General features: G+C 40.8%; 61 protein-coding genes and 3 pseudogenes (2 of these 64 cut by a window edge). 34 read left to right on the plus strand and 30 right to left on the minus strand.

Annotated elements, in window-relative coordinates; genetic code table 11:
* Positions 1 to 99, minus strand: partial view of a cache domain-containing protein gene (locus BMX02_RS09065; protein WP_167879327.1) — the beginning only. It extends 432 nt beyond the left edge of the window; the window shows 99 of its 531 coding nt (coding positions 1-99); the start codon lies at positions 97 to 99; its stop codon lies off the left edge, out of view.
* A gap of 216 nt (positions 100 to 315) precedes the next feature.
* Between BMX02_RS09065 and BMX02_RS09070 the strand changes: the two genes are divergently transcribed.
* Entirely contained in the window at positions 316 to 888 is a 573-nt protein-coding gene (locus tag BMX02_RS09070; RefSeq protein ID WP_091690375.1) for an acetate uptake transporter, read from the plus strand.
* A gap of 1,060 nt (positions 889 to 1,948) precedes the next feature.
* Positions 1,949 to 2,095 (plus strand): hypothetical protein, encoded by a 147-nt coding sequence (locus tag BMX02_RS11935; protein ID WP_167879328.1) that lies wholly within the window; start codon positions 1,949 to 1,951, stop codon positions 2,093 to 2,095.
* Between the two features lie 60 nt (positions 2,096 to 2,155).
* On the opposite strand, the gene BMX02_RS09080 is transcribed toward BMX02_RS11935, so the two are convergent.
* Positions 2,156 to 2,446 carry a ferredoxin-thioredoxin reductase catalytic domain-containing protein gene (locus tag BMX02_RS09080; RefSeq protein WP_091690377.1) on the minus strand — a complete coding sequence of 97 codons (291 nt, stop codon included), beginning with the start codon at positions 2,444 to 2,446 and terminating at the stop codon, positions 2,156 to 2,158.
* 172 nt (positions 2,447 to 2,618) lie between these two features.
* On the opposite strand from BMX02_RS09080, the pseudogene BMX02_RS09085 reads away from it, so the two are divergent.
* Positions 2,619 to 2,827, plus strand: a pseudogene (locus BMX02_RS09085) (transposase); the annotation flags it as partial.
* A gap of 71 nt (positions 2,828 to 2,898) precedes the next feature.
* On the opposite strand, the gene BMX02_RS09090 reads toward BMX02_RS09085, so the two are convergent.
* Positions 2,899 to 3,417 carry a pentapeptide repeat-containing protein gene (locus BMX02_RS09090; RefSeq protein ID WP_091690378.1) on the minus strand — a complete coding sequence of 173 codons (519 nt, stop codon included), beginning with the start codon at positions 3,415 to 3,417 and terminating at the stop codon, positions 2,899 to 2,901.
* Between the two features lie 472 nt (positions 3,418 to 3,889).
* Here BMX02_RS09090 and BMX02_RS09095 point away from each other — a divergent pair, with 472 nt between their 5' ends.
* Complete coding sequence (locus BMX02_RS09095; RefSeq protein WP_091690379.1) at positions 3,890 to 5,119, plus strand: ethylbenzene dehydrogenase-related protein; 1,230 nt, start codon at positions 3,890 to 3,892, stop codon at positions 5,117 to 5,119.
* Positions 5,120 to 5,288: 169 nt separating this feature from the next.
* On the opposite strand, the gene BMX02_RS09100 is transcribed toward BMX02_RS09095, so the two are convergent.
* The 3 genes from BMX02_RS09100 to BMX02_RS09110 form a co-directional block, all read right to left on the minus strand.
* Positions 5,289 to 6,563, minus strand: a complete 1,275-nt coding sequence (locus BMX02_RS09100; protein WP_091690380.1) for an MFS transporter — start codon at positions 6,561 to 6,563, stop codon at positions 5,289 to 5,291.
* 80 nt (positions 6,564 to 6,643) lie between these two features.
* Positions 6,644 to 6,970 carry a hypothetical protein gene (locus BMX02_RS09105; protein WP_210409182.1) on the minus strand — a complete coding sequence of 109 codons (327 nt, stop codon included), beginning with the start codon at positions 6,968 to 6,970 and terminating at the stop codon, positions 6,644 to 6,646.
* Positions 6,971 to 7,087: 117 nt separating this feature from the next.
* Positions 7,088 to 7,822 carry a DUF434 domain-containing protein gene (locus tag BMX02_RS09110; protein ID WP_091690382.1) on the minus strand — a complete coding sequence of 245 codons (735 nt, stop codon included), beginning with the start codon at positions 7,820 to 7,822 and terminating at the stop codon, positions 7,088 to 7,090.
* Between the two features lie 58 nt (positions 7,823 to 7,880).
* On the opposite strand from BMX02_RS09110, the gene BMX02_RS09115 reads away from it, so the two are divergent.
* From BMX02_RS09115 to BMX02_RS09140, 7 genes are all read left to right on the plus strand, one after another.
* Positions 7,881 to 8,543, plus strand: coding sequence for a SagB/ThcOx family dehydrogenase (locus BMX02_RS09115; protein WP_091690383.1), 663 nt, complete (start codon positions 7,881 to 7,883; stop codon positions 8,541 to 8,543).
* A 24-nt stretch (positions 8,544 to 8,567) separates the two neighbouring features.
* The gene (locus tag BMX02_RS09120; protein ID WP_342210538.1) at positions 8,568 to 9,635 is read left to right on the plus strand and encodes a radical SAM protein; all 1,068 of its coding nucleotides are present in this window, start codon (positions 8,568 to 8,570) and stop codon (positions 9,633 to 9,635) included.
* A gap of 214 nt (positions 9,636 to 9,849) precedes the next feature.
* Entirely contained in the window at positions 9,850 to 12,258 is a 2,409-nt protein-coding gene (locus BMX02_RS12010) for a histidine kinase N-terminal 7TM domain-containing protein (protein WP_280176529.1), read from the plus strand.
* Positions 12,259 to 12,282: 24 nt separating this feature from the next.
* Positions 12,283 to 12,525: an ATP-binding protein gene (locus tag BMX02_RS12015; RefSeq protein ID WP_280176530.1), complete on the plus strand. Its 243-nt coding sequence runs from the start codon at positions 12,283 to 12,285 to the stop codon at positions 12,523 to 12,525.
* Between the two features lie 228 nt (positions 12,526 to 12,753).
* Positions 12,754 to 13,176 carry a hypothetical protein gene (locus BMX02_RS09130; protein WP_091690384.1) on the plus strand — a complete coding sequence of 141 codons (423 nt, stop codon included), beginning with the start codon at positions 12,754 to 12,756 and terminating at the stop codon, positions 13,174 to 13,176.
* Positions 13,177 to 13,265: 89 nt separating this feature from the next.
* Positions 13,266 to 13,706 (plus strand): hypothetical protein, encoded by a 441-nt coding sequence (locus BMX02_RS09135; protein WP_091690385.1) that lies wholly within the window; start codon positions 13,266 to 13,268, stop codon positions 13,704 to 13,706.
* A 566-nt stretch (positions 13,707 to 14,272) separates the two neighbouring features.
* Positions 14,273 to 14,863: a toll/interleukin-1 receptor domain-containing protein gene (locus tag BMX02_RS09140; protein ID WP_091690386.1), complete on the plus strand. Its 591-nt coding sequence runs from the start codon at positions 14,273 to 14,275 to the stop codon at positions 14,861 to 14,863.
* A gap of 25 nt (positions 14,864 to 14,888) precedes the next feature.
* Here BMX02_RS09140 and BMX02_RS09145 read toward each other — a convergent pair whose 3' ends face one another.
* Positions 14,889 to 15,515, minus strand: a complete 627-nt coding sequence (locus BMX02_RS09145) for a VTT domain-containing protein (RefSeq protein ID WP_244625235.1) — start codon at positions 15,513 to 15,515, stop codon at positions 14,889 to 14,891.
* Positions 15,516 to 15,723: 208 nt separating this feature from the next.
* Between BMX02_RS09145 and BMX02_RS09150 the strand changes: the two genes are divergently transcribed.
* From BMX02_RS09150 to BMX02_RS09175, 6 genes are all read left to right on the plus strand, one after another.
* On the plus strand, positions 15,724 to 17,148 hold the full coding sequence (locus BMX02_RS09150) for a ribulose-bisphosphate carboxylase (RefSeq protein ID WP_091690387.1): 1,425 nt from the start codon (positions 15,724 to 15,726) through the stop codon (positions 17,146 to 17,148).
* A gap of 395 nt (positions 17,149 to 17,543) precedes the next feature.
* Positions 17,544 to 18,290: an FTR1 family iron permease gene (locus BMX02_RS09155; RefSeq protein ID WP_091690388.1), complete on the plus strand. Its 747-nt coding sequence runs from the start codon at positions 17,544 to 17,546 to the stop codon at positions 18,288 to 18,290.
* A gap of 253 nt (positions 18,291 to 18,543) precedes the next feature.
* Positions 18,544 to 19,041: a PepSY domain-containing protein gene (locus BMX02_RS09160; protein ID WP_091690389.1), complete on the plus strand. Its 498-nt coding sequence runs from the start codon at positions 18,544 to 18,546 to the stop codon at positions 19,039 to 19,041.
* Positions 19,042 to 19,158: 117 nt separating this feature from the next.
* On the plus strand, positions 19,159 to 19,410 hold the full coding sequence (locus BMX02_RS09165) for a hypothetical protein (RefSeq protein WP_135644089.1): 252 nt from the start codon (positions 19,159 to 19,161) through the stop codon (positions 19,408 to 19,410).
* 138 nt (positions 19,411 to 19,548) lie between these two features.
* Entirely contained in the window at positions 19,549 to 19,695 is a 147-nt protein-coding gene (locus BMX02_RS09170) for a hypothetical protein (protein WP_244603450.1), read from the plus strand.
* Positions 19,696 to 19,725: 30 nt separating this feature from the next.
* Positions 19,726 to 20,019 (plus strand): ArsR/SmtB family transcription factor, encoded by a 294-nt coding sequence (locus BMX02_RS09175; protein ID WP_091690392.1) that lies wholly within the window; start codon positions 19,726 to 19,728, stop codon positions 20,017 to 20,019.
* Between the two features lie 61 nt (positions 20,020 to 20,080).
* Here the strand turns inward: BMX02_RS09175 and BMX02_RS09180 are convergent, their stop codons facing one another.
* Positions 20,081 to 20,311, minus strand: coding sequence for a ferredoxin (locus tag BMX02_RS09180; protein WP_091690393.1), 231 nt, complete (start codon positions 20,309 to 20,311; stop codon positions 20,081 to 20,083).
* An 83-nt stretch (positions 20,312 to 20,394) separates the two neighbouring features.
* Positions 20,395 to 21,783, minus strand: a complete 1,389-nt coding sequence (locus BMX02_RS09185) for a transglutaminase-like domain-containing protein (RefSeq protein WP_143052430.1) — start codon at positions 21,781 to 21,783, stop codon at positions 20,395 to 20,397.
* Positions 21,784 to 22,077: 294 nt separating this feature from the next.
* Between BMX02_RS09185 and BMX02_RS09190 the strand changes: the two genes are divergently transcribed.
* The 3 genes and pseudogenes from BMX02_RS09190 to BMX02_RS12400 form a co-directional block, all read left to right on the plus strand.
* Positions 22,078 to 22,635, plus strand: a complete 558-nt coding sequence (locus BMX02_RS09190) for a copper chaperone Copz family protein (protein WP_091690395.1) — start codon at positions 22,078 to 22,080, stop codon at positions 22,633 to 22,635.
* 210 nt (positions 22,636 to 22,845) lie between these two features.
* Positions 22,846 to 23,334, plus strand: coding sequence for an AraC family transcriptional regulator (locus tag BMX02_RS09195; RefSeq protein ID WP_091690396.1), 489 nt, complete (start codon positions 22,846 to 22,848; stop codon positions 23,332 to 23,334).
* Positions 23,335 to 23,406: 72 nt separating this feature from the next.
* Positions 23,407 to 23,520 (plus strand): annotated as a pseudogene (locus tag BMX02_RS12400) (CRISPR-associated protein Cas1); the annotation flags it as partial.
* Positions 23,521 to 23,571: 51 nt separating this feature from the next.
* On the opposite strand, the gene ablB reads toward BMX02_RS12400, so the two are convergent.
* The 6 genes from ablB to BMX02_RS09230 form a co-directional block, all read right to left on the minus strand.
* Complete coding sequence (gene ablB / locus BMX02_RS09205; protein ID WP_091690397.1) at positions 23,572 to 24,408, minus strand: putative beta-lysine N-acetyltransferase; 837 nt, start codon at positions 24,406 to 24,408, stop codon at positions 23,572 to 23,574.
* On the minus strand, positions 24,408 to 25,715 hold the full coding sequence (kamA, locus tag BMX02_RS09210) for a lysine 2,3-aminomutase (RefSeq protein ID WP_091690398.1): 1,308 nt from the start codon (positions 25,713 to 25,715) through the stop codon (positions 24,408 to 24,410). Before kamA ends, ablB begins: the two co-directional genes overlap by 1 nt.
* 391 nt (positions 25,716 to 26,106) lie before the next feature.
* Positions 26,107 to 26,478 carry a hypothetical protein gene (locus tag BMX02_RS09215; protein ID WP_091690399.1) on the minus strand — a complete coding sequence of 124 codons (372 nt, stop codon included), beginning with the start codon at positions 26,476 to 26,478 and terminating at the stop codon, positions 26,107 to 26,109.
* A 66-nt stretch (positions 26,479 to 26,544) separates the two neighbouring features.
* On the minus strand, positions 26,545 to 26,958 hold the full coding sequence (locus tag BMX02_RS09220) for a hypothetical protein (protein WP_091690400.1): 414 nt from the start codon (positions 26,956 to 26,958) through the stop codon (positions 26,545 to 26,547).
* Positions 26,959 to 26,986: 28 nt separating this feature from the next.
* Positions 26,987 to 27,334, minus strand: a complete 348-nt coding sequence (locus tag BMX02_RS09225; protein ID WP_091690401.1) for a hypothetical protein — start codon at positions 27,332 to 27,334, stop codon at positions 26,987 to 26,989.
* A gap of 75 nt (positions 27,335 to 27,409) precedes the next feature.
* Positions 27,410 to 27,799 carry a hypothetical protein gene (locus tag BMX02_RS09230; RefSeq protein ID WP_135644098.1) on the minus strand — a complete coding sequence of 130 codons (390 nt, stop codon included), beginning with the start codon at positions 27,797 to 27,799 and terminating at the stop codon, positions 27,410 to 27,412.
* 204 nt (positions 27,800 to 28,003) lie between these two features.
* Here BMX02_RS09230 and BMX02_RS09235 point away from each other — a divergent pair, with 204 nt between their 5' ends.
* Both BMX02_RS09235 and BMX02_RS09240 read left to right on the plus strand, forming a co-directional pair.
* Positions 28,004 to 28,747, plus strand: coding sequence for an AzlC family ABC transporter permease (locus BMX02_RS09235; protein ID WP_091690403.1), 744 nt, complete (start codon positions 28,004 to 28,006; stop codon positions 28,745 to 28,747).
* On the plus strand, positions 28,744 to 29,091 hold the full coding sequence (locus tag BMX02_RS09240; protein WP_244625238.1) for a branched-chain amino acid transporter permease: 348 nt from the start codon (positions 28,744 to 28,746) through the stop codon (positions 29,089 to 29,091). The genes BMX02_RS09235 and BMX02_RS09240 overlap by 4 nt, the downstream gene beginning before the upstream one ends.
* 361 nt (positions 29,092 to 29,452) lie before the next feature.
* Here BMX02_RS09240 and BMX02_RS11940 read toward each other — a convergent pair whose 3' ends face one another.
* The 4 genes from BMX02_RS11940 to BMX02_RS09260 all read right to left on the minus strand — a co-directional run bounded on the left by BMX02_RS11940 (position 29,453) and on the right by BMX02_RS09260 (position 33,548).
* Positions 29,453 to 29,620: a hypothetical protein gene (locus BMX02_RS11940; RefSeq protein ID WP_167879330.1), complete on the minus strand. Its 168-nt coding sequence runs from the start codon at positions 29,618 to 29,620 to the stop codon at positions 29,453 to 29,455.
* A 140-nt stretch (positions 29,621 to 29,760) separates the two neighbouring features.
* Entirely contained in the window at positions 29,761 to 30,144 is a 384-nt protein-coding gene (locus BMX02_RS09250) for a DUF5830 family protein (RefSeq protein WP_091690405.1), read from the minus strand.
* Positions 30,145 to 30,428: 284 nt separating this feature from the next.
* Positions 30,429 to 31,367, minus strand: coding sequence for a calcium/sodium antiporter (locus BMX02_RS09255; protein WP_091690406.1), 939 nt, complete (start codon positions 31,365 to 31,367; stop codon positions 30,429 to 30,431).
* Between the two features lie 219 nt (positions 31,368 to 31,586).
* Entirely contained in the window at positions 31,587 to 33,548 is a 1,962-nt protein-coding gene (locus tag BMX02_RS09260; protein WP_091690407.1) for a S8 family serine peptidase, read from the minus strand.
* Between the two features lie 234 nt (positions 33,549 to 33,782).
* Here BMX02_RS09260 and BMX02_RS09265 point away from each other — a divergent pair, with 234 nt between their 5' ends.
* A complete protein-coding gene (locus tag BMX02_RS09265) occupies positions 33,783 to 33,980 on the plus strand; it encodes a YwbE family protein (protein ID WP_091690408.1) in 198 nt (65 codons plus the stop codon).
* A gap of 114 nt (positions 33,981 to 34,094) precedes the next feature.
* Here the strand turns inward: BMX02_RS09265 and BMX02_RS09270 are convergent, their stop codons facing one another.
* On the minus strand, positions 34,095 to 34,859 hold the full coding sequence (locus BMX02_RS09270; protein ID WP_091690409.1) for a GTPase: 765 nt from the start codon (positions 34,857 to 34,859) through the stop codon (positions 34,095 to 34,097).
* Positions 34,860 to 34,913: 54 nt separating this feature from the next.
* Positions 34,914 to 36,161, minus strand: a complete 1,248-nt coding sequence (locus BMX02_RS09275; protein WP_091690410.1) for a glycosyltransferase family 2 protein — start codon at positions 36,159 to 36,161, stop codon at positions 34,914 to 34,916.
* 260 nt (positions 36,162 to 36,421) lie between these two features.
* Here BMX02_RS09275 and BMX02_RS09280 point away from each other — a divergent pair, with 260 nt between their 5' ends.
* Together BMX02_RS09280 and thrC are read left to right on the plus strand one after the other, a co-directional pair.
* A complete protein-coding gene (locus BMX02_RS09280; protein ID WP_091690411.1) occupies positions 36,422 to 36,853 on the plus strand; it encodes a DUF61 family protein in 432 nt (143 codons plus the stop codon).
* A gap of 223 nt (positions 36,854 to 37,076) precedes the next feature.
* On the plus strand, positions 37,077 to 38,420 hold the full coding sequence (thrC, locus tag BMX02_RS09285) for a threonine synthase (RefSeq protein WP_091690412.1): 1,344 nt from the start codon (positions 37,077 to 37,079) through the stop codon (positions 38,418 to 38,420).
* Positions 38,421 to 38,468: 48 nt separating this feature from the next.
* Here thrC and BMX02_RS09290 read toward each other — a convergent pair whose 3' ends face one another.
* Positions 38,469 to 39,581, minus strand: a complete 1,113-nt coding sequence (locus tag BMX02_RS09290) for a cytochrome c3 family protein (protein ID WP_091690413.1) — start codon at positions 39,579 to 39,581, stop codon at positions 38,469 to 38,471.
* Positions 39,582 to 39,747: 166 nt separating this feature from the next.
* Between BMX02_RS09290 and BMX02_RS09295 the strand changes: the two genes are divergently transcribed.
* A complete protein-coding gene (locus tag BMX02_RS09295) occupies positions 39,748 to 40,680 on the plus strand; it encodes a nucleoside recognition domain-containing protein (protein ID WP_091690414.1) in 933 nt (310 codons plus the stop codon).
* A 49-nt stretch (positions 40,681 to 40,729) separates the two neighbouring features.
* Here BMX02_RS09295 and BMX02_RS09300 read toward each other — a convergent pair whose 3' ends face one another.
* A complete protein-coding gene (locus BMX02_RS09300; RefSeq protein ID WP_091690415.1) occupies positions 40,730 to 41,554 on the minus strand; it encodes a DUF4097 family beta strand repeat-containing protein in 825 nt (274 codons plus the stop codon).
* 271 nt (positions 41,555 to 41,825) lie between these two features.
* On the opposite strand from BMX02_RS09300, the gene BMX02_RS09305 reads away from it, so the two are divergent.
* Complete coding sequence (locus tag BMX02_RS09305; protein ID WP_091690416.1) at positions 41,826 to 42,512, plus strand: peroxiredoxin; 687 nt, start codon at positions 41,826 to 41,828, stop codon at positions 42,510 to 42,512.
* 108 nt (positions 42,513 to 42,620) lie between these two features.
* The gene (locus BMX02_RS09310; protein ID WP_091690417.1) at positions 42,621 to 43,208 is read left to right on the plus strand and encodes a class I SAM-dependent methyltransferase; all 588 of its coding nucleotides are present in this window, start codon (positions 42,621 to 42,623) and stop codon (positions 43,206 to 43,208) included.
* 105 nt (positions 43,209 to 43,313) lie between these two features.
* Here the strand turns inward: BMX02_RS09310 and BMX02_RS09315 are convergent, their stop codons facing one another.
* The 4 genes from BMX02_RS09315 to BMX02_RS09330 form a co-directional block, all read right to left on the minus strand.
* Entirely contained in the window at positions 43,314 to 44,162 is an 849-nt protein-coding gene (locus tag BMX02_RS09315) for a DMT family transporter (protein ID WP_091690418.1), read from the minus strand.
* A gap of 191 nt (positions 44,163 to 44,353) precedes the next feature.
* The gene (locus BMX02_RS12275; RefSeq protein ID WP_280176531.1) at positions 44,354 to 44,479 is read right to left on the minus strand and encodes a hypothetical protein; all 126 of its coding nucleotides are present in this window, start codon (positions 44,477 to 44,479) and stop codon (positions 44,354 to 44,356) included.
* 120 nt (positions 44,480 to 44,599) lie between these two features.
* A complete protein-coding gene (locus tag BMX02_RS09325) occupies positions 44,600 to 46,138 on the minus strand; it encodes a SulP family inorganic anion transporter (protein WP_091690420.1) in 1,539 nt (512 codons plus the stop codon).
* 358 nt (positions 46,139 to 46,496) lie between these two features.
* Positions 46,497 to 46,682, minus strand: coding sequence for a pirin-like C-terminal cupin domain-containing protein (locus tag BMX02_RS09330; protein WP_210409186.1), 186 nt, complete (start codon positions 46,680 to 46,682; stop codon positions 46,497 to 46,499).
* An 80-nt stretch (positions 46,683 to 46,762) separates the two neighbouring features.
* On the opposite strand from BMX02_RS09330, the gene BMX02_RS09335 reads away from it, so the two are divergent.
* Together BMX02_RS09335 and BMX02_RS11680 are read left to right on the plus strand one after the other, a co-directional pair.
* Positions 46,763 to 47,587: a nitroreductase family protein gene (locus BMX02_RS09335; RefSeq protein WP_091690421.1), complete on the plus strand. Its 825-nt coding sequence runs from the start codon at positions 46,763 to 46,765 to the stop codon at positions 47,585 to 47,587.
* Between the two features lie 174 nt (positions 47,588 to 47,761).
* Positions 47,762 to 47,923 (plus strand): annotated as a pseudogene (locus BMX02_RS11680) (CRISPR-associated endonuclease Cas1); the annotation flags it as partial.
* A 78-nt stretch (positions 47,924 to 48,001) separates the two neighbouring features.
* On the opposite strand, the gene BMX02_RS09340 reads toward BMX02_RS11680, so the two are convergent.
* Positions 48,002 to 49,054: a TolB family protein gene (locus BMX02_RS09340; protein WP_091690422.1), complete on the minus strand. Its 1,053-nt coding sequence runs from the start codon at positions 49,052 to 49,054 to the stop codon at positions 48,002 to 48,004.
* 423 nt (positions 49,055 to 49,477) lie between these two features.
* Here BMX02_RS09340 and BMX02_RS09345 point away from each other — a divergent pair, with 423 nt between their 5' ends.
* Positions 49,478 to 50,995: an LVIVD repeat-containing protein gene (locus tag BMX02_RS09345; RefSeq protein ID WP_091690423.1), complete on the plus strand. Its 1,518-nt coding sequence runs from the start codon at positions 49,478 to 49,480 to the stop codon at positions 50,993 to 50,995.
* A gap of 434 nt (positions 50,996 to 51,429) precedes the next feature.
* On the opposite strand, the gene mtaA is transcribed toward BMX02_RS09345, so the two are convergent.
* Positions 51,430 to 52,464: a methylcobamide:CoM methyltransferase MtaA gene (gene mtaA / locus BMX02_RS09350; protein WP_091690424.1), complete on the minus strand. Its 1,035-nt coding sequence runs from the start codon at positions 52,462 to 52,464 to the stop codon at positions 51,430 to 51,432.
* 145 nt (positions 52,465 to 52,609) lie between these two features.
* Here mtaA and BMX02_RS09355 point away from each other — a divergent pair, with 145 nt between their 5' ends.
* From BMX02_RS09355 to BMX02_RS09365, 3 genes are all read left to right on the plus strand, one after another.
* Positions 52,610 to 52,888, plus strand: a complete 279-nt coding sequence (locus BMX02_RS09355; RefSeq protein WP_244625242.1) for a hypothetical protein — start codon at positions 52,610 to 52,612, stop codon at positions 52,886 to 52,888.
* 235 nt (positions 52,889 to 53,123) lie between these two features.
* Positions 53,124 to 54,281: a GTP-binding protein gene (locus BMX02_RS09360; protein WP_091690425.1), complete on the plus strand. Its 1,158-nt coding sequence runs from the start codon at positions 53,124 to 53,126 to the stop codon at positions 54,279 to 54,281.
* Positions 54,282 to 54,439: 158 nt separating this feature from the next.
* Positions 54,440 to 56,557 (plus strand): sensor histidine kinase, encoded by a 2,118-nt coding sequence (locus BMX02_RS09365; RefSeq protein ID WP_177165261.1) that lies wholly within the window; start codon positions 54,440 to 54,442, stop codon positions 56,555 to 56,557.
* Positions 56,558 to 57,094: 537 nt separating this feature from the next.
* On the opposite strand, the gene BMX02_RS09370 is transcribed toward BMX02_RS09365, so the two are convergent.
* Positions 57,095 to 57,671, minus strand: partial view of a hydantoinase/oxoprolinase N-terminal domain-containing protein gene (locus BMX02_RS09370; protein WP_091690427.1) — the end only. The gene runs 1,340 nt beyond the window's last position; the window shows 577 of its 1,917 coding nt (coding positions 1,341-1,917); its start codon lies beyond the right edge, outside the window; its stop codon occupies positions 57,095 to 57,097.

Below are 57,671 nucleotides of genomic sequence, written 5' to 3' on the forward strand. Positions count from 1 at the left end.
TTCGTCTTCGGCAATATCTTCTGGTTGAACACACCCTGCAACTACAAAGAACAGGACGAAGATCAATAGAACACAAATTACTTTCTTCAGCTCGATCATGTCACAACACTCCCATATCATATATTATTTTTAGAATAAATACGACTATTGGTTCAAGAATATAGATTATAGAGAATATCAAATTAGAATTGGGGGATTTATGAGCTAATTTGATATTCTCTAAAGTTAAGCGCCAATAACTGATACTGTTTATATCCACACCATCCCTAAACTATACTATAATTTTATTAATAATAAATTCTAAGAAGTGTGAGTATGGATGAAAGTGTAATCAAGGACACAACGGCAAATCCGGCACCATTGGGATTGATGGGGTTTGGGATGACTACGGTGCTGCTTAATTTGCATAATGCAGGATTGTTTGGACTGGGATCAATGATCTTAGCTATGGGCCTATTTTATGGAGGTATTGCTCAAATGATAGCAGGGGTCATGGAATGGAAAAAAGGTAATACTTTTGGGACAACAGCATTCACTTCATATGGAGCATTCTGGCTCACTTTAGTATTCATAATGATTGCACCAAAATTAGGCTTGGGAGACGCTCCAAGCGCAATCGAAATGTCAGCATATCTATTCATGTGGGGATTGTTTACCTTTGGAATGTTTATAGGAACTTTCAAAGCTAACAGGGCCTTGCAAATCGTTTTCGGAACATTGGCATTGTTATTCATATTGCTGGCCATATCCGATCTTACAGGAAGTGCAGCAATAAAGCAGTTCGCTGGTTATGAAGGGATTGTTTGTGGTCTTAGTGCGATCTATTTGGCACTGGCTGAAATAATAAATGAAAAATTCGGTAAAACGATTTTGCCACTCGGTGAATAACAAGTTGTTTGCATTTGCTTTACCTGCTGGTAGTTGCTGGAACTGAATAGTGGTATTAAAAGAGAACGTACATTATCAAAGGAATATGCAAAAAGAAAATGACTTTGATACAAGGTGGAGTATAATATCTGGAAATCCGATACATCACGTATCTTGGAAAACCAAACATCCTGAGGTTCGTGAGTTGCTTATTGCTGCTCTTAAGGACTAAGCTCATTGATCTTGTTCTCTTTATTTTCTTTTATGATTTTCCAATTTCTTTTTTGTTACCATGTTGTATATCAAAATCAATTAATAGATTTAAAACATATACTCTATTACCGTACTATAAATGGTACGGTGTGGCAGTGAGTCAGAAGGTAGAACGCCATTGGGTATAAAAGCCCATGATCTTTCAAGGTTTGTATGGCATTTGTAAATCCTTTAGATCGACCTCAGACATCGGGACAGGGTCGCCCAATGAAGTCGGCAAATCGATCCCTGATCACTGTCATTAAATTACTATTCTACGATTTATTTTTCGATAAGCTTTGGCTTTATTTTTACTTCATTCCTTTTCTTATCGCACAACAAGTCAGGGATGTAAGTAACACCAATAACCCTACGTTTTTGTCAATTTGATATGCAATAATATCACTCTCCCCGCGTTTTTTCAAAGGGATGATTGCAATAAACAGTGGAGTGTAATTTTTTATACCTTCCAAATATTTTTCATCAAGAGAAATATATGTACTAATTTTTCACCTTAATCAAAATCTCTTATTATTTCTACTCCTTAGTGTCGAACGGAGTTCGACTCGGACGGTACGGGGGAGGAACAGCATGGGGTGAAAAAGGCGGAGCAACCTTACCAGAGTTCAATGTCTTTCTCCGACCACATTGCCCCATTAAATTTACTGTCCCGGAAAATCCACCGGTCTGCCATCAAGCCAATCAAATCCCCAAATCAGCTGAAATATAACATTTGGGCGGATGGATTTTCGCAATGAATATGCAGGGATATAGGTTACACGAAAAGGTCGTAATCGATCGAGTGAGTCAGATCAGGAAGATAATTCAAATGGAAAAGGATGGCACCCTACGTGAAGTTGAGAAGATGATCACGAGACCATACATCACAACTGTAGACAACTACGCTGACATGCTTGGTCGAACTGCAACATTTCCCTACAATAATTTAAGCTTAAATAAAGAGATTGAAACCTAAATTCTATAATGACAAGCCTTATAATCTCACATAGAATTGATGCTGGTTAAATTCTAATTATTATTCATCCTCATCTTTTTTGAAGAAAAGTTCACAATGGCACATCCCATCATTTTCGATCTCTTCTTTGAGGTAGATACATGGACATATTATCTTCTTATCCTCTTCCTCATCGCCTGTTACAATCCGACATGGGCAGTATCTCTTACCGTATTTCTCTTTATTTTCAGCAAGCCCATCGATTACAGTGTCGAGTATTTCCTTATCAGGATTCAGTCTGTATCCTTTCTTTTCGGCGTACTTTATACCCAATTCATATAGCTGTTCTTTTAGTCCTTCATGCTCATTCATGTCTGCCTCCGGAATACTTCTACATTCCTCTTAATCTTGTTAATAAATATCCATTCCCAATCCTATATTGCCGATTAGAGGCTTTACCAGATAGCGTCACTAAATTGCTGTAAATTATAATTAGTCCTGTACCTTTGTTAGAGCGCTAACAACCAATAAAGGATACAGGACAATGGAACTCTACGACTTAATATCAGATTATCTTAACGATAGCAATGGTTCACTAAAACTTCTCATAACTTGGTTCTTAAACAAGTCATGGAACAAGAAGCAATTGAACAATCGGGTGCAGGAAAACACGAAAGAAGTATGACACGAACAACTCATAGGAATGGTTATCGTGATAGGTCACTCACAACAAGACATGGAGAACTGACAATTTTAAACTGGAAGGCGCTCTAAGGTATTGTTAATAGAACCTGGAAAGTTGTTAAGCTTTGGTTAGCAGTTGTTCATTCCAGTTCAATATCATAGATATTTAAAAGGGAGATAACTTCAGGGATAGAAAATTTTGTCTTTTTCAGGAAATTGTTATTTGGGTCGATATCATAGTTCTTTGCATTCCTGAAAGATGTAAAGCTCAGGTTTGTATTTCTAAAGAGACTGTTCTTAAGGTCGGAGTTCTCAAAATTTGCTCTTGTAAGGTTAGTATTTACAAAATCACAGTCATATATCTGGCAATTGGTAAAATTCGTATTTTCTAATTTCAGATCGGAAAACACAGACAGGGAAAGAAAAGAGTCTTCAAATCCAAAAGTGAGTATGAAGTCATTGCATTTTGAAAAGTCCAATCCCAGAATTTTGCAGTTCTTAAATCTAATATCCTGGAATTTGGTGTTATCCAGATCTACGTTTGATAAGTTGCAGTTTTCAAAATCACAATCAATAAACCTTGAATTTTTGAAAGATACGTATGTAAGATCAATATCCTTAAAGGTTTCTGCTTCAAACTCTTCGTTCTGGTATTTCATGATTTAGAGATATTGTTGCTGTTTTATATGATTTCTTCTCACACGGAATAAATTCGATTGTGGCTCTGGAAACCATTGAATATAGTTATGCTATTGCGACAACTGTTGAAAACTTAAACAGTTTCCATGAAATTGTTCCTCATGAATGAAAAATGAGATGATCATTTAAGTATCATCTCGGAGTAGCTTGCCGTTTTCCGCTACTGATAGGATATGTGAATTCCAAACCCTTTTCACCACCAACGGTGTTGATGGCTCTCAGGCATTCAGATTCAAGCAGAGTATATGATCAAGGGGTAAAAACTAGTAGAAAATCAAAGCACAAAGTTTAAACTGACATACACATATATTTTTGAATGGTAAATATCAATAATCAATTACAGAGATATTTTGCCTATAATTAAATTGTTGAGTAACTAAACACCGGTGTAAATTCAGGTGTAAGTGCCAACAAAGTGGGGAGAAAAAGATAATGGTATCAAGAAATGCAAGTAAAGCAATCATAGTGATACTGGCTGTGATCATAATACTAACATCCGGCTGTGTTGAGGACGAGGGGGAGGTAGGACCAGAACAGCTGTACGATCAAAGCAAACTGAATGTGATCAAGGTCACGAATGTGCCAGTAGTAGATGGTGACGTGGATCAACTATGGGCTGATGCCCCGGAACTGACCGTGCCACTTGGTGAGACATATGACACCCAGGACCCAGCAAGCATTAGTGACTGTGCTGGATGCCATGCCTATGACAGCGATACAATAGTTACACTAAAAGCTGTTTATAATGCCACTCACCTGACCGTCCTGGCGACCTGGCCGGATCCAACAGCGAGTTTCACCCGTGGTGGTTCATGGTCATTCATTGATGGAACATGGGTGAAACAAGATCCGGAACAGTCCGAAGATCGTATCTCTTTCTTCTGGCCTATCGGGGAGATCCAGGGTGACCCCTATGATACGGGGGGCTGTATGGCTAAATGCCATATCTATTATCCAACAGACACTGATCCTCATGTCAGTACCCATGGCATCATTGATGATTCCTGGTTGAAGAGCGGACGAGCGGATATGTGGCATAGCAAAGCAGGAAGAGGTGCAGGACTGACTTCAGCTACAAGTTTAGGCCTTACGGTAGATCCGGACACTCATGAGGTTGTTGCTGGAACTATCTCTACGATCGGGTACGCTGATGACAAGTATGTTGATGTCTGGGCAAACGATACTATCAATGGAGAAGACGGTGGGCGTTATGGTGATGAAGGAACCAGTGCATATTCACATAACCGTATTGCAGACAAGTCACGTCCAAAATATATGGAAAAGGACCCGACCGATTTTACTGATGCCATGATTCTAACTCAATCTGAGATCGATGCAGGCGAAACTATCGGAGATGAAAACACAGGTGTGAGCGACGAAGATGCTGTCACTTACTGGTCTAAATATGAAGCTGTGGATGCTGTAGTCCCGGAGCGGATTCTCAGGACACCAGATGGTAGCCGGGCTGACATCCAATTTGGAGCTGTCTGGAAGGACGGTACCTGGACAGCTGAGCTGTCAAGAGATCTCACCACCGGCAACGAGGATGATGTTCAGTTCAATACAAGTGAAGAGCATTACTTCGGGGTTGCCATATTTGATAACTCACGACATGGTTATCAACATATGACCTCCCGGATGTATTACATGAAGTTCATCTGAGCTCGTCACCAGAAACTGAACGTTGAGAGGATGTGGTTGTGAAAAGGCAACCACCTCCTATTTTACTCTTTAGTAAAGAACAGGTCTTAACCTTAATGAAAAGCTCTCAGTCCTGACAAAATCCTTGTTATTCAGAGCTTCCCTTTCAATCAACTTCATGACAGCAAGGTTAGAATATTTTTTCTTCAATTGGTTTTGTTTTCATCGGCATTAGCACGATCAGCATCACTGCAGACACAACAGCAGCCATCGCACCATAGATAAATGGTGCCGGAGCACCTATCAGGTCCCAGAGAATTCCAGCAATGAGATTTGCGAAGAGCATCATTATACCAATTACAGTATGGTATATACCAAGGGCAGTTGCCCTCTTATCAGAAGGAACAAGGTCTACTACGTACGCTCTTCCAATTCCATCGGTAAGTGCCGCATACAGCCCATACACCACAAAAAGCAGCCAGACATAGCTATTTTCAGCAGTCAGCGCAAAACCTACATATACGCATGCAAAGATCAGGAACCCGCATGTCATGAGATTGCGCCTTCCCAGTTTATCCGATAATATGCCTGCAGGGAACGCACCGATCGCAAAGATCACGTTGTACAAAATGTAGCACAAAAGTACGGCATAAACGGAAAATCCCAGATCCTGAGCTCTCAATATCAAAAACACATCACTTGAGTTCCCAACAGCGAATATAGATGTTATTAATAAAAATACCTTAAAATCCCTTCCAAATTGGGACACTTTAAATGAGATCTTTGTATCGACTATGTTCTTTCGTTCAGATACAAAGAACATCACAAACAAAACACCAATCAAACCTGGAATAAATGCTATCAGAAAAAGTAGGCGATAGTCATTATTTGTAAGATATAATATCATGATCGCAATAGCAGGGCCAAGCACCGCCCCGATGGTATCCAGTGTCCTATGAAGTCCATAGGACTTACCCCTCTGGCATGGGTCACAGGAATCTGCGATCAAAGCATCACGGGCAGATGTACGCACACCTTTTCCAAATCTATCCATAACCCGCGCAACAAGAACGAGCGGCCAAGTATAAGCAAAAGCGATCAAAGGCTTTGAGATGGCGGAAATGCTATATCCGGAAAGCACAAAGGGCTTACGTTTTCCAATTTTATCTGAATACCATCCTGTAATTACTTTCAGGAAACTTGCCGTACCTTCAGCAATTCCCTCAATAAGGCCAACCACTGTCATTGGAGCCCCCAGTACAGCGGTGAGAAATATTGGGACCACTGGATATAGCATCTCGCTTGCTATATCAGTAAATAAGCTCACAAGACCCAGAATAAAAACATTCTTTTTGATACCAGTGATAAGAAAATCAGGTTCCTTTGATCTTCTTATCTGATTTTCTTCAGGAATCGGCCGAGTTTCGACAATATCTGTTACCCCCTCTTCAGTACGAAACATCATTGAACTTCATGACATTAACGATTTGTGTTATCTGTGAATTAATAACTGTCTTGTAGAAGCTCTACCGGTGATTCAACTTATTACTTACTAACTTTACCAAATTTATCTATCAAGCAACCTAATAGAGAACCGAGAATTAAAGTCATGACTAAAATAGGAAATAATGTGAATGGATCATTCCAACCTATAAGAATAGCTGATGGCAATAAAATAAGAAATGAAATTATTATTCCTTTTAAAGCACCGTTGATTTTGATGTCAGAGGTTGCAATTAGGAACCCGGAGACAACCCATAGGAAAAAGGCTGATAAATTAGCATCCCATGTGAGATTTTGAATAAGCATTGGAATGACATCAATAATTCCAGCAACGACTCCTAGTGTTAGGCCTAATCTAATTTTCTTCATTAGTTTTTGTAAGATATACCTACATTTAAACATTTTCCATATTTGTATTATTAATTCAATTGCAAATAATATAAATTGTTAAGTCTTTGTATTGTTCAATCATCTTCGAAATCGCCATCAACAATACCGGTTCCACGTCTCCGACCTTTCCCTGACATGAGCATTGAGAGTAAACGGTTTATCACTTTTCGCATTCTGCTTCATCCAGCATTCCGTAATGTCAACCACTTTTTCCACAGCATCCACTATAATGCTGTCAGCAGTTGCTATTACTGCATGCGATCCCGCTTCCTTGAGATCGAAATCCACATGTTTTGATGTCCTTGCATCGGTTTTGAAAGTATGATCTTTGGATCTTTTAAGGATGAACTGTGCAAGTTTACCACTGTTGCTCATCTGGGAGTCAAGAAGGATGGTGGCTGTTCTCACTTTCAAAGTTGAAAGTGTTGAGAGCATTTCGTCAACTGCCATGCAAGTTGTATCCGTGATCTTGTGGTTCCTGAATATTCCACTTGTGTCACGCAGGAATCCATCATCTGCAAACCATATGGGTTCATTTTTGAGTTCAGTTTCGATAGTTATCAGGACATTATAGCCATCAACAAAAACATCGCATCCTTTTAATTGGGAGCAGCCGAGTTTCTTTTTGCTGCGATTGTCTGCGATCTCGGGTGAGACAACAAGTCTTGTGAGTATGTGCCTTTCCTGCTCAGTCAATCTGTAATGATCGCTTACAAAAGTAACTGCACTCTTTCTCGTATATCCTCTGGACAGAAGATACCTTATGTCCATTGCAGGTTCTGAAAGCTTTTCTTTCAGCTGATCGGCTGGAAGCAGATATCCGTCAGACATTGTAAATACTTTGCTATGAGTAAGATTTATAGATGTCGCACACCAATCTATTATTTTGATGAGTAGGTATATCGAAAGAAATGAGAATGATCGGTTTAATGCAGCGAGAGATCCTGCGGATCCATCGCCTGAGGTCGAACTTCCAAAACCGGTCCTTGCCGGCAACATTTCCATCGAACAGGCCCTTGCAGAAAGGCGGTCCATTCGTTCCTATTCCAATAATGAGCTGTCTCTTTCTAATGTGGCTCAACTTCTCTGGGCTGCGCAAGGGATGACCTCGGATCTGTTTTTCAGGGCAGCACCATCAGCAGGTGCCCTTTATCCGCTTGAGGTGTATCTGGTTGCTGGAAATGTAAGTGGGCTGGATGTTGGTGTATACAGGTATGTACCCTCCAGGCATTCAATGATACGGATTTTTAAGGGTGACAGGAGGGATGAGCTATGTCGGGCTTCATTGTCACAGTCACAGATAAGGGATGCTGCTGCGGTTGTTGTGATCGCGGCGGATTACTCACGCACAACGGTAAAGTATGGGACTCGTGGGATCAGGTATGTACATATCGAAGTGGGATGCGCTGCTGAGAACATCTATCTGCAGGGAGTGTCACTTGGCATTGGGACGTGTGCGGTGGGTGCGTTTGATGACGAGGAAGTTGCTTCCATCCTTAACCTGCCATCCAATGAAGACCCATTGCTGATACTGCCGATAGGGTATGTGTAACATCAGTCTCAGCATGACACCGTAATGTTTTCAATAGAAGCGATCGAATCTATCTATATGGGGGATCCAAAGTTTCTAAACCGCTATCTCAAAGTAGAGCGGGATGAGCTACCAGCCCGTTTCAGGATCACAAAAAGCATTCCTGTGGACTTCGATTCTTCGGCTTCAGTTGAAGATCTCTGGGAGGTCCATGATCGTGAGATGGGGAAATGTCGAGAGTTACTGGAAAGTATCGATTCGAAAGGAAAGAACATTGGACTGCCTGAAGCGACCCCTTCCCTTCTTGATCTAAAAATAGCGATCGTTGAAAGGATACTTGAAAACTGTCATATCTGTGAGCGAAGGTGTGGTGTGAATCGCAGGGCGGGTGAAAAAGGATTCTGCAGACTGCTTGAAACCTCCAGATATGCTTCTGAATTCTTACATATGGGGGAAGAACCGGAACTTGTACCTTCACATACGATCTTCTTCACAGGATGTGTCTTTGCCTGTGTTTATTGTCAGAACTGGGACATATCCACCCGTCCTGAAAGTGGGGTCGATATCAATCCTGAAGATCTGGCCGGGACCATAAAGAGGAGACGACACGAAGGTTCAAGGAATGTAAATTTTGTAACCCCTACGCCACATGCACACTCCGTTTTGAAGATCATTAACAGGGTTCCTGTGAACATCCCTATGGTTTGGAACTCGAACATGTATCATTCAAGGGAGGTGGCAAAACTGCTGGAAGGTGTGATCGATGTATATCTTGCCGACTTCAAATATGGTAATGATGAATGCGCAAGAAAGTATTCCAAAGTAAAAGATTATCTTAGTGTGGTCAAAAGAGATCATGAGGTCGCCTATCAGAACGCAGAGATCATAGTCCGGCACCTGGTATTGCCAGATCATCTGGAATGCTGCACAAAACCGATTGCAAAATGGATAGCAGATCATATTCCAGAGGTAAGATTTAATCTGATGTTCCAGTACACGCCTTATTATAGAGCTTCAAAATACCCGGAAATAGACCGTCGGCTTACATCTGATGAGAAGAGACGTGCAATAGAGATAGTAGAGGAAGCAGGTCTTGAAGATGTCTTGATCTGATATAACTCGATTTATATTATGACCTGGTTCTTTTCCTGATAACTCTGGCTTCTTAAAAGTGAGAATGGGTAGTTCCAATTTAAAAAGACTTATATGGCAATTGACCTCAACAGAATAAAACATATCAAATATCTGCCTCCTATCATCAGTATAATTTAGAAAACAGTAACATGAAGCACAGTTGTGGATATAATAAGCATATATTTATAATATAATGCCTTATTTTCTTGAAAATAGTCCACTGACTGAAGGTGTTGCCACGATCCATCCTAGCTTATATTCGGATTTCTTAATAATTTCCGGGCTTTTGCTTATAATAATGGCACTCTATATCCGGCAGTTCAAGGACTCAGAATATATCACTTATTTTGCAATGTTATTATTTTCTCTTGCGATATATTCGATATTCTATGCTTTGGAAATATCTTCGACAACACTGGAAACTTCGTTGATCTTCTATAAGCTTCAGTATGTTGGTATCGTTATGATCCCTGCTTTCTTACTTCTATTCTCCATGAGCTATACAAGAGAAAAACAATGGATAACTCCTGCAAGGATTGCTGCCATCTTTATTGTTCCAACTATCACGCTGATCCTTGTGTTCACCAGCGAAATGCATCAGCTGTTCCACGAAGTTACTTACATCAATACTGTGGGTCCGCTTTTTGGTCTGTACTTTGAACCGGGCATATATTATTGGTTCAGTCAGCTCTATTCGATCATATTGATACTGTTTAGTATCGCTCTTTTCTTTAAGATGTGGTTATACAACAGGTCCTTTTTTGGCATGCATCTGATAATTCTAATTACCTGTTCGTTGATCCCTTTTTCAGTGTATCTGCTTTATCTTACAGGATTTTTTCCTGACGGTTTCGATCCTATACCCGTTGCTTTTATTCTAAGTGCAATTCTGGCATACATCGGGATATTTCGTTATAAATTACTCGATATAGCACCTCTTGCCCGCTGTTTCCTTTTTGAGAATATACCTTCCGGGGTCATAGTTCTTGATGGAAAGGAACGGGTTGTCGATATTAACAAATTTGCAGAAAAATATCTGGATCTGTCTGCAAAAGATATAGGCAAACCTGTTTCAGAAGTACTTGGATACTGGCCTGAAGTTCTGGACCTTGAATGTAACGATAAAGAGATAAACAGGACAGAACTGAAGAAAAGCCTTGCAGATGGAACTTTCTGGTTTGCTGTTAATGTCTCACCTCTTTATGATGAACATGGTGACATTCATGGAAGAATGATCGTTCTGGACAATATTACAGATCGGAAGCTTACAGAAGAGATCCTGTCCATTCAACATGACCTTTCAATTGATATGGGAACACGTTCTGACTTTATAAGCACACTAAATTCTTTGATGGAACATCTGGTAAAGATCGAAGCTATTGATTCAGGTGGAATTTATCTGGTAGATGATAATGGGAACCTGGACCTGATTGTGCATAATGGACTTTCACAACAGTTCATAGAACAATGCAGCCATTACGATCATAATTCATCCAACGCAAAAATTGTAAGAGATGGCAGACCGGTATACAAAAAGTATTCTTACATATCACCAGATGTCTCTAATAATAGCATGTATAAAGAATTTTTGTCTGAAGGATTGAAGGCAATGACTGCAATTCCAATCCATTTCGAAGGTGATCCCATTGCATGTATGAGTCTTTCATCTCACACTTACAACGAAATTCCTGAACAAACAAGGAATGGTCTTGAAAGTATAGCATCTTTTGCAGGCGAGTATATCGCAAGAGCAAAAATGCAGGATATTCTGAACAGGCAGAAGGCCGATCTGGAAAACCTGTTTAATTCAATGGATGATCTTTTTTTTGTGCTGGATGGATCCGGGAACATCATATCGACAAATGAATCAGCCAGGTTAAAGCTGGGATACAATGAAGAGGAATTTACATCAATGAAGGCTATTGATGTTCATCCTGAAGAAAGCAAAGACAAGGTCATATCAATTGTCAACGAATTGCTTGGCGGTAAAATTGATTCATGTTCAGGTCCTCTTCTTTCCAAAGATGGTGCATACATCCCTGTTGAGACCAGGGTCACCGCCGGTAAGTGGAATGGCAAAAAAGTATTGTTTGGAATTTCAAGGGATGTAAGTGAACGCCAAAAATTTGAAAAAGAGATCATTGAGGCTAAAAATAAAGCCGAAGAAGCTAACCGCATTAAATCTGAATTCCTCGCAAACATGAGTCATGAGCTACGCACACCTCTTAATTCAATCATCGGTTTCTCACAGTTGCTAAATACCAATCCCTTTGGCAACCTGACTGAAAAAGAAATTAAATATTCAGACAATATAATGACCAGTGGGAAACACTTACTGGACCTGATTAACGACATTCTTGATATTTCAAAGATCGAAAGCGGGGAAATGGAACTTGAAATAGAAATGTTCAGTTCCTCTTCCTTCTTTTCTGAAGTGGAAGATATAATAAAACATCTGGCAGATAAAAAGAACATTGAAATTTGTAATCTGGCTCGTTCTGAAAGTATCGAAATGTATGCTGACAGATTAAGGATGACACAAATATTGTATAATCTGTTAAGCAATTCCCTGAAGTTCACACCTGAAAATGGATGTATATAGATCAATGCGGCTGATCGTGATAATATGCTGGAGATCTCTGTGTCGGATAACGGTATTGGTATTCCCAAAAATAAGCATGATGAAATATTTGAGACCTTCAAACAGGCGGATTCTTCAACTTCAAAACAATATGGAGGTACCGGCTTAGGGTTGGCTCTGGTTAAACAATATGTTGAGATGCATGGTGGAAATATTTGGCTTGAAAGTGAGGAAGGCGTGGGCAGTACCTTTACTTTTACTATCCCTTCAAATCCTGACTCTCAGTGATGACCATACGAAGTTTTAGATTCATTAAAAATTAAGGAAAACAGATCATGGTTCCGTAGAGATCCACTAGCTTAACAGTTCTCAGTCCTACAAAAAATATATATGTTGTCATTTCAATTTTTTATTTAGGGGTTTCGACATTATGACAACAAGACCGATCGAAGTTGCAAATGTGGAAGAGATTCCTGAAGGAAGCAGGATGAATTCCATTACAGGGGTTGGGATAGCATGGAATTAATTCCATATTTTCATGTACTTGTTGGTATCCTGATCTTTATTGTTGGATTTATTTTTCATTGGGTAGGTCAACTTATTTCGGTATTGAATTGGGATTATGCCACAAAAATAGGACTTCAGGAAAAAAGAATGTTGCCTGAGTTCAAAGTATATGAACATGCAATAGCTGTTGCTGATGTATCGATTGGATGGATCTATGGAATTGTGGCCATCGGTCTGATCATGAACCTTCCATGGGCATTTAAGTTGGCATGGATTCCGGGTGTGATACTGGTATATCATAGCTTAAGTTATTGGTTCTGGATCGGAAACCAGAACAAGTTAGGTCATAATACCAACACGGAAAGGTTCAGGATCATCTGGTTCTTTTCAAATTTTATAACCGGTATTCTGGCAATTGCAATTGCATGGTAATGACTGTATTTTAATTAAATGCGATCACAAAATGCGAGACACAAACTACAAAATGAACTTAAACTAAAATTTAAACTGAGGTTTAGAATATGCAGGAACTGGAACTTCTGTCACGAGTGACCTTATATGTTCTTCTGTTATTGTTCGGATTAATCACACTTATTCTCTGTTGGTTCCAGATCAATGTCTATAAAGGTAAAGCTATGGATAATCCGGATGGTTCAACCGATGACTGGCATGAGCAAAAGATACTGTTTGGAATGTCATTTGCAGACATAGTCATCATTTGTCCAGCTACTTTTGTTGCTATTGCCTTAATACTGATCGATTCCCAGTGGGGATTTTACATTCTTGGACTGCTGAGTTTCTGGCATGTGTGGGTGAACACTGCTTTTACAGTTACCAGCTTACGGTTTGAAAAACCGGAAATTACTTTCATGTGGTTTATGGCTTATCCATTTGGGATATTGCTCGGTTTACTTTACCTTGTTTGGCTGTTTGTTCACTTCGAGATGGTGTTTTTCCCATAATGAAGTTAGAGCAACGGAATTAAACGATAGTCGTTAACCATCGGTTTATTATGTGTTGACAGAGACTTTTAACATAGTGGCCTGATGCACGGTTGGGGAACTATGAATTCAGAAAGGGGTACTTTCTTTGCTCATGTAAGTACTCGTAAGAATTCCATCTATATGATGGTATATGGTTTTTAGTCCACAAAACTATCATCTATGGGTCCTTACATGAGCAATCCCTTTTCCTTATTTGAGAAATGCTGGTAAACAGGAAGTCATTGAAGTATAATCTTAAGTAGAAAGAATCTCAAATTAATTAATTGACCAAAGGGGGTATATTATTTGCAAAAAGAAAAGAATAGTTCATCACTTCAGCCAGAGCCAATACCTTGTCCGGAACCTGAACCAGCACCTTCGCCTGAACCAGTTCCATATCCCGAACCAACCAAAAGACCACGGGATAAGAAAGATTGACTGAAAGATCAGATATGGTGCAAAGACCTTTGCTTCAAAAGCCGGAGATCATTGCTTATATGCAATATCGTTGGAAAAAAGCAGGGATTATTTGAAGGTGGATTACCATGATAACCAGAGTCTATATTTCCCACTCTGAGCAGGACAGTAGTTTGGCTCAGGAACTGGAACATGTATTGTGGGTTGTGAACCTGGAGAGTTTTTCCTCTCTGTTCAAAAAGACCGATTCACTCTCCGATGCGGAACTGATCAGCTTTGGGATCCGCCATTCAGACTGTGTGATCGTCATCCTCACCATGGATGGCATATTGTCACCAAGAGTAAACCAGGAGATCGGTCTGGCTGTGGGCACAGATCAGCTGATAATCCCGTTGTTGGAATACGGAGAGAAATTACCGGCTTTGATAAGCCATCTTCCATCCATCGGTTTTTCCAGGGATACCTATGAAGATGCACTGGGGGTGGTCATAAAAGACATCCGGCAACTTACCAAACTGGACTGGCTTAAGATAAAATGTCCTCACTGTGGGGAGGAAATGACACAGTACATAACACCTCAGGAAGAGGTCGAGAAGGTTCTTCTGGAAGGGACAGACCTCAAGACCATGTGCAGTTACTGTGGAAATACTGTATTTCTGGATCCCAGGACATTCAGACCACGTTCTGCGGAATCTTCCTCGCATGAGCATTCAGACTGAACATCTGTCAGTACTTTCAACAACTTCAGATCAAACTATATCCCAGTTTTGAAAGCTCCACAAGCATAAAGATAAGTGTAAAATTACCTACAAACAACGGAATGATCATTTTTCGGAATGGGAATCCCACTATTGCAAGTGATATTGCGATTATATCACTTGGAAGAGGAGTCAATGAGTAAAAGAAGATCATCAGCATAGTTATCCTGTCATCGATCTTTTCCATCCATTTTGTCAGGCGGAAAACATTGCCTGCATATTTTCCCTTAATGCATTGCCTGCCTTTTGTACCCAGGTAATAGAATGCCAGATCTCCAAAAGTGAGGCCTATGCTTGCAAGTAATGCGATCCATATTGGATTTACTCCTCCCAGGGATATTGTGATCAGGGCCGTGTAGAATGTGGTGGAGGTAAATGTGGAAACACCACCTATCATAGCCAGCAGGAAGACAAAAATGTAAATGTTGCGTACTCCCAGTCTTTCGACTATTTCTCCCGGGGGATGATAAAAAAGGAGAATTGACCATGAAGCTATGAAGAGTACAATTAATCCGAGGATCTGGATGTTCCTTTTACCATCATAGTGAGGACAAATTTCCATTTCATTATTATCTGTTTTTGATGGGATCAGCTTTTCATTTTTTATCTTCATTGAACCTCTTAACAATTTGAGAAGTTATAGGTTAAAATTCTTTCCTTGTTTCCATAGCTAATAGCATTCGGTTTTAGATAGTTGCTTAAATTGGTATACATGTTGGTCAATTTTTCTGTTCTCTATATGACGTCTTCCGATCCCTTATTTCCCATCAGTTTCATTTCACTCCAAAAATTCAAATAGATTGCAAACTGTTATTCTTATTATGAGCTCGATTCATGAAGATCTGGTCCGATCGCTCGATTCCAAACAGGCAGCTTATGTGAATCTGGAACTACCGGACCCTACTAATGGGGAATATCTTCTTGGGGCCTTTCATTTAGTTCCTGGGGGAGATCTGAATATATTGCAGGCAGCTGCAGAGATCGCAGCGGAATCATCTACTGGTACGAACTTTAAAGTTAATACTGAGACCAAATTTTCTAAGACAATGAATGCTCTGGTCTATCAGCTTGACCTGGAAAGGAACCTTGTTTGGGTTGCTTATCCGTGGAGGCTTTTTGACAGGGGAGGTAATGTCCAGAACATCCTGACATACATTGTCGGAAATATCCTGGGAATGAAAGAGATATCAGCACTAAAGCTGCTGGATGTCTGGTTCCCACCGGCCATGCTTGAGCAGTATGATGGTCCTGGCTTTACTGTTGATGATATGCGAAAATACCTGGATGTATATGACAGGCCGATCCTTGGTACTATTGTAAAACCAAAGATGGGGCTCACTTCTGCAGAGTATGCAGAGGTATGCTATGACTTCTGGGTAGGCGGAGGAGACTTCGTTAAGAACGATGAACCCCAGGCGAATCAGGATTTCTGTCCATATGACAAAATGGTGATGCATGTAAAAGAAGCCATGGACAAGGCAGTCAAAGAGACCGGGAAGAAAAAGGTCCATTCCTTCAATGTTTCCGCTGCCGATTTTGACACCATGATCGAAAGGTGTGAAATGATCGTCAATGCCGGGTTTGAGCCTGGAAGCTATGCATTCCTGATCGATGGCATAACCGCTGGCTGGATGGCAGTCCAGACCATCAGGCGTCGATATCCTAATGTATTCCTGCACTTCCACAGGGCAGCCCACGGAGCTTTCACAAGACCAGAGAACCCCATCGGATTTTCAGTACTGGTCCTGTCCAAGTTCGCACGCCTTGCTGGTGCTTCAGGTATCCACACAGGTACAGCAGGTGTTGGTAAAATGAAAGGAACACCTGAAGAAGATGTAGTTGCTGCACATGGTATTCAGTATCTGAGCTCCAGTGGTCACTTCTTCGAACAAACATGGACAAAGATCATGGAAACCGATAAAGATGCTATAGATCTTGTACACGAGGATTCAGCTCATCATGTTATCCTCGAGGACGACAGCTGGAGAGGCATGAAAAAATGCTGTCCGATTGTTTCCGGTGGTCTGAATCCGGTAAGACTGAAGCCTTTCATTGATGTAATGGGCAATGTGGACTTCATCACAACAATGGGTTCAGGTGTGCATGCACACCCTGAAGGAACTAATGCAGGAGCAAAAGCACTTGTTCAGGCATGTGACGCTTATCTTAAGGACGTAGATATTGCAGAATATGCCAAAGATCATAAGGAATTGGCACAAGCCATTGAGTTTTTCCAAAAGACCTGAACGCGTTACATAATTCCATTGAGATAACTGATAAATATGTTGCAGACCTGACTGATATCTGGGATTATTTCAGATCAGGTCCTGTAATCACTTTTTAATTTAGTTTCAAAATCTTGCAGATTGCTTTTTCATTTGTGAATTTGATAAAACTAATTAGTGAGATCTTAATTTTGATATGTGGCAATCTCATTCTATTCCCGGAAATGTTTCAAACCATGCAATATTATTGTGTATTGTTGTGTGTAATGTTGCAGCATTTGCCGCAATACCAACTACAATATATCACTCCTACAATTGTGGGGTATACCAAACAATAATATGGGGGATTAATATGTTCTCAAGCTTTATAATCACATTCAGGGAAGGGCTTGAAGCCTTTCTGATCGTGGGGGGTCATCCTCGCGTATCTTGTGCAGACAAGACGAACGGAACTGAACAGGTACGTCTATAGTGGGACAGGACTTGCTATCGTTGGAAGCCTGGTCGCTGCAGTTGTCTTCAATCTCCTTGCAATACAATTTGAAGGCCGCAATGAGGAACTTTTTGAAGGAATTGTAATGCTGGTAGCAGCAGTCATCCTGACATCCATGATCATCTGGATGGCACGTGAGAGCAACAACATCTCAACAACGATACAGGAGCAGGTCGAAGGGAAGAAAGCCTACGGACTCTTTGCATTGGCGTTCCTCTCTGTGCGGAGGGAAGGTATTGAGACCGTACTCTTCCTGGGTGCAGCAGCAATGAACACGGAAACCAATGTTGTGCTCTACGGAGGGCTTGCAGGTCTTTCTGTATCCATTGTGGTTGCATACATGGTGTTCAGATACTTGTCACACACGAACCTGAACAACTTCTTCAAGATCACCAGCATCTTCCTGATCCTCTTTGCAGCAGGACTTGCAGCACATGGTGTGCATGAGCTTCAGGAAGCAGCTGTAGTTCCGATCGTTGTTGAGCATGTATGGGATATCAATCACGTCATAGATGAGAAAGGAACCTTTGGTTCTATCATAATATCCCTGTTCGGATACAACGGGAATCCATCACTGATCGAAGTGCTGACCTATGTTGGATACTACGTCGCAGTTGGCATAGGGTTGAGAGTACCCGGAAGACGCGAAAAGATCGGGATAAAAGACTAATCGTATCGGAGTTAAAAATCCATAACTGCTACCATCGATAAGAATGGTGGCAGATTTTTTATGTTCATCAGCTATCTCTTTAGAGTAAATTATGCTGCTGGCTCTTGATTTGTTTATTTGGAGCAGCCACTTTAAAGCGGTTGTGGTGCTTTTAGGCACAATCTTTAAATATCAACGAGTACATGTGTAACATATAGGCTACATATACAAACTATGGTTACACAGTTTGAAGCAAACAAAGGATGTGAACAAAATGAGAAAAATAACAAACATGCTTTTGGTCGGTGCTATATTTCTTGCTGGTGCAGGAATGATCGCACTGACGATGCAAACTGATACTGTCCAGGCTGCTTATGGTTCAGGTCCGGGGTCTGGATGGGGTGGATGTCCTGCTTATGGTTCAGGATATTCAGGATATAATCAGGCAGCAGCCTATTCCGGTTATTATGACCTGACTGTTGAAAGCATTGAGGATGCATTGGAAATAGCCGAGGAAGAGATCGATGCTGATGTGAATGAGGAGAATATCTACCAGATGGGCAGATGGTGGGTTGTGTATTATACGAACGATGATGGTGTTGTGATGCGCAGCTACATCGATGCATTCACTGGAGATGTTCTGGACACTACGGGTCAGTCATACGACTATGCGAATACGGGCCGTGGATACGGCATGATGTACGGTGCCGGGTACGGCTATGGAATGGGTCATGGTTCAGGAATGGGCTATGGCAGAACGTATCGTTACTGATGAATGAATTATGTGGATTCCCTGCCATTAACTTTTGAATCCCAACCCCACACGCCTTTGGCAGGGACTCTCCACTTACCTACATGAAGAGTTTGATCCTGGTAGGAAGGTGATAGCATGATGGGATATGGAATGTATGGTGACTATGGGATCTTCGGAAGTTCAGGAGGGTTTACCATGATATTCAACTTGCTTATATTGATAGCTCTTATCTGGTTAGTTTCTTCATTTTTCAGCAACAGGTCATGCATTCTCAATAATGGAGCGTGCAATAACAAAGACGATCGTGACACGCGTTTATCTCGTATTGAAGAACAGGTGGGGAGCAATCGCGAATCACTGGAAAAAATATTAAAGAAACTGGATTAAGTCCCGTTTTTTTGCTTACAGATATGGGAAATTAGTAAAGATTAATATGAAAACAAAAACATCTTATGAACAACCATGATGCACTATTACAATACATTTGGTCTATTGGATTTCTTTTTGGAAATCCTCCTTATACTATTGGTCGTAGGTTTAGTCATTTTCTTCATTAACAAATCCGGGTTTGCAGGTTCAGCTAGCAACGAGAAGCTTGTGAGCATGGAGAAAGATGTTGCTGAGATCAAAAAGACTGTAGAGGAGATCAAAGAGAAACTGGAAGAGATCTAAGGTCAATTTAAACCCTCAGCCGGTCTTATTATGGCTAAAACAATGCAGCAGATAGTTTCTATAGGCGAGGCTATTTCACATCCTCTGAGGCTTAAGCTTCTCTATATGCTTTCAGAAAGGGAATGGTATGTGTATGAGCTTGCCAAAGAACTCAGTGTTTCCCGGCAGGTCCTGTATCTTCATTTAAAACGTCTTGAAAAGGCCGGATTTGTAGAAAGTGATCTTCGTCTTGAAGATGACGACATGAGGGCAAAGAAATTTTTCAAGCTCAAGGAGTTCAATGTTTCATTGGATATCGATGATCTGAGGAATTTCTTTGAGTAACCTTTGTTCGTAAGGCTATCAATAGTTACAAACGTTTTTTGAAGTTAAAAAAACGATGGGCTTAGCCATCATTACCAATTGCATCGACAGGGCATGAATCCATCGCATTTTCGCAATCTTTTGTCTCGGAATCATTTTCAGGTTGCTTAAAGACAAATGCAGTCGATTCATCATCGGTCATTTTGAAGTTCTCAGGAGCATCATTTGTGCATAGACGACATCCGATACATCCTTCATCTACATAGAACTGACCAGGTATATTTTCAGCTATTTTATTTTCGTTATCAGCCATTAGTAATTCCCCCACTTTTGGATACTATTAAGCTACTTTTGAATTTACTTTCTATTTATAGGTTGTTCTGAAGTCATTAACCTTCAGGCAACAACCCAATCGCTGTAAACATATGCTTGCTCAGCGTTCGAACCCCAGGACATAACACCCACGCGATATTCCTGACCAACCGGAACTTTCAGATTGGTTACGGTGTATGACATTCCACCTTCTGCTTCAATTTCCGGGATCACATCACTCTGGATCTGGTCCCAGCCCATACCTTCATCGGTTGATTCAAGGTAAGTGTATATTGTTACATCTTCTGCAGTTGCCGAACCAACATTTGTGATCTCAATATCCAGATCCACATATGTGTACGCTGCCCCCCTCTTGCTGGTTCCTGTAAATTCAATTTGCAGCTGAGGATATCCGTAACCGATCGGAGTTATTGTTGCCTCTGAATTTTGATACTCATCCGGTATCACACCTACGTCCCAGCCGGAATTGGTCGTTTCAAGGTAAAAATACTTGATACCGTTATAATCATAATAGCTTCCGGATACGCTCTCATCGCCCTGTACACCCACTGCCATGTGATCAGGCAATGTGATCAATGCTACCCCATATCCCATCTCGTGCAGCAGTGATGCCAGAAGGATCGATGAATCTTCACAGTCCCCGCCACCGTGGTACAGTGTCTCGAATGGGAATCTGGGATACTCATCATAACCTGCAGAAGCACTGTCACTGACATAAGGAAGTGACTGGACGAAAGCGGTTGCGATGTATGGAATCTCATCGCTGCCATAGCCACCTTCATCAGCGAGGTATTCCAGTTGGGAGGTTATCTGTGATATCAGTTCGTCGTCGTAAGGATCGTTAGCAAACTGATCGTAGTCCCTGCTTCTGCTTCTCTCGGAATACAAGTCGTAATCTTCTTTGTAGTATTCATTCTTGATCCAGAACTCTGTGTTATCGTATTCCCACTCATAAGTACGTGTAATGGAATCTTCATCCAGTGAAACTGCTATCTTAATTTCAGTTTCAGATTCGATGGGTTCTGTTTCCTGAAAAATCTCCGGCTTTAGTTCATAGGTCAGATCAATAGTAAAACTGCTGTCATAGATCTTATCCACTCTGATAGAATAGACGTTATTCCTGTCCTCCGGATCTTTCACATTGTATGTTTGACCTGTTAACAGTGTTCTTACGGAATACTCCTGCTCGTCCTTCCTGAAAGAAATAACCGTAAACTCTTCTTTCCTGTTAATATCCAGGATCTTCAGGGAGTATCCATTTTCAAGGTCAAGTATAGCAGTCTTTTTGAGGGTTATGTTATACTCTTCATTGTATTCCTCACCTGCTGTATCCGGTTCATCAATATCAGGCAATCCGTTCTCTTCCGGGTATCCATCATCTGCTATGCAACCCATGCCTGAGCAAATGATCATAAAAAACAAAAACCAGGAGATCGATCTTTTGATACCCATATGAAATGGAATTTACTGCTTAAATATAATAGCATTGTGGTTGCTACCAAATGATCATAGGTTGTTGGTTTGATCATGAGTACTTTCTATCAAACATCGGAAGAAACAGTTGAGCCTGTTTCAAAAAGTCTAACGTCTACCTCCTACAATCAATGCATGTTCTATACTGTACTGGAAAATAGCAAATCAGGAGCTTTGAAATAGGTTCGCTAATAAAGAATGAATTAGAAAGCAAGATGTAAGTCTTGAATCCTGAAGTTTAAAATGTATCATGATGTTGTGGGAGTGCAGTAAATGACCTACCAGATATTGGATCAGCCATCTTGTTGTGATTGTGGACCTGCAGAGGATAGTTGCTGTGGTCCGACGAACAGTAACTGTTGCGGACCTGAAACCATTGACCTGAACAAAAAAGAACATGCTTATCCCGTATGTGGTACTATTGGGGAGTCCGTTGAGAGCATCACAGTCAGGCATCTGGTCAAAGAAGAATTGATGTCATATGTTGTTGATGTTGATCACTGGCTTTGTCTTGACGAGGATTGTGATGTTGCATACTATACAGAAACGGAAGCAATGTTCAGAAAAGAGGACCTGAAAGTCCCTATATGGTTCAAAAGGGATGCCGATCCAAAGTATGCATGCTATTGTAATGAGATAACAGAAGAGCAGGTTATCGAAACGGTTGTTAATACTGGTGTCAATAGCATGAAGGATGTTATTGCTGTGATCAAGGGTGAAGGAAGATCCCGGTGCCGGGTCAGGAATCCTGCAGGCAAATGCTGTACAAAGGTATTAACTTTGAAAGCACATGCGCACACTACCACTTCGCTACATTCGTGTAAATGTTAAGTTCTCTGTTCTACAAAATAAATGTGTTGCCTGTTCGGACGCTTCATTACATGAAGCAGAACGCTAAGAGTGATATGCCGTTTACTCTCAATGCTCATGTAAAGGAGAGGTTGGAGATGTGAGAAGGATGTTGATCCGTTCGTTTCTTACTATGAGTTTTTATAGTACGTATTACAGAAAATAGTTTGAAATTAAAGGTGGGTGATAAGTTTGGAAATTATAAACGAACCAGAGATTACAGAAATAGAAGAAAGAAATGTGGCATATGTTTCTTTTGTCGGCAATTATCTGGGAAACACCAAGGTCTTTGAAGATTTATGTGGTAAACTTTTAAGCTGGGCAGGTCCGAAACAATTGATGGGACCAGATACTCTTTTGATGTCTGCCTATTATGATGATCCAGGTGTTACCCCTCCGGAAGAACTTAAGCTGGATATGTGCATGACCATTGAAGATGATATTGAAGTTGAAGGAGAAATTAAAAAGAAAAAGCTTCCTGGAGGAAAGTATGTAGTAATGCGTGCAGAACTGACAGGAGCAGAAGAATATGGTCCTGCATGGGAAAAGGTCGTTGAGTGGCTGATACAAAATAACCTTGAAATTGATATGTCCCGAGCAAGTTATGAGATATATTTAAACTCCCCCGAAGAACATCCAGAAAAGCATCATATTCTTGATATACGTATGCCCGTCAAGTGAATAAGATCCAAGGGGGCATTTCTGAAGTATAAATACCTCTCTTTACAAAAGTAATCTGGGATTTGAAGGGGGAGGTTGGGATTCTCTAAGGGTACTTTACACTACATGAAACAGAATGCCAAGAGTGATAAGCCGTTTACTCTCAATGCTCATGTTAGGGAGAGGTTGGAAACTTGGGGAGAGTGAAATAAGGCATGTATCAACGCGACAAAAAAAGATGATTGATAACATTAAATATCAATCAGTTTGAAAGTTTCGATACCAAATATTCATGCTTTCAATGTTGCCAGATATATTGGTATTATTTACAAGTCTGCCACAATATTCATACCCGCATTTTGCAAAAACAATATTCATTCCATAAGAGCTGGCTCTTGCAATGGTATATGCAGTTTTAATCCCCTTTGCTTTTATGTCTTTTTCCATTTTTCGAAGCAACTGTGACGATAAACCTTTTCCACGGAATTCAGGCAGTGTTGCAAAATCTGTCATTTCCACACCCGAGTAATCATAGTCTATTTCAGCAGAAGAAAGTGCAACAACTTTTCCTTCTTTGAAAACACCGAAATATACCACATTATCTTCCATTGTCTTTAACAGATAATCAGGATCATGTATGGGGAAAGGATAGGTATCGAACGTCTTTTGGTAAACGTCAGCCATCTGCCCAATATCCTGCTTCTCACATTTCCTTATGGAATATTCAGATGGAAGAATGGAATGCATTCCTTTTTCTTTTGACAGGGCTGTCTTTATGACATCCTCATGCATTTCATTCAGGCAATTAATGCTTCTCTTGTCATCAAGGAATTTGCTCATGATAACTGCATCTTCTTTCCCATAATAATATCGTGGGATCGATGCTTCACAAAGATAGCTCCGATCACAAAGAAGTTCTTTGAAAGATCCAGGAACCTTTGTGAAGATCTTGGAATAACTTTCCTTTTCTGCAAGAGCATCAATTTCATCCAGAAGTGAAGGCATATCTGCCGGATCCAGTTTCATAAGATAGATCCGGTCGTTATAACTTCCGTGCTGGATAACAGAATTACCTATTTTCTCAATGGAATCCATTAAGCCCTTCTCTCCATCCTCGCATTATCTTCAGGAACAAGACTGGTGGTATCATCATGATCCGAGAGAAGTTTGGCAATACCAATTCCCTTGTACTCTGTAGCATCGTCAAGTTTAAGCTGAAGGTCACACTTTTCGCAGTTCCGATCACAATATATTTGTTTGTATGATTCCGGTTCCTTGTAGGTGGTAATAACACCTTCATAATTACGGAGGATCACACGATTAGTTGACCATGAGATAATATAGTTGGGCATGACCGGTATTTTTCCTCCCCCATGAGGAGCATCAATGACATAGGTAGGAACTGCAAAGCCACTCGTATGACCGATCAGGTTTTCCATGATCTCTATTCCCTTGCCTATAGGAGTCCTGAAATGTGAAAGTCCTTCTGAAAGATCACATTGGTACAGGTAATACGGACGAACACGGTTCTGGACCAGTTTATGGACCAGTTTCTTTATGATCCTCTGGCAGTCATTCACACCTGCAAGCAGTACCGTCTGGTTCCCAAGAGGGATACCACCATCTGCAAGCTTTTGAAGCGCTTGCCGGGATGAGAATGTTACTTCCCTGGGATGATTGAAATGTGTGTTTAACCAGACCGGATGATGCTTTTTCAAAACCTCAACAAGTTCATCTGTTATACGATATGGAAGTACGACAGGCATTCTGCTGCCGATACGGATCACTTCTACATGAGGAATGCTACTTATTTCAGAAAGGATCCAATCAAGGTAATCATCAGATAGCATCAAAGGATCGCCACCCGAAAGCAACACGTCCCTTATTTGTGGTGTGTTCCTTATGTATTCAATACCTTTGAGGATCTTCTCTTTTCCAGGTATGCAATCAATGTCCCCAACTTTTCTTTTACGTGTGCAATGGCGGCAATACATAGAACAAACATTGCTTATGTGGAAAAGGACCCTGTCAGGATACCTGTGAGTTATGCCCTCAACAGGGCTATCTGTATCTTCCGAAAGAGGATCTTCAAGTTCCTCATCTGATACAGTTAATTCTTCGGGTGAAGGAAACGCCTGGAGAAAAATAGGATCGTTCCTGAAATCATCAGAATCTATCAGCGATAGGTAGTAAGGTGTGATAGACAATGGGAATTTTTCCAGCGTTTCTTCGAGCTTCTCTTTTTCAGATGGCTCAAAACTTATTCCGAGTAGTTTCTCGAAAGTATCAATATCACGAATTGAATGTTTTAACTGCCAATTCCAATCTTTCCACTTATCCAGAAAGTCTTCAGAATCGATCATTGTTGCTATTTCTTTTTGTTGCTTACTGTATTTTTCCATCAAAATACCACTGCTAAGGTTTCGGCTTCAAAAAACGGCATCTGTAATTTGACATCCAAAATTGGCATAAAAAAGCATATTGGACCCTAAATAACAGATACTTTTAGTCCCTTTTCGTTGACTGTCGCCTATAAAATAAAATACACCTACACTATATGGTTGTACAGGGCATAACTTAAAGTTAGTATCTAATATACTTTCCCCTCCATATATGAGAACTCGAAATTAGATTAGGCATAAACTAGTGGTAAAATATCTAAAACATCAATCAATTTATTGTAAGAGTTCCGTTTTTTCACGTTACCTATATCCCGACTTGCTATGCAGGGGGATAAGATTCGAACCTCAAGCGTTCACGAAATACAAATGCTGATGATCGGGACAGTACATATCACTCGGTGCTGCCGTTGTTGATGGTTATGGCATTGATTGAATCAATGTCGATGTAGCATACGCCCAGGAAGTCATTTTCTAAAATGACGAAATATTCTTCTACCTCGACAATGTCACCCATTATCTGCATGTTGTAGCTGAATATTTTCACATTGTTTCCTTTATTGTCCTCTAAGATCTCTTTCATCCGACCATGCCATTCGTTGTAAATGGTATAGTCCCGTGCTACTTCGATGGGCTGATTCTGGACTAGTTGGAATTGTACCACGTCGTCAGATGATTCTACATCTGAAACTGTTCCGGAGTCTGAAGTAGACACCTCGTTTACTGGCTCATCAGCTGCAACGTCTGTGCAACCAATTGCAGTCATTACTATCAAAATTAACAGAAGTGTAATTATTTTAGTATATGCTTTCATGTTCTATCGCCTTTTAATTCACAAATCATCAACATAAGGTACGTATGTGCATCTACACCAACCTTCTCCGTTTTCATTGGGACTATGTTTACAATCCTTGCGAGGAATTGGCATATTTTTTAATGCTGTTGTAATTGTCAAGACGTTGTCATTCATTTTTTGACATACGTTACATGATTGAGATTCTGCAGCAAGTATTTCCACTCTATCGAAACCATTTTTTTGATGATTTAGTAATTGAAATCGTGCAGATTCCTGAAGTGTCGGGAAAAACACTTCATTCCTTTCATAGAGCTCTCTTGCTTTTTGGTAGTACATCATCGATTCGATATGCAACGTTTTTATGTTTGAATATTGATCAATTGTATTCGAACTTTTTTGCTTTGTTTTTCCTTTCAAAGATTTTCCTTTCAAAAAATCAAATAACCCCATACGAGCTCCCCCTTTATGGTCTACCATGTTATGCAGTTGTTTTTTGTTCTACAAAGTAGAGATGCTGCCTATCCGGACAGTACATGTCCATCTCAATCTTCATACGTTGGAGATGATCACAACAGTATTTCGCAGCGACCCCGAAATACTTCTTCAGTAGCTTGCAGAATTCATCGGTGGTCATACCATTGTACATGAAGCCGCGGAGTTCGTGAACCACATCATCTGCAAATTGTTCTTCGGAAACAGTGTCATCTACTACCATTTCATCAACTTTGGCAGTTGCTTGGCCGTTCTTTACTTCACTTACTATCCACCAATAGACGTCGTGGAAGTCATTATTTCCACATTTTGAGCATTTCGTTTTAACGTACATATTACCACCACGATAATTTATTACGATTCACTTACCCTGATTGTTATTTTCATGTTTCCATTTTCTTTTTTGACCTCAGGAGATGTATCCGAAGGATATCAGGTACACACTAACCCCCATAACCAATGTTGCCAGCCAGCATCCGGTTGCAATGTCCATATGCACCTTCTTTTTGAATCTCCATCTGTTGGTCACGAAAAGTATTATGAAAATGATGACGATCGATCCGAGAAGCCTGTGCAGGGCAAGCACAATGCCATAGGAAGCGAGCTGGAAGTCCTGACTGATCGAATAGAACATGAACAGAACAGAAGGCACTATTGTGTAAACTGCAAGTGATGCACCTCTTGCATGTTGGTCTATACCCTCTGTTTTCATCTTGATCGCATATACAAGCATTAGAAATGCTATTACCTGCAAGAAAAGCGAAAGGTTGGATAAAGTTGTAATTACATCTGGTTCCACCAAATTCCCCCATTGACTTATACAAATAAATTGAAGTGGATACTATTTAGATTTATTGAGAAGCTCTTATTTTGATCATAACTTGATCTTCATGACCAAATTTAACAAAACATAAATACAATTAATTCTTTTCTTGCACTTTATTTCCCACTTCGGAAAGTAAATATATAAATCATCCTTAAATTTAAAAGGTGTGCAAGAATTATGAGCCAGCAGAGCGAAAGCCTTTTCAAAAGCGCCCTCAAGACAACGCTACCGGTCTTCCTGGGGTATATTCCCCTAGGCATGGCTTTCGGATTCCTTCTCGAAGGAGCCGGCTATCACTGGATATATGCACCCTTAATGAGCATCTTCATCTATGCCGGTGCAGGCCAGTTCATTGCAGTTGCATTACTGGCCGCCGGTGCAGGACTTACTGAATTTGCTATCACCACACTGCTGATAAATCTCAGGCATTCTTTCTACGGTCTGTCTTTGCTGGATAAGTTCTCCGGTGTGGGAAAGGTCAAACCTTACCTTATCTTCGCACTTACCGATGAGACCTATGCACTCCTAACAACCACCAAAGCTCCGGAAGAGGATTCAAAGGGCAGGTTCTACTTCTACATAGCTGTGCTTGACCACTCGTACTGGATACTGGGATCGGTTCTTGGTGCTGTACTGGGTTCAGTACTTGACCTCAGGCTGGAAGGAATGACCTTTGTGCTTGCTACCCTGTTCGTGGTGCTGACCATTGAGCAGTACCACGCTTCAAGGTCCCGTTTCCCCTTCATGGCAGCCATGGGTGCAGGTGTCATTTCGCTGATGCTCTTCAGTCCTGACAACATGCTATTGTTCTCGATATTTATCGGCACCCTCATCCTGATGGCACATGAGAGGTTCGTTCAGGACGACCTTGAGATCAGAAGCATTGCAGATCAGGACCCTGATCAGGAGGACATCTCATGATGGAAGATCCGGTGCACTTGTTGGTCATTACAGCAGTAGTAGCAATGGCCACCTTCGCCACAAGGGCTCTTCCTTTCGTATTCTTTAATACGAGAGCTCCGCCTGAGATCCTCTCCACCATTGAGAAGAATCTCCCTCCGATGATCCTCTTGCTACTTGTGATCTACTGCCTGAAGGACGTACAGTGGCTTCAGGTTCCCTATGGGATCCCGGAGATCTTCACTATAGCAGCGGTCATGGGCTTGCACTTGTGGAAACGCAATGCAATGCTCAGCATCTTTGCAGGGACGGGTTTGTATATGCTGCTGGTGCAGTTGGATGTGTTTTCGGTTCTATTTGGATGATGGTGGAACTGATATGACATCAGAATGAAGCCCAGACTCCGGAAAGTTTCTATCATGGATCCATGAGGGTCCGACAGCAAGACAAAATTAGTTTTGAACAAGAAGTGTGGGAGTCATTGAACTGAGAATACCACCTTTTAGCGGCATCTCATCCCCACATAATTTCCCAAACTCGCTTCATAACGTACAACTCCCACACCCATATAGTATATTGATTTCTGAGTTAAAACAGGTTTTGGTGGGGTAAATGTATGAGGTGATGCCCTTGGTTACAAAAATTTAATGCCACTTTAAAAAGAATTAAATAGTATGCTGTGCATTCCAACATAATAAAAATTAGTGTTTATTCATAATAAATTTATCAATTGAGGTGTAGTATGGATTTTGGTTTGTATATATTAGCTTTCATATCATTGATCATATTTGCCCTTTCGTTTAAAGCTATTAGGAAAGCATCTGGCTTGGTGCTAATCGTTCTTGGAATTATGTTTTCATTAACTGGTCTTGGAATGATATTTGGAATTCCCATGATCTTTGTAGGAGCACTGTTTTTGTTTTTATGATTTATTTGCAAGCTCGATTAAAACAAAAGCTTTCAATTATTCTTTGATTTTTTCAATGAGCTTATAGATCAAAACCAGTAAAAAATAAATCAAGAATAATAAAAATTTACAATTCTTCAAACAAATAGTCCAGATATAGCTTCCTGATACAAGTAGAACCGTATGGACCAAGCAACCCGGATTTTAATTCGATGTAGTGACTTTCCTTCATGCTCCTACCACAACATCTACAGTTGTTGATCTCTTTTGAGTGTATAATTTTGGGTTTATAAAAATCCAGATCGTGTGCCTCATAAGTGAAGTGGCACATACCATCTTTATCAGTTATGATACCTTCCTTTCTGGCAGCTAGCATAATCTGATCAATGACATCAAAGCGTTTGGTCACCGTTTTACGCAGCAGTTCTCTGATCTCAAATGGAGATAACTCCGTTGCATCCATTGCTACGATATAGTCCAGTCCTTTTTGGATAGTCTTTGGATGTTTCATTTTATCCCTTTATTATCACGAGCTTTAGATCCATATGTACATTATTTGATGAGATCTGATTGTTCAAGCCTTGCTCTGATTCCACTTTTTTTCTTCAGTCGCCAATTCGGATCGATTATCCTGAATTACGTTTAAAACCAGTGTATTTAACTGTTTTAATGTATAAAATCTCTAAAATAATTCAGATGCATTTAATAAGAGTGTGTGGAATATAAGATTATCTACTTAGTTCTTCCAGATACGAAAAATGTTATCAGGAGCTTTTTTAATTTCCGATATTATACTCACAAACTATAGATCTTCACGCCAATATAAACCACATAAAGCAATATCAACACAAACGCTTCATTCTTCTTTAATTGCATATGCCTTCTGAAGAACAATAAGACCAGAAGTGAGAAGAAGAACAGGGCCGGAATATCAAATCTTACCAAATCTTCACTTACGATAAAGCTGCTTATCAGACTGCCTACTCCAAGGGTAAAAAGTATGTCAAATATGTTGCTTCCGATCAGGTTGAAAACGGAGAGGTTAACAGCCCTTTTCCTGATACTGCTCCATGAGAGTGCAAGCTCCGGCAATGAGGTTCCCAGTCCGATAAGGACGATCCCGATGAAGGATTGTGATATCCCCCACATATCTGCCAGGTATAGTGCATTGTTCAGAACTGCATAGGATGATATTATGAGGATCGCAAAGCCGACACTAATAGAAAGGATGGTTCGCATGAAATGTAGAGGTGGAGCACTCTTGAACTTTTCGTGGACTTCTTCTTCCCTGTATAACAAGAAAAAATAGATCGCATAAGCCGCGATGAAGATCAGGCCGTCTGTCCGGCTAAGTGTGCCATCAAGGCCAGCCAGGAACAGAAGGGCAACAGAGGCAAGCATCATCACTCCATCCCTGGAAAGTTCTCGTTTTGTTAAGGTCAGGACCCCGAACATACCGACAATGCCCATTGTTATGCCTATCTGGCCAAAGCAGGAGCCGATGGAATCGCCAATAATGAGTCCGGATGTTTCAATTCCTCTTAGTCGCTGAACAGAGCCGGTCACACTAATGACAAGTTCCGGCAGGTTGGTTCCCAGAGTGAGCAGTGTAAGGCCGATAAATGCATGTGATATCTTGTAGTGTTCTGCAATGGTCAGAGCTGCTTTGATGATAAGTTCAGCACCTATCATTAATCCTGCCAGTGCGATCAATAGAATTAACAGTTCATACATTTTAGTGAGTTTTCCACAACATCCTCAAATGTGTTTTTTTTGGTCTTCAATTTGTTTTTTTCTATATTGTTATTGTAGTTCAATGCATAAAAGCTTCCTTTCCTGACGATGAAGGGGTTTATATTGCCGATTTTCTGATCAAAATATGCCGGATCAGGTCATTGGAAGAAAAATAAAAAAAGAAAATGGTGTTCTCATATCGAGACCAGAGTTTTTGGTTTACTCTTGTTGTGGATGGGTCACTGATCCTGTTAAGGTTGAGCCATCCCATTCATACACAGCGTGAGTAACGTCGTTCACAGTAAATATGAATGTTAGTGGCTTACCCTTATATTTCGCAGCATCTGATGTCAGTGTTATTTCTCCCGAAGTATCGGTTATACCAGTATCTGTGTCAGTAGCACTATCGCTCCATTGTCCGGAGACCGTAGCACCTTCTACAGGATATTGATTTTCATCTACAATGGTCACGACTGCTTCAGCATAGACAAATGTATTTTTACCTGCTTGTCTTGTGAAATCGGTGACTGCAACGCTTTTCATGGACATTTGCTCTACTGGTGTATTTGGATCAGTGATACTTACCACAGTAGTAGATTCATTTGTTGCACCTTCACTATCTGTTACATTGAGTATGACTGTATAGCTTCCAATTGAATTGTATGCGTGTGTTGGAGTAATACCGCTACCTGTGCTACCATCTCCAAAGTACCAGTCATAGGAAAGGCTTGTTGCATCTTCATCAAGATCACTTGATCCAGACCCATCAAATGTTATTGCTGTTCCTACAACTCCATCATATGGGCCACCTGTATCAGCGACTGGGGGATTATTGATTGGAGTGGGTGGAGTGATTGAATCGTAGTATTCCAGTGCAGCTTTTGCATCAATGAGCCCATAGCCGTATCTGCTGTCCCATCCTGTAGTTCCCAGATCTTTTGCAGTTGATTCAAGTGCAGTCCTAACTTCATCGTTGGAGGCACCCTGAGATATCAATAAAGCTGCAACACCCGAAACATGGGGAGTAGCCATGGAAGTACCCTGGAAGAAGTAGTAACCAAAGTCTTTAGGGTCTTTTGTGGTAGGATTGAATGTATTTTGAAGTATACCATCTCCATATCCATCGCTGTTCAGATCCTGTCCAGTATTTCCACCAGGTGCTACCACATCGATCGCATCTCCATAATTTGAGTATGGAGCTAACTGACCATTATATCCTGTTGCTCCGACTGCAATACACTTCTCATAAGCAGCAGGATAACTGACTACACCTGTTGCATCATTGCCTGCAGCAGCTACGATAGTAACTCCATTAATGTCTGCATGGTCAAGTGCATCATCCAATGCTTTACCGGGGTAATACTCAGGAGGATAACCAAGGCTCATGCTTATGACATCTGCACCATTATCGGTTGCAAAGTATATCCCATCCACTAATTCTGAAAGGGTTCCGCTTCCACTCTTGTCAAGCACTTTTACAGGCATAATGGAACAATCATATGCCACTCCGGCAACACCGATTCCATTATTGGTGCTCTGTGCAATTGTTCCTGCAACATGAGTACCATGGGAATGGTCATCATTTGGATGTTTATCATTATTGGCAAAATCATATCCCGCTATAAATTGAGTACTAGCAAGATCCGGAGCAACTTTATATTGCCTGTAATCCTCGTAGGCAACGCCCGTATCAAGCACAGCTACGACAACATCATTTCCAGTGGTTTCTGCCCATGCAGGTTCAACATTGATACTATAATTACTGTATAAATTCCACTGGAAGTTGTAATATTCATCATTCACAGCAAAGGCCGTCATAATAGCATTTGGAACAGCATATTCCACATTCGGGTTCTTACTGTAGATCTCCGTCATCTTTTCGACGTTCCTGTTCTCCGGGATCTTCAGGACCTTGAAACCTGCATGTTGGCTTGTGTATTTTACTTTAGCCCCGTTCCTGACATTTATATTTGCGATCTTTTCTTCTGAAAGGCCGGGAGCGAACTTGACGATTATTTCGCCAGGTACGTATAGGTCATTCTCTGGGATTTCTATAGTCAATTCTTCATAAATGTTATATTGAGCATCAACCGAAGGTGCGAACGCAGAGGCTGGAATTACCATCCCTGTGATCAATAAACAAACGGTCAATACAGTAAGTTTCCAATTGTGTAGATCCATTGTACTACCTCTGATGAGTTATACCACAAATTATTCCTGAATATTAATTATTGATCTCTAAAATTTAAATAAGCTTTGCCCTTATAAAAAAACGATTTAGATTTTATAATGATAATAATGGTCTGTCGACTCATTGTTCGATTTTATCGATCTATTTTTGTGCGGCGATAAAGTAAAGTAATTCGAATTTTTTCAAAAAGTATCTGTTTATAGCTTTAAGAACTTTCATCCACCATGAGTGAAGGTAATACCAGAGCAAATATCAAAATTGGAGCAAAAGTAGGGATCGTCTTAAAGAAAGATCAACGATCCGGTAAAATAACTCACGGCATCGTAAAGAGAATTCTAACTAAATCTTCTTCCCATCCCCACGGAATAAAAGTTCAGCTGGAAGATGGTCAGGTTGGAAGGGTAAAAGAGATACTTTCGTAAGATCCGGGATGGATGTTATCCACAAGCTTTCCGGATACTAACATCTTTTGAGGAACTTCGTAACTAATACAGTGTATAGTGGTCGATCAAAGCAAATTGGCCAGTATTCTAATTTTAGATAAGTAGCTTTCCTTTTTGCCAGTCGTTGATTATCTTAATAGCAACTCTTGTTTCATCCACTTCCCCTTTCTTCTTAAGGAAGTTCGCCTTCAGGCCTATGAGTTCAAGAATCTCGTAAGAATTCTCATTTCCAATCTCGACCTTATAGAACTCTTCAAGTACAGGCTTGTTCTCAGCACAGATGGTCTCAATTATCTTCATGGATACTCCTATGGGATCACTCAGGTGTGTAGCATCCTTTACTCCAAGAAGACCCTGTCTGTACTCATCATTCTCATCAAAGGGTATGACTCCGGGAGTATCAATGAATACAATACGGGACCCGGCCTTTACAAGCTGGACTCCTTTGGTGTGTCCGGATATTGAAGACGTACTGGCCTTGTTCTTTCCTGCTACCCCGTTGATGACCGAGGATTTACCCGTGTTGGGATAACCAAGGCTGCCGACGAGAATATCACGTCCTTTTATGTCGGCAACTTCAAGGATCTTATGTCTCAACATGGTTGTACCGAACCTTTCCTTACTGGAAACAAAGACTGTTGGTGCGATCTTTGACAGGCGGGATTTGGACTTCTCAAGAGTTTCCTTTGATACGAGATCGCATTTACTGAGGACTATGATCAATGGCTTTCGTGAACGTTCAACGTTACGTTCGACCTCACTGTTTCTGGTCTCATCCGGAAAACGAGCGTCTACGACCTCAAGAAGTACGTCGGCTTTTTTTATGACATCCTTTATCATCAACTTGTAACTTGCCATTACTTGCCTTACAACATAAGCCTATAAGGATTTGTTGAGAGGTTTGGTATATTTTCATGATTCACAGGCTAGCAAAAGGCAGGCCTGATCGAACTTCATTTCAGAAAGAACCGAACTCATTCCTTTCCTGTCAGCTGTGTATAGCATTAATTCATTCCATCTCTTTTGCAGCTTGCATAGATGTTCGAAGGGTTCAAAATCTGGAATTGCATCGCTAAGTGAAAGTTCTATATTTCTGAGAGCTTCCTCACTTCCCAATGGATCCCCGGTATCCAGGTATTCTTCAGAAAGAAGCCTGCAGGCATTTGTGATCTTTTCTTCAAGATCGTCCCTGAGATAATTTCCGGGATAACAACCCATATCGTCTGCAGATAATAATTTCATCCCATCGGTCTCTTTCTGGCTCATGAGCTTTGCCCGCTCATAGACAAACCTGTAAATATCTTCTCTCACTCGTTTCCATGTCGGATGGGATTTAGCAGGTGGAAGATGCTTGATAGCAAGTTCGTTGTCGAGTAAGAAGGAATGACCGAACATCATGGCATTCATCAGGTAATCAATGTCCTCCCCTCGCGGGACCATGGGGTCGAACGGGACTTTCATGAAGAGATCCCTATGAATGGCCATATTTCCTCCAAATACGAAAGGCGTCTCCTTAAGCCTTGGGGGTGTGCCAATCACCTGTTTGAAACCCTCGTTCATACAGACATTCTTGTCCCAGTATCTGGTCCATGGGCTGTCAGGAACTCCAACAAGATAGTCCCCATTCGGCTGTAGATAGTATCCGGCAACGGCATCGATGAATCTCCCCTCATGGTGGTTCCCTATGAACTCCTTTGCTTTGGAAATGAATTTAGGGTCTTCGAAAACCTCATCATCATCGATCAGAAGTGCAACATCCGAGTCCATGATATGCGGGATGAAAAGGCACATGTTCCTTATGTTGGAGTAACCTGTTAGTGAAAGCAGATCACAGTATTCATCCATATTATTGTTCTTCAGATGCTCGTGAAGCTTTTCCAGATGAGATGGACCGAACATATGAACGTTGATCCCATCGTTTGCAGAGGTCCTGATGATCTCACTTACTTTCTGCTCGACCTGTTCTGTGATCTCATCATTATTTGGAGCGACCAGTATCACCAGTTCAAAATCAGTGTCCTCAAGTATTGCTGTGCTTTCTATAGCTCTTCCAAGCGTCCCCTCAGAATCCAGTGGTGTGGCATGATCGTAAACTGTATCACCTTCAAGCCATCCTATGCTACTTTCTCTTCCCCAGTAACTGGGAATAACCATTGTCATTTTCAAGTAAATCCATCTCCCCGATATTCACTTTGCGTGCGAATATTTCTCCAGTTCTGATAATTTATAGGTTGATCTGATATAATTAGTTTCTTTTTTGACACGGTGTAGGTTCCTATCACCTGCATGTGCTCAGTATGTTCTTTATTCTAATAACAAGCACCAGAAATTAATCTGAAGAATATCATATAGATAAATGATATTAGTGTCGGATATCAACAGATAATATTCATTCCCAATAACAATTTCAAGTGAGCTATATGTCAGGGAGACTACCGGATTCGGATGACTCAGGACTGATGAGCTGGATGAGAGTTGAGATCGGCAAGATCAATAAGGAGATCGTGGCTGAGAGGAAACCCCTTTCTCAATTGCTTGGGGAGGAGATACCATCCTCAAAGACAAAGGGTGGTAAGGAGCATTTATTCGATAAAGAGATACTAGGTCTGCTTGAAGAGGGACTTCCGGAAGAACTCCATGGACGGCTCAGGCTTCCAATTCTGTTCTTCCTTGACAACCGTGTGGAAGATAGTTGTTTTCTCAATGATGAGAACGCTGTTAAAGCTCTCCAGATCATGGGGGAGATAAGCAAATCCCGGAGCCTTAACAAAGGAAGGCTCTGGGTAGGAAAAAGTATTGGTTATTCTATCATGAGAAAATATCCAACTGCAGTACAGATCGTGATGGGATGAAAAATTCCGTCTTATCGTCCTGACAAAAGAAAGCAAGAGAAAATTCTATCATTTTTGTCTGGCATCGGACTGCAATAACAAATAAGAGAGAAAAGCTCATAAATATACCCGGCATGTAATACTTAAGTAGAATACACCGAATTAACGTTCAGAAATTAATCTTTTCATGATTATCTATCCTTAAATAACACAATAATGGATCAATATAAGAGTCCTGATTAATATGAAACTCTATAGCACTAATCTCCAAGCAGAAGAAGTAAATTTTGAAACTGCACTTATCACTGGCCTGGCTCCTGACAAAGGCCTTTACATGCCAAAGACACTTCCACACTTCTCAGAAGAAGAGCTCGTAGCCTTAAAGGATGAAGAGTATCCTGAGGTCGCTTTCCAGTTGCTTAAGAAGATACTTGAAGGTGAGATCGATGAGGAATCCCTGAAAGCAATAACCTATGATGCCTACGACTATGAAGTACCACTGGAAGAAGTAGATGAGAACACATACATAATGAGACTTGACCGTGGTCCAACTGCATCTTTCAAAGACTTTGCCGCCCGTATGATGGCAAGGCTCATGCAGTTCTATCTCAAGAAGGAGAACAAGGAACTGACCATACTTACAGCAACTTCCGGAGATACAGGAAGTGCAGTTGCTCATGCATTCTATGGTCTTGGCAAAATTAAGGTTATCGTATTGTTCCCTGAATATGAAGTTTCAGACCGCCAGAGGAAGCAGATGACAACCCTTAACAAGAACATCTCTGCACTGGCAATAGACGGCAAGTTCGATGACTGTCAGGCAATGGTTAAGCAGGCATTTGCAGACAGTGAGCTCAAACACCTGAACCTTTCATCCGCAAATTCCATTAACATAGGCCGCCTGATCCCGCAGACGCTCTACTACTTCTATTCCTACCTGAAACTAAGGAATTACCCTGAGGAGATCATTTTCTCAATACCATCAGGTAACTTCGGTAATATGATGGGCTGTGTGCTGGCAAAGAACATGGGCGTGCCTATCAAAAAGATAATTGCTTCTGTTAACGAGAACGATGAGGTCCCGGGGTTCCTTAATACCGGCGAATATGAAAAGATCGTTCCTTCAAAGAACTGCATCTCAAATGCAATGAACGTCGGTCACCCAAGCAACCTTGCCAGGCTCATCGCGATCTATGGTGGGGAAATGGATGAACAGGGCAATATCAACAAGCTTCCTGACATGGACAGATTGAACGGTGATATCTATTCAACATCTGTCACGGACGAGGAAACCAAAGCAGTGGTCAAGGAGTTCTTCGAGGGGCACAACATTTTCATCGAGCCTCACGGTGCTGTTGGCATTAAGGGCCTGATGGATTACAGGGCAAGCACTAACGATAACACGCTCGCAGTGACACTGGAAACTGCCCATCCGGCAAAATTCCCTGAAGAAGTAGTGTCTGCTATCGGAATTGAACCTGAACCTCCGCAAAGCCTGAAAGAGATCGAGGGAAGGGAGGAGCACATGGAATTCCTGGGTACGGATTACGAGGAATTTAAGAGCTATCTGAAGGAAAGGCTTGAATAAAGCCTTTCTTTAAACTTATTCTTATTTTTCAAACCCATCTGGGTTTTTTCACTTACGTCTCATTACGAAATAGCCAGCCAGCACTCCTGCGATCGCCATATAAACCATGAATCCCGGCGTGTCCTCGCTATCAGTCTCAACACCAAGTGGAGCTTCGGCTATCCTGTCAATCGTTTCCTGTGAAAGGAACGAACCACCGGCACCAAGTATCACTGCTTCACGATCTCCACAGAATATTTCGGTGTTCTCGTGGCAGAATACACAATCCTTTGCTTCCCTGGTGGTTGTATGAGGTGTCCATTCAGCAAAAGCTGTGTGTGTTGAGTTGTTATAAGAGGTGGTCATATTGATGAAAGGTTTGATCGTACCATCTACCGATCTTGCAAGGTAGAACCTGTCCACATCGATTTTATCCAATTGACCTGTTTCCAGATGGCAGTTCACACAGGTGATAAGCCAGCCGGAATGACAGGCTGAACAATCGAGTTTCCCGTCATGTATGCTATGTGCGGGGGTATCCAGTGAATATTGCGTAACAGACATGCCGTTTACGGTCTTTTCTGGATCAGTATGACAATCAGAACATGTTACTTTCACAGCTTCCATCTGGGACTCGTAAGCAACTCCGTCACCATGGATCTCTTCTGCGGTATGGCAGTCTGTGCAGTCAAGTCCCTTTTCATAGTGGACATCTGCATTTGGAGCTACACCCTTATGTGCAGGAAGCTCTCCCTGGAAATATGATGTCTGCTTTTTAAAGTGACATTGGTCACATGTTTCCAGAGTTATATCGCCTCCATGTCCTCCCTCACCTGTATGACATGATGTACAGGAGGTAGCATGACATGATGAGCAACCCCTTTCCTCATAGAAAACGTGCATATCCATTCCAAATTCACCTGCTGCTCCTTTCTCATATTCTCCTTTCATGCTGCTACCGGTGTAATGAAGGGATGATGAAAAATTAGCAGTAATATCGGAATGACAAGGTTCACAGCTTTCAAATTCAGATGCCGGTTCTTCGATAGCAAAAGCAACATTTGTCGTCAGGATGAAAAAAGCTGAGACCATTACAAGAACGATACTTATGATACAATTTGTGTATAGTTTCTTTCCAGATATATTGCGGAAATTTCTGATCAATTGGAACCTCTGGTTCATTAGCACTCCCCCTGCCAATATAAAATATGTATTGATATTTATTTAAGAGTGTTGCAATTTTTCGGCCAGCATTTGTTGTTACATATCTCATTTTGTTTCCTGTTCATTTGCTTTTTTTAGGAAGAACACGTAAGACTCTTATCTGATATGGAGAATATGACCGCAAATGTGGATCGATGGATTATACTCAGCATTTGACTATCTCATCAAGGTCATCCCGCCGATCGTTATCGGAACTCTGATAATGGACATTATGGTGGAGATGGGCTGGGTGAACAAGCTGGGCTTTCTGGCATCTCCCCTGATGCGCTTTGGTCACTTACGGGAAGAGATCGGTCTTAGTTTTCTAACATCTTTTGGTTCATCAGCTGCAGGTAACTCCATGATCGCAAAGCTGCACGATGACAGCCACATCGATAGAAGGGAAACCATCGTTGCGACAATGGTCAATTCCTTCCCGTCAGGCATCGTACTTTCAAGGGATCTCCTACCCGTGATGGTCATATTGCTTGGAACTACCGGGCTTATCTATCTGGGGATTATTGTACTCATAGGTTTCCTGAAAACGATGATCGCATTGATAGTGGCACGTCTTATCCTTACACCCCGGCCTTCGGGGAATATCCACAGTAATGCAGAAACGATCAGCTTCCGGGAAGCCTCTGTGAAGTCCTTGAAGAGGTCCCGTTCATCTCTTACAAGGATCGTCCTGACTATGACAATTGTATCGATCATAGTTTTCCAGCTGATGGATACAGGTCTTTTTGATTGGGCAGCATCCATAATGAAAGATTCATTCATGATCCAATATGTGCCTGCCGAGGGCCTTCCCATAATCGCCGGCTGGTTTGCCAGCAATATAGCTGCATTTACCATAGCAGGTAATCTTTTGGAGACAGATATGCTCTCTTCGAAGGATATAATTCTTGCACTTCTCATCGGAAGGATACTGGCAAGTGTTGCAAGGATCAGAACCATGCTACCTTATTATGTGGGGATCTTCAGTCCGAATCTGGGTGTGAGGATAATGGTTGTATCGCTGGTCATGCAGAATGGTATCATGCTGGGGATAGTAGGTTTCATCTTCGTGTTATTGTGACAGAAGCAAAGATCCTCTAATATAAAAATAGAAAAAAAATGAACCTTGATCAAACAACAAGTTTGTTAAGGTTCACATAACCATTTGTGGTCCTTATATCGATATTATTACCGCCTTCACCAAGGATCCCTTCTACCTGAGTTGTTTCCATCTTCGTTACAACTAATTCTACTTCGTTCACTGAAATGTAACCATTAGTTGTTTCCATCTTGATCTCAGCGTTCAATGACGGATCTATATAGATGGTAATTGCTCCATTAGTGCATCTGATCTCCACATCGTCCTTAATGTCAAAGATCTGGGCTTCTATTTTTCCATTTGTGGTCTTCAGATCGTCGATCCCTGTTGTTCCCCGGATATCCAGTGCACCATTGCTGGATCTTGCTTTTATGTATCCGTCGACGTTAGTTATCGTTATAGCTCCATTGGTGGTTATAGCAGTAGTATTTCCCTTTGTATCCGAGATCACTATATTTCCATTGGTTGTTTCTATAATGTCAACTGTAACATTTTCCGGAACCTTGATCTTCATGTCAACTGAAACCCTGACATTTTCATAAGCAGGATGCTTAGTTTCCACTTTCAGCTCGTCATCGATCTTATTGACAATAATGTGAACCTTTTGCAGTTCATCTTCCCCATAAAAGGTTCTTTTGATAGCTTCCAATACGACCTTATCGCCATCCCAGCTGTTGATCTCTATCTGTCCGTTCACATTGATAACGTTCAAAGTGGTATTGTTATCTGCTTCATATTCGCCACTGAAATATTCTATGTCTTCGGCTCCAAAGTCAGGTCCGTATGTACTGCATCCTGAAACAGCAGCAACAAGTAATGTTGAAAACAATAGGAATGAGATCTGGTATTTGTTCATATAGAAACCCCCAATAAGAATTGGGGAGATTCACATAATAAATCTATCTATTAAAACAAGTTGAAGTATCATAATTGTTTGAGATTTCGTTTATCCAGCAAAATATTAATTCTGAAGAGTTTAATATAAACGCTGTTCTAATTTTTCTGTTTTCGATATTGATTGAAATTACTGCAAGTGTTAACGTCGTTAATTATGTTAAATAGTTATATATAGTAATATCTGAAATTTTAATATATTCTTTAAAAGTGAGATATGGGGAGAACGATATATGAGTGAATCCGAGAATACAGAACGTGTTACTATGCCTCTGATCGGTGACGATGCACCGAAATTCAAAGCAGATACAACTATGGGAGAGATAAATTTCCCGGAGGATTACAAGGGTAAGTGGGTAATATTATTCAGTCATCCTGCAGATTTCACACCTGTATGCACTACAGAATTCATGACATTTGCCAGTATGCAGGAAGAATTCCGTGAACTTAATACTGAACTGATAGGTCTGTCTATTGATAGCAAGTATGCACATATAGCCTGGTTAAGGACGATCAAAGAGAAGATCGAGTACAAGGGGATGAAGAATGTTGAGGTAATGTTCCCTGTAATTGCAGATCTCAAAATGGAAGTTGCTAAAATGTTTGGAATGGTGCAGCCAAATGCTTCCGATAATCAGGCAGTAAGGGCAGTATTCATAATTGATCCTAAAGCAAAGGTAAGGGCAATCCTCTACTATCCATTATCAAACGGAAGGAATATGGATGAGATCAAAAGAATGATAATTGCAATGCAGAAATCTGATAAAGAGAACATTGCAACTCCGGCAAATTGGATGCCTGGCGACGATGTAATCATTCCACCACCCGGATCCTGTGGAGCTGCTAAAGAAAGAGTTGAAACAGAAGAAGAAGGCAAATACTGTCTGGACTGGTTCATCTGTTTCAGAAAAGAAGCCTGAATGGAGGTTATATATCTATTATCTGTAGCCACTATTTTCAGTGGCTTCAGTAATTTCTATATGTGGGCATACAAAATAGCTTCTAATACTATCTTTTAAGGTAATATAATGACCCGATATGTTTTTGATAACCTTCCCCAAAGATATGACCTTCTGCAAAAACAGGCTCTTCCAAATTGGGAGGTTTTTTTCTCCACAGTCATCGAATACATCCCTGAAGGAAAACAGGAAATACTTGAACTGGGCAGTGGAACCGGGTTTCTTACCAGTATGATCCGGAAAGCCAGACCTGAAGTCTCAATTACCTGCATCGATAAGGATCCTGATATGCTGGCGATAGCTAAGGAAAAGCCTGAACTCAAAGATATTACCTTTGTCGAAGGCGATATCCTGAAAATGTGGCCTGAGACCAGTTTTGATCTTGTGATCTCTACACAATGTCTCTTTGCGTTACCAGTAGATGAAAAAGCACGAATTTTCAAACAGATCCATGATTGTCTCAGACCAGGCGGCATGCTCCTCGAAGGTGATATTTTCAGGCCTGAAAGCAAATGGGAAGAGATGATCTATAGGTCGCAATGGAAAAGTATATGCTGGAACAGGGTATGTCGCCTGAAGAGGTTGAAGAGATGTTGCTTTCTCTGGATAGGGTCTATGAAAAGATCGATACACTTGCGGAATTTCGGGAAAGGTTAAAAGAAGTCGGGTTCGAACGAATATTTTATCCTTACTGGTATGAAATGTATGCTGTTCTTGTAGCTTCCCGGTAAACTCTAAATTAAAGACACTTAACCTACACTTTCAGGCCGAGATAAATACGATCGCAACCAGAGCAGCAGCTACACCTATCCATTGTTTTGAAGAAAGTTTTTCTTTCAGTATCAGCCATGCAAGTAATACTGTGCCTGCAGGATACAGGGAAGATGTGATGGAAGCTATGTCCAGCCGGCCTGCCTGGGAAGCCAGGGCAAAAAAGGTGTTTCCTCCTGTGTCAAAGATTCCTGCAATGATAACTACAGGAAGGATATTTTTGGGTGGTATGTACACCTGTCTGCTCAGTGCGATAAATATGAGCAATGTTATCACAGCTGCGATCCTTGCAGCAGTAAGGGGCCAGAGTACAGCCGTATCACTAACCCTGTCAATGGATATGAAGAACAGTCCGAATCCCGTTCCGGCGATCAATGGGAGTATAAGGTCTGTGCGTTCTATTTTACTGGTCTCGTCTCCTCCACCGGCAATGAGCCAGACTGCTACAAATGCAAAAACAAAACCGACCATTTGGTGAACAGCAGGCAACCCTTCATAGAATGCACCATAGATGACCGGTACGGAAGCAGCTACCACTGCGGAAATAGGTGCTACAAATCCCATCCTTCCCTGTGAAAGACCACGATATAGGGCAAGAAGCCCGATGCTGATGAAGACGCCGGCAACAGCTCCCCAGAGCATACCACCAAGAGGTGGCATTTCTTCTGCCATCAGATGAGCTGAAGCTGCAAGAAGGAATACTCCGACTGCCTGGGTTATCAGAACGACACTATAGACATTTGCACGTTTTGATGCAAATCCACCGCTGAAATCTCCGGCACCCCACGATATGGCTGCCATAAGTCCAAAGAAAACCACAAGAAATTCAGCAGGTATCATGTTATCGTATGCTCCGGGAATAATGATATTATGTTGAATGTATTTGGTTTTATGCCCCTTATTTTCGATATAGGATAAAATAATTTTAAAACCAAATTAAGTTAATAGATCGGGAAAAAGTAGAATCCCACATGACATTTCTGGATTATTGCAGACGCAAAAAAGATGCCATTCTTTTTTTGTATTCCCTATCAATACTGTCTTGCTTCCATAGATGTCATAGCGTTTTTTTCGTCTATCCTGACAAACAAGAGGGATACATAAGAAGATAAGATAGATTGGAGCTCAAGGAATATCTTCTGCTTTTCATCTTCCATAATGAACAATTGAATTACTTTGCAAATAAAGTTAATTCCTTGTTCTCCGATCAAATATCATTATCATCCTACCCTATCTTCTTCAAATAACTGAAGTTCACTGGTATTTTACAAAACATCTTATCCCAGTATGTCAGATGGAACTTTGTAATGCGGATCTTCCCAGTGATTGACGTCAATGATGGCAGATGCGTTGTCCAAAAGTACCAGGCAATCTTCGCTTAAGTGTCGCAGATGAACCTTTTTGCCAACTTTTGCATAGCGTTCGGTTATCTTATTCAATGCTTCGATTGCAGAATGGTCAGCAACTCTTGATTCTTTGAGATCGATGATTATCTCATCAGGGTCATTCAACACATCAAATTTATTTTGAAATTCCGTAACTGAACCAAAGAACAACGGGCCGAAAAATTCGTAATGCTTAATTCCGTTCTCATCAATTATTTCTCTTGAACGCACCAGTTTGGCATTTTCCCATGCAAAAGCCAATGCAGAAATTATGACACCTGCAATTACAGCTACTGCAAGGTTATGGTAGATAACGGTTATTCCTGCAACGACCACCATGACAATTACATCCGTCATGGGCACTTTTCTGAATATCCTTAATGATGCCCATTCAAAGGTTCCGATGGCAACCACGAACATCACACCAACCAATGCTGCCATTGGTATCTTTTCGATAAGAGAGGAACCTACTAAAACAAAAAGTAATAGACCCGTGGCTGCAACGATCCCTGAGATTCTGTTTCTGGCACCTGAATTGATGTTAATGAGACTCTGCCCTATCATTGCACAGCCGCCCATTCCTCCAAAGAGCCCGCAAACAAAATTTGCAATACCCTGTGCAACACTTTCTTTATTTGCCCTGCTTCTTGTTTCTGTCATTTCATCGATTACGGTCAGCGTCAATAGACTTTCGATCAATCCAACCAATGCCATGACTAGCGAATAAGGGAATACAATTTTTAATGTTTCCAGATTTAGTGGAACCTGTGGCAGATGAAATTCGGGAAAACCGCCTGCAATAGATGCAATATCTCCAACTGTTCTTGTTTGGACCTGGAAATAGATGACAATGGCTGAAACAACTATAATTGCAGTTAGTGAAGCAGGAACAGCTTTTGTTAATTTTGGCATCACATAGATAATAGCCATGGTCAATCCTACAAAACCTAACATGACCAGAAGGGATTGTCCGCCCAACCAATGTTCTATTCCATTGATGTCAGTAAATTTAAACTGGGAAAGCTGGGCCATGAAGATCACGATAGCCAGTCCGTTTACAAAGCCGAACATTACTGCATGTGGTACAAGCCGAATAAATTTACCCAATTTCAAAAAGCCAATGGTCATTTGGATAATACCCATTAGAACTACGGCCGCAAAAAGATACTCAACTCCGTGTCGGAGCACCAGAGCCACAACTACAACTGCTATTGCACCGGTAGCGCCTGATATCATTCCCGGTCTGCCACCGATAATTGCGGTTATTAATCCAATGATGAATGCAGAGTAGAGTCCAACTAATGGACTAACATTTGCTATTATTGAGAAGGCTACAGCTTCCGGCACAAGGGCCAATGAAACCGTCAGCCCGGATAAGACCTCATTTTTAAAATTCAATTGATCGTTCTTTAGTTGTTCTATAAACGCCATATTTATACCATTTCTTAAAATTACTATACACCCGCAAGTTCTCTCAAAGCTCGAAGTTGAAGGGCCAATTAAATAAATTGGGGAAAGCTTTACGAAAAACGTAACTCAGGGTGGGGAAACTTGTGAATATTTATCTGAATATGAAATTATTTGAAGTATCAATGGAAAAAACAAGCAAACATTCAATGGTAGTTTTATAAAGACTTTTCAGACACGATCTAAAATGCTCTATGACCTTGTTCTCGAATTCCATTAGTTCTATCCTTTTAGACATATCTTGTCAATGTTGATAGAGATTCGTAGAACAGACTGTCAGTATATAAATGTAATCATGTTCTCAAATAAAAATAATATGGGATCAATCCGGACTTTTGGATTTAATAAAAGTCCCATTCCTATATTCCTCAAAAGCCACCTTCAATTCTTCCTGCGTGTTCATCACAATTGGACCATACCAGGCAACTGGCTCATTGATGGGCTTACCCGAAACGAGCAGGAATCTCAATTCTTTATTCCCTGCTGTTGCGACTATTTCATCACCAATTTTCCATCACAGATGAAAAGTATATATCCTCCAGCATCCAACATTAACTGAACTGAATTTTTTGGAGTAGAGGTGAACTGATGACAGTAATATCCATTGACCCAGAGCTGTGTACGAATTGTGAGATCTGCGTAGAGATCTGTCCTATGTCTATAATCCTTCCTTCAGGGGAAGGCGAAACTCCTTATTCGCCTGAGGATGCTGCTACATATTGTGCGAAATGCGGGCACTGCGAGGTATTCTGTCCAGAAGGCGCAATCTCAACTTTGTTCGACTCAACCTATTATCAGCTTCAGGATGATGAATTCCCTTCCATACCTACATCAGAGATAGGCAAATATATGGTAATGCGTCGCTCGATCAGGAGCTATAAAGATGAATCCGTCGATAAGGGTACAATAGAAGCAATACTTGATATTTCTCGCTATGCTCCGTCTGGAATGAACAAACAACCTGTACAATGGACCATTGTTCACGATCCTGAGGAAGTGAAAAAGATCGCCGGCTTGAGCATTGACTGGATGCGCGATGTCGTGGCAAGTGAAGAAGAACATCCTCTCAAACCACTAATGCCGGGTCTGATCTCTGCTTATGAAATGGGCGTGGACCCTATCTGCAGGGCAGCTCCTCATCTGGTAATAGCACACACGCCAGCTGAGAACCCAACCGGTTATACTGACAGTATTATAGCACTTTCATGGTTCGAACTTGCAGCACAGGCTTTTGAAGTCGGAACATGCTGGGCAGGGTTCTTTTCCATTGCAGCTGCATCTTACAAGCCACTAATGGATGAACTGGAGCTTCCACAGGGTCATGTGGTGCAATATTGTATGATGTTCGGGTATCCTGAACACAAAGTAAAAGGAATTCCGGGAAGGGAGCCTGCCAGAGTTACGTGGAAGTAAAAAGAAGATCGTTCCCCAAAGGGTTCCATCTCTGGAGAAAGCAGCTCTTAAGTTTTAGAGCTTGCCTTTCTCCAGAGCATATAATACAACATTTTTAATAATTTGTGTATGTTTAACCAAGGTGTTTAAACAGAATGGAAATGGTGGAAATTAAAATCACCATACCATTAAAAGATCATTGACATGCCTTATACTGAATGGGAGAAAATGGGGTTTTCCAAAGGTACGTTGCATTACATGAAGCAAAATGCCAGAAGTGAGAAGCCGTTTACCCTCAATGCTCATGTCAGGGAAAGATTGGAGATGTGGGAACAAATAGCTTTTGTTAGTGAATGATGGAAACAGCATTTTCAATTAAAAACAGATAAAGGATTAAACATCCGTTTTATCAGATGTTCAAATCCTCATTTTGATTTATTCTTTCTTACGTAGAAACAGGAATGCCAGACCAAGTATTGCAATCGTTCCAAGAGTCGAAATTTCAGGAATCGTCTCCTCATCTAAATCATCTTCAAGTACTCCGTCCTGATCCAAGTCCACAAAGAGATCATACATGTAGATATCTCGGTTTCCATTACGCATATCCTCCCAGACGATCCTATTTCCTGAGATGTCGGGATACTCTTGACCATATACGTTGGTACAGATTGGAATTTCCGTGCCAGTTGAGAGATCATACATGTAGATATCCGGGTTTCCATTGCGCCAATCCTCCCAGACAATTCGATCTCCTGAGATGGCAGGATTCTCTTGGACAGATTTGTTAGTACAGATTGGTGTTTCCGTGCCAGTTGAGAGATCATACATGTAGATATCATTGTTCCCATTGCGCTTATCTTCCCAGACGATCCTGTCACCGGAGATGGCAGGATACCCTTGAATAGATTTGTTAGTACAGATTGGTATTACCGTGCCAGTTGAAAGATCATACATGTAGATATCATTGTTAGCATTGCGCCAATCCTCCCAGACAATCCGGTCTCCGGAGATTGTAGGACCGAATTGGCCAGAGGGATTGGTGGTGATCTGCATTTCCATGCCAGCTGATAGATTATACATGTAGATCTCCCAGCTTTCATAGCGGTCATCCGTCCAAACAATCCTGTCTCCGGAGATTGTAGCCAACCATTGATAAAATTCGTTGGTGGTAATCTGCATTTCAGTGTCAGTTGAGAGATCAAACATGTAGATATCAGAATTCCCATTGCGCCCATCTTCCCAGACGATCCTGTCACCGGAGATTGCAGGAGCGTATTGGCTCGCGGGATTGGTTGTGATTCGTGTTTCCGTGCCAGTTGAGAGATCATACATGTAGATATCGTTATTTAACCATCCATTACGCTCATCCTCCCAGACGATTCTGTCTCCGGAGATGGCAGGATCGTCTTGATCAGCGGGATTGGTACAGATTGGTATTTCCATACCCTGTGACACTGCTGCTGTAGCCGTGCCTGCTGTTGTTGCCAAAAGAACAAGAGCTATTCCAAAACAAATTGGTTTACTTAGTCCAATTTTTATTTACATACCCCCTTGATAGTAATCTATGTGTTTATCTGCTATTTAACAGCATTACACTTTGTTCAAAAATGATTAGTCTTGCAAAAATATAAGACATCTGGGAAATGATCATATCAAAAATGCAACAGATATTTGGAAAACATTGCGTATAGCTTTTTCACGTTATACATTACCACACCCTCTTTATGGGGTATAAGAGGCTCGGAAAAAGTGAACTTTTATTTTCGATTGCATAAACTTTTTGTACTGTCTGGAAAGAACATTTTCAGATGTATTCTATAAACGTATAGTACGGCTATCAAAAAATAAATAAATAAATAAATAAATAATGTTCAACAATATTTGTTTGATACATTTTAATGGGGGAATTAAATGAAGAAATTTTTATTGATATGTTTTTTAGTTTTTTGTATCGCCCTTATATCAGGGTGTGTTGGGGAAGAAACAGTATCTACTACAGAAGTGCCGCTGAAAGAAGGGTATATCCGCTATTCTGATGATGTTCTCGGATTTACGATCGACTATCCTGAATACTGTGAATTAGAGGAAGCATTTGGAGGAGAGTTTTTAGCTGGCAAAACATTTGACCAGATGACAACTGACGATTGGACACGTTTAGCGGTACTTGTCTATACAAATGAAAGCGATGCAAAATGGTGGCTGAACAAGGATATTGTGGACAAGGATATCGAAGAGCTAAAAGAAGTAGGGGCGATATCAAAATTTGAAACTGTTACTATAAATGGTAGAGAAGGAGTTGAAGTAATTTTTGACCCCTCGAAAATAGAAGGTATGGGTCTTCCGTTTATGACAAATGCATTCGTCGTTGTATTCGATGTCGGTGATTATTACTATGTAGTAGTTGGCATGTCTAGCGATTATGACAACTTTAATGAACTATACGAAAATTCTCTGAATTCATTTGTAATTGATGAGGAGGAAATAGCACTACCTGCGAGGACTGAAAGCATAGATACTCCTGAAATTGAACCAGTGCCAGAAGAAACATTAGAGAATGTCAGTCTTGCAGACAGGTACGACGCTGATGAATGGAAAGGCGTTGCTGTAGCAGGGAACTATGCATACGTGGCTGATGAGGAAAATGGTCTTGTAATTCTTGATATCAGTGATCCCACTTCACCAACGCTTGCAGGCAGTTATGACACTGCTGGTCTTGCCGGTCATGTTGATGTAGCAGGGAACTATGCATATGTGGCTGATTTTGAAAATGGTCTTGTAATTCTTGATATCAGTGATCCCACTTCACCAACGCTTGCAAGCAGTTATGACACTGACACTGACGGTATGAAATTTAATATTGCTGTAGCAGGGAACTATGTCTACGTGGCTAGCAATGATCTTGTGATTGTCGATGTCAGTGACCCCACTTCACCAACGCTTGAAGGCAGTTATGATGGTTGTGCTGCTGTGGATGTTGCTGTAGCAGGAAACTATGCCTACGTAGCTAATGCTGCCGATCGTGTTGTAATTCTTGATATCAGTGATCCGACTTCACCAGCACTTACAGGTAGTTATGTTATTGATCGTAGCCCATACGGTGTTACTGTAGCAGGGAACTATGTCTACGTGGCTACTAACAATGGTTTTGTGATTGTCGATGTCAGTGACCCCACTTCACCAACGCTTGCAGGTAGTTATGATACTGATGATATGGCAGTAGATGTTACTGTGGCAGGGAACTATGCATACGTGGCTAATCGGAGCAATGGTCTTGTAATCCTGAATATCAGTGACCCCACTTCACCAACGCTTGCAGGCAGTTATGACACTGCTGGTCTTGCCGGTCATGTTGATGTAGCAGGGAACTATGCATACGTGATTGATTTTGAGAATGGTCTTTTCATTCTTGATATCAGCACATTTAGGTAAACATCATTGTCCTCACTTTTTGGGTGAGGGCAATGTTTTTTCATTTTTGAGATTAGCTTTAGTTTCCTCATAATTATCCTTTTTAAAATTTTTAATCTAAACATTTATAAAAATGCAGATATTTTTTTACTACATCAACAATGAATAAATCATTCGAAGAATAATATTCAAATTCAAAAATATAAACTTATTAGGAGAGTGGCATTTTTCTTAGTTACCTATATCCCCAACTTACCATGCGAGGAGTAAGATTCGAACTCATAAAAAATCAAAAAATTTAGCGTTGCGTTTTTGAATGATTACTATTACCCCGAAAGATTATGCGAGGGGTAAGATTCGAACTCACGAATTCCTTCGAAATCTGATCTTAAATCCGACGCAGTTATCCTTCCATAGTATGTGGATGGTCAAAATGTGGGGGTAATATAAACCTATTAACCCTCTTTCTCCAGATAATACTCATCCCTTGCAGCAACGAACGCCTTCAAATTCTTAAGAGATGTATGCGGAGCTAATCCACATCCTGGTGCAAGGATATCGATTCCATCGTCAATACATGCTTTTGCTTCTTCTTTGACCTGTTCCGGAGGCATTCCAAGAAGCGTTTCTACCGGGGAGATATTTCCTATCAGGCAGGCTTTATTCCCGATGATGCTCTTTGCATATCCGACGTCGACCTTTTCCTCGATACTTATGCCATCAAAGCCGGAAGTTGATAGTGGTTCAAGGATCTCGGATGCATCTCCACAAATATGTGCTATTGTCTTCCCGTGCACCTTCTGATTGAGCCTCTTGTAGTCGGATAATATCATCGTTTCAAAGAACTCAGGTGGTATCAGCTCGGGTCCGGCTTCGGAATCAGGTAGGCAGACCACATCAGCCCCATGTTCAAAAAGAGCATTGGAATATTCTATACAGATATCGGTGCCTATTGTGATCAATTCCTTTATGGTATCAGGCTCCGAAATGAACCACATGAGATAATTTCTTACACCAACCAATGACATTGCAAGTGCTGCCGGTCCGAGCATCCCTGCAACTACCGGTATGTCGTCATCAACACGTTCTTTTACTATATCTGTTGTTTTCAGGAGAGTCGCTACCCTGTCACACTCAAGGAGATTCTCAGGAATTTCCAGATCGTTCACATCTTTCGGTTCTTTGCAGGGGAAATCAACGATCGATGGCTGCGTATCGTAGGTCCCTTCAATTATTTTGCATCCCAGTGCATGTGGAATATCAGTTCCATCAAAAGGATAACGTACAGCTTCAAGCCCTGCGATCTCATGTCCTGCAATTGCAAGAGTTGCCATTTTCTCTGCATCAAAATGTGCTTCAGGCCACTTTGCACCTGCAATATCCATAAGTTCGATAGTGCCTGTTTGAGTAACTGAACAGACCGGAACCTTGTCTACATCTTTGCCTTGTAAAGCTCGCATGAATCTTTCTTTTGGTGTTAGATCTGTCAATTTCAACCCTCTGATAATTTGTAATGAAAAATGGAACGGATTTTTTCTTGAACGAATATATGTTTTGAACAAGGATCATTTTAACCCAAGTTTGGCAGTTAAAATTAATATAAATGTTCTTAGTTTTGTTTGAGTCGATCAAAACATGCAAACCAAACTAAGAACATACGAAATAGTTCCTAATACCAATATATCCTTTCCGATTGGAACTATCCTGACTGTTGAAAATCTCTACGATGTCCTGAACTTTTCTAGTATATTCAGCAAACACAAAAAACATGGTATTGACATCAACAGACTATTGAAAGCTCTTGTGAGCTATAAGCTCAGAGATAATTTTAGCATCAAAAAAGCACATGAATGGATAACCCGTGATGAGGTGCTTGAACTATTTGATCTCGCTACATTCAACATAACGGACTGATACTATCATACTATTTTGATATTGCATCCGGCACCACCATAATCATTGTATTGCTACTGAATACCTTTTCACACAGTATTGCATAAATAGAAAAGCGTTTCAGTAAGCAGATCTGATGGCCGAAATTAATATCAAAAGGTATAATAACCAGTAATATCGAACATATAAATAGAAAAGAACGTATCATTTTTGGATCGGATGGTGCGTTCCTAAAAATAAAAGAGGAGCTACTAAAATGCTAACACTTGTAGTTGGCGGTTTTCTCGGAAGCGGAAAAACCACCACGATAATCAATACTGGGAAGTATCTCGTGGACAAGGGGCACAAAGTTGCCATTATTGTCAACGAGATCGGAGAGATCGGGATCGACGGTGATATCATCAACAAGTTCGGTTTCGATACAAAAGAGATAACGAACGGTTGTATTTGTTGTTCGCTCAAGATGGGACTTCGCTCAACTGTGATAACGCTTTTTAATTCTTACAATCCGGATGTCCTTATAATAGAACCTACCGGAATTGCGTTCCCAAATTTGATCAAAAGAGAGATCGAGCTGATGGACCTGGGAGAAGGTGCGGAAATAGCACCCCTTGTGACCCTTATCGACGGCAGCAGGTTCAAACACCTGCTAAAAGAGATGAAACATTTCTCCACCCGCCAGATAGAAGATGCAGAGATCCTTGCCATCAATAAGATCGACCTTATGGACAACATCCAAATACCTATCGTAGAAGAATCTGTACAGCAGCTCAACAAAAAAGCAAAAGTGATACGCATCTCTGCAAATAATAGCGATGAGAAGTTCTATAGTTTCATGGACATGATACTTCCTGAAGAAATGCTTAACAGATCTCCAGATACCAAAGTTCAGGAAATGAAGCCGAAAGAGATGGGAAGAACATCCCTTACCCCTGCAAATGGTATATCCCTTGTCAGCAAGAAAGATATGGAACTTATCAGGGATGAGCAGGAAATAGAAAACTCCATCGACGCATCAGGTGTTGCGACCTATGCTACAGAATATAAGATCAAGGACAGAGTGGACATCGATAAAGCAAAGCTGATCTCCAGGGAGATCATGACGAACATAAAAACAGAAGTTATGGAGCATAGCCCTGAATTCATAGGTCATATCAAGATGTTCCTTGATTCTGATGCAGATACAGTAAAAATGAACGTCACAGCATACTTCGAAGATCCGCAATTAGAGCTGATAGAAACAGGAAAGAATGAAACTCCTAAATTAAAGATACTTTCAGCAATATCGAACATGAAGAAAGATGAGCTCGTGAAGATCGTAGATACCTTCGCAACAGATGTGTTCAAGCGCTATGGAATTGAGATCGAAAAGCTTGATGCACATCATGAACACGGGCATTCACACCATCATTGAGACGGTTACTTACAATTTCAATATGCCCCTAACAAATTTTTAGTTAGGAGCAACTCTTTTGTTGTATAATATGTATAGAATTTAATAAACTCATGTAACTTAAAATACAAATAAATGTGACAATATTAAATACGATAACACTAAAGCCCAACATAGAATTGGTTTTTAATTATCGTTTTTCTTTTTCAAGGATAATTAATGATAGTTACAGTACAGGGGGAATAGGAATTTCCGAAGATATTATCAAAAATGAAGGGGCAGAAGAGCTATTTAATGATTCAGAAAAGAACTACCGTCTGATTTTTGAGAATTCTCCTCTGGGAATTTTCCATTTTGACCATATTGGGATGATAACACATTGTAATGATAAATTCCTTGAAATTATATCTGCCTCAAGAAAAGATATCATTGGCTTCAATATGGTGACCTCCATCCGGGATGAAAGAATGAGGTATGCTGTCAAAGCGGTTCTTTCAAGAAAACCTGGTCACTATGAAGGAAAATATTGTACTGTAATTAGTGGTAAACTTATTTTTATAAAAGCTGATTACAACCCAAATATATCTGAAGAAGGCACTCTTCTGGGTGGTATCGGTATCTTTGAAGATATCAGTGAACGTAAGATGGCGGAAGAAGCACTAAAGGAATCTGAAAAGAAGTACCGAATGATCTTTGAGAATTCTCCTTTAGGAATATTTCACTTTGATCAAAATGGGATGATCACACATTGTAATGAAAAGTTCCTTGAGATCATTGCTGCATCCAGAAAAGATATTATCGGCTTTAATATGGTAACTTCGATTAGGGATAAAGAAATGAAGAATGCTGTAAAAACAGTACTCTCAGGAAAGCCGGGTCATTATGAAAACGTGTACCAATCTATTATTAGTGGTAGAGTCACACCAATTAAAGCTGAGTATAGCCCGAACATATCAGAAGATGGGACTCTTCTGGGTGGTATCGGTATCTTTGAAGATATAACACGACGCAAAGAAGCTGAAGATGCCTGGAAGCTCGATGAGTACCGTCTCGAAACACTTTTGCAACTTAACCAGATGACCGACAGGTCAATGCAGGAGATCGTAGACTTTGCTCGGGAAGAATCTGTCAGGCTTACTCAGAGCAAAGTAGGCTATATCGCATTCGTAAACGAAGATGAAGCCATTCTCACAATGCATTCATGGTCCAAAACCGCAATGCTGGAATGCAAAATAAGGGATAAACCTATAGTTTATACCCTGAAGAGCACCGGACTTTGGGGAGAAGCGCTGAGACAGCGAAACCCCATTGTTACAAATGACTACAATGCTCCAAATCCATTAAAGAAAGGATATCCAAAAGACCATGTGAAACTGACGCGTCATATGAACATTCCGGTGTTTGATGGTGAAAAGATAGTTGCAGTAGCAGGGGTAGGGAACAAAGATGAAGACTATGATGAATCCGACGTTCGCCAACTGACATTACTTATGGAAGGTATGTGGAGAATAATCCAAAGAAAGCAATCAGAAGAAGCACTTCAAAAATATGCAAATGAACTTTCAAAGGTGAACAAAGAACTGGAAAAGGCAAACGAAGAACTCAAATCCCTTGATGTGATGAAAAATGAGTTCCTGTCCAACATAAGTCATGAACTTAAAACACCGCTAGTTTCTATCAAGGGATATGGTGAACTCGTTTTTGATGGAACCCTGGGATCACTCAATGAACAGCAAAGAAAGGCAGTCAATGTGGTTCTGAGAAATTCCGAACGGCTCAGACGCCTGATAGAATCGTTATTGTTCATCAGCGGACTGGAATCCATAACTATTCAGTATCAGATCGAGAAGGTCCGGATTGCAGAGATCATAGACGATGTAGTAAATGACGTAAATTTGCAAATTAAAGAGAAATATTTGAAAATTGAAAAATGTGTACCTGACAATCTAACCTTGATAGATGGGGATAAAACAAGGCTTTCCGATATGCTGACCAACCTTATTGATAATGCAATAAAGTTCACCCCTTCAGGAGGCATAATTGTCCTGAAGGCATATGAAGAAGAAAAGTATCTACACATCGAGTTAAAAGATACCGGAATTGGGATACCTAAAGAGCTCATACCGAACCTTTTCCAAAGGTTTTACCAGATCGATGCTTCAATCAAGCGCAGATATGGCGGAACCGGAGTGGGGCTGTATATTTGCAAGAGTATCGTTGAAGCCCATAAAGGAGATATATGGATCGAAAGTGAAGAAGGCAAAGGTACCACAGTTCACATCAGATTACCCCGGTAAAAATAAGTTTTACTTTTTTCCACCTCTCTAGAACAAATTACTTTCATCGATCAGCTATAAGGTCGATGAACAATACAAGATACCGGATCGGGGATACTGGTGGTAGAATCCCGGATACATGGATACGTAACAATATGAGCCACTAATGGATTCAGACATTATTACAGATTTTTCATCAATGGAGAAATGATCGATTGCATCGGTTTTAATGAAGATGGCGAGCAAATCCCGGTTAGTGTGGTCCTCATTAGTTATATGTTCATGGTAGAAGTTCTGTAAGTTGAGATTATCAAATTAACTCATAATTCCGCCAATTCTAATTTGACAACACCTTCATTATGAAAATCTGCCAGATGATCTGCTTTCTTCAACTTTGTTTTGTAATTCAGCAAGCAACAATAATTGATACGCCACGAAACTCAATTTTGAATAGAGTTTTAAAGCAAAGTTCATTAAGGATATGATATAAATTTTTTATAACCTTTTATAAATATTGCTTCTGTTGGGGAAAGTTATCGGAATTCTCTTCATTCAAATTCAAATAATACCGACACCAACAAAAGTTATTTTCGACTCCATCGGAGGATGGCGCCATCCTTCCGGTGAAACATGCTTTTCTGTTACCGTTACATTAACGTTGTTTTCCCGAATACCACATTCACTCATATAGCTATAGGTCATCGACCTGCCATGATCGTTAGCAAAAGCCAATGCCTGCACGTATGTGTCGAACTTCAGTCTTCCATCGGGAGAAAACACAAAGAAATCCCTGTCAGGATCATTCACTGATACCGGCTTTATTAGTATCTCTATCCTTTTGATGCCTTTGCCAAAAAGTGCCCCTGCAGCATTACCTACTTCAGCATGATCCGGAACGAGTATGTCAGCATTTATAAAGGATTTTATCTCATCCTTATAAGCTGTTACAGGACCTCCCAGAAGTACCACCGGAACTTCCACATCGAACTTTGCCTTGAACTTTCCATCAACTATCTTTTCAATACCTGAACGGTCCACTCCCGGAAGGATGTAAGACATCAGTTCAAGTGACATGTTCCTTGCAAATCTTTTTTTCAGGGAAGCAGAAAGCTCATACTTACCTGTGTTGTTCAGC

The sequence above is a fragment of the Methanococcoides vulcani genome (assembly GCF_900111645.1).
Classification (GTDB): domain Archaea; phylum Halobacteriota; class Methanosarcinia; order Methanosarcinales; family Methanosarcinaceae; genus Methanococcoides; species Methanococcoides vulcani.

Bases quoted from the DNA above. Each gene is read 5' to 3' on its own strand.
- BMX02_RS09070 (WP_091690375.1), top strand. From the start codon at position 316: ATGGATGAAAGTGTAATCAAGGACACAACGGCAAATCCGGCACCATTG.
- BMX02_RS11935 (WP_167879328.1), top strand. From the start codon at position 1,949: ATGGAAAAGGATGGCACCCTACGTGAAGTTGAGAAGATGATCACGAGA.
- BMX02_RS09080 (WP_091690377.1), bottom strand. From the start codon at position 2,446: ATGAATGAGCATGAAGGACTAAAAGAACAGCTATATGAATTGGGTATA.
- BMX02_RS09090 (WP_091690378.1), bottom strand. From the start codon at position 3,417: ATGAAATACCAGAACGAAGAGTTTGAAGCAGAAACCTTTAAGGATATT.
- BMX02_RS09095 (WP_091690379.1), top strand. From the start codon at position 3,890: ATGGTATCAAGAAATGCAAGTAAAGCAATCATAGTGATACTGGCTGTG.
- BMX02_RS09100 (WP_091690380.1), bottom strand. From the start codon at position 6,563: ATGATGTTTCGTACTGAAGAGGGGGTAACAGATATTGTCGAAACTCGG.
- BMX02_RS09105 (WP_210409182.1), bottom strand. From the start codon at position 6,970: ATGAAGAAAATTAGATTAGGCCTAACACTAGGAGTCGTTGCTGGAATT.
- BMX02_RS09110 (WP_091690382.1), bottom strand. From the start codon at position 7,822: ATGTCTGACGGATATCTGCTTCCAGCCGATCAGCTGAAAGAAAAGCTT.
- BMX02_RS09115 (WP_091690383.1), top strand. From the start codon at position 7,881: ATGAGTAGGTATATCGAAAGAAATGAGAATGATCGGTTTAATGCAGCG.
- BMX02_RS09120 (WP_342210538.1), top strand. From the start codon at position 8,568: ATGTTTTCAATAGAAGCGATCGAATCTATCTATATGGGGGATCCAAAG.
- BMX02_RS12010 (WP_280176529.1), top strand. From the start codon at position 9,850: ATGCCTTATTTTCTTGAAAATAGTCCACTGACTGAAGGTGTTGCCACG.
- BMX02_RS12015 (WP_280176530.1), top strand. From the start codon at position 12,283: ATGCTGGAGATCTCTGTGTCGGATAACGGTATTGGTATTCCCAAAAAT.
- BMX02_RS09130 (WP_091690384.1), top strand. From the start codon at position 12,754: ATGGAATTAATTCCATATTTTCATGTACTTGTTGGTATCCTGATCTTT.
- BMX02_RS09135 (WP_091690385.1), top strand. From the start codon at position 13,266: ATGCAGGAACTGGAACTTCTGTCACGAGTGACCTTATATGTTCTTCTG.
- BMX02_RS09140 (WP_091690386.1), top strand. From the start codon at position 14,273: ATGATAACCAGAGTCTATATTTCCCACTCTGAGCAGGACAGTAGTTTG.
- BMX02_RS09145 (WP_244625235.1), bottom strand. From the start codon at position 15,515: ATGAAGATAAAAAATGAAAAGCTGATCCCATCAAAAACAGATAATAAT.
- BMX02_RS09150 (WP_091690387.1), top strand. From the start codon at position 15,724: ATGAGCTCGATTCATGAAGATCTGGTCCGATCGCTCGATTCCAAACAG.
- BMX02_RS09160 (WP_091690389.1), top strand. From the start codon at position 18,544: ATGAGAAAAATAACAAACATGCTTTTGGTCGGTGCTATATTTCTTGCT.
- BMX02_RS09165 (WP_135644089.1), top strand. From the start codon at position 19,159: ATGATGGGATATGGAATGTATGGTGACTATGGGATCTTCGGAAGTTCA.
- BMX02_RS09175 (WP_091690392.1), top strand. From the start codon at position 19,726: ATGGCTAAAACAATGCAGCAGATAGTTTCTATAGGCGAGGCTATTTCA.
- BMX02_RS09180 (WP_091690393.1), bottom strand. From the start codon at position 20,311: ATGGCTGATAACGAAAATAAAATAGCTGAAAATATACCTGGTCAGTTC.
- BMX02_RS09185 (WP_143052430.1), bottom strand. From the start codon at position 21,783: ATGGGTATCAAAAGATCGATCTCCTGGTTTTTGTTTTTTATGATCATT.
- BMX02_RS09190 (WP_091690395.1), top strand. From the start codon at position 22,078: ATGACCTACCAGATATTGGATCAGCCATCTTGTTGTGATTGTGGACCT.
- ablB (WP_091690397.1), bottom strand. From the start codon at position 24,408: ATGGATTCCATTGAGAAAATAGGTAATTCTGTTATCCAGCACGGAAGT.
- kamA (WP_091690398.1), bottom strand. From the start codon at position 25,715: ATGGAAAAATACAGTAAGCAACAAAAAGAAATAGCAACAATGATCGAT.
- BMX02_RS09215 (WP_091690399.1), bottom strand. From the start codon at position 26,478: ATGACTGCAATTGGTTGCACAGACGTTGCAGCTGATGAGCCAGTAAAC.
- BMX02_RS09220 (WP_091690400.1), bottom strand. From the start codon at position 26,958: ATGGGGTTATTTGATTTTTTGAAAGGAAAATCTTTGAAAGGAAAAACA.
- BMX02_RS09225 (WP_091690401.1), bottom strand. From the start codon at position 27,334: ATGTACGTTAAAACGAAATGCTCAAAATGTGGAAATAATGACTTCCAC.
- BMX02_RS09235 (WP_091690403.1), top strand. From the start codon at position 28,004: ATGAGCCAGCAGAGCGAAAGCCTTTTCAAAAGCGCCCTCAAGACAACG.
- BMX02_RS09240 (WP_244625238.1), top strand. From the start codon at position 28,744: ATGATGGAAGATCCGGTGCACTTGTTGGTCATTACAGCAGTAGTAGCA.
- BMX02_RS11940 (WP_167879330.1), bottom strand. From the start codon at position 29,620: ATGGGAATTCCAAATATCATTCCAAGACCAGTTAATGAAAACATAATT.
- BMX02_RS09250 (WP_091690405.1), bottom strand. From the start codon at position 30,144: ATGAAACATCCAAAGACTATCCAAAAAGGACTGGACTATATCGTAGCA.
- BMX02_RS09255 (WP_091690406.1), bottom strand. From the start codon at position 31,367: ATGTATGAACTGTTAATTCTATTGATCGCACTGGCAGGATTAATGATA.
- BMX02_RS09260 (WP_091690407.1), bottom strand. From the start codon at position 33,548: ATGGATCTACACAATTGGAAACTTACTGTATTGACCGTTTGTTTATTG.
- BMX02_RS09265 (WP_091690408.1), top strand. From the start codon at position 33,783: ATGAGTGAAGGTAATACCAGAGCAAATATCAAAATTGGAGCAAAAGTA.
- BMX02_RS09270 (WP_091690409.1), bottom strand. From the start codon at position 34,859: ATGGCAAGTTACAAGTTGATGATAAAGGATGTCATAAAAAAAGCCGAC.
- BMX02_RS09275 (WP_091690410.1), bottom strand. From the start codon at position 36,161: ATGACAATGGTTATTCCCAGTTACTGGGGAAGAGAAAGTAGCATAGGA.
- BMX02_RS09280 (WP_091690411.1), top strand. From the start codon at position 36,422: ATGTCAGGGAGACTACCGGATTCGGATGACTCAGGACTGATGAGCTGG.
- thrC (WP_091690412.1), top strand. From the start codon at position 37,077: ATGAAACTCTATAGCACTAATCTCCAAGCAGAAGAAGTAAATTTTGAA.
- BMX02_RS09290 (WP_091690413.1), bottom strand. From the start codon at position 39,581: ATGAACCAGAGGTTCCAATTGATCAGAAATTTCCGCAATATATCTGGA.
- BMX02_RS09295 (WP_091690414.1), top strand. From the start codon at position 39,748: ATGTGGATCGATGGATTATACTCAGCATTTGACTATCTCATCAAGGTC.
- BMX02_RS09300 (WP_091690415.1), bottom strand. From the start codon at position 41,554: ATGAACAAATACCAGATCTCATTCCTATTGTTTTCAACATTACTTGTT.
- BMX02_RS09305 (WP_091690416.1), top strand. From the start codon at position 41,826: ATGAGTGAATCCGAGAATACAGAACGTGTTACTATGCCTCTGATCGGT.
- BMX02_RS09310 (WP_091690417.1), top strand. From the start codon at position 42,621: ATGACCCGATATGTTTTTGATAACCTTCCCCAAAGATATGACCTTCTG.
- BMX02_RS09315 (WP_091690418.1), bottom strand. From the start codon at position 44,162: ATGATACCTGCTGAATTTCTTGTGGTTTTCTTTGGACTTATGGCAGCC.
- BMX02_RS12275 (WP_280176531.1), bottom strand. From the start codon at position 44,479: ATGGAAGATGAAAAGCAGAAGATATTCCTTGAGCTCCAATCTATCTTA.
- BMX02_RS09325 (WP_091690420.1), bottom strand. From the start codon at position 46,138: ATGGCGTTTATAGAACAACTAAAGAACGATCAATTGAATTTTAAAAAT.
- BMX02_RS09335 (WP_091690421.1), top strand. From the start codon at position 46,763: ATGACAGTAATATCCATTGACCCAGAGCTGTGTACGAATTGTGAGATC.
- BMX02_RS09345 (WP_091690423.1), top strand. From the start codon at position 49,478: ATGAAGAAATTTTTATTGATATGTTTTTTAGTTTTTTGTATCGCCCTT.
- BMX02_RS09355 (WP_244625242.1), top strand. From the start codon at position 52,610: ATGCAAACCAAACTAAGAACATACGAAATAGTTCCTAATACCAATATA.
- BMX02_RS09360 (WP_091690425.1), top strand. From the start codon at position 53,124: ATGCTAACACTTGTAGTTGGCGGTTTTCTCGGAAGCGGAAAAACCACC.